A 56,195-nucleotide genomic window follows, 5' to 3' on the forward strand; every position below is an offset into this window, starting at 1 on the left:
ACGGGCGCGACGCGCTGATCTCCGCCGCGGGCAAGCGGCACGACTTGGAAGGCTCCGCCGACCGCACCTTCCACGGCGACGCCGACCGCTGGAACCCGGAGGAGCTCCTGCTCGCCGCGCTGGCCGAGTGCCACCTGCTCAGCTACCTCCACGTCGCCGCCGCCGCGGGTGTCGTCGTCGTCGCCTACTCGGACGCCGCGGAGGGCAGCATGACGCAGACCGCCGACGGGGGAGGCCGCTTCACCTCGGCGACCCTGCGGCCCCGCGTGACCGTGACGGACGAGAGCATGGTCGAGGCCGCGACCCGGCTGCACGCGGAGGCCTCCCGCAAGTGCTTCATCGCCGCCTCCGTCGCGTTCCCGGTCGGGCACGAGCCCACCACCCTCGTCCGCGCCTCCTGACCCCGGGCACGACGCCCAGCAGACACCTCGACGTCGTGCGGCACAATGGTCTGCGCCGAGCGTCGTCGACGACCGGCCCCCACCGCCTCGACCGAGAGATCACCATGCGCCGCTCCCTGTCCCTCCTGGCCGTCCCCGCCCTCGTGCTCGCGCTCGCCGCGTGCGCCGGCGACGACGGGGCCGCCCCCGCCGACACGTCCTCGCCGTCGAGCTCGTCGAGCTCCGGCGCGAGCGACGTCCCCCAGCGCGCCACGGGCGCCGACCAGGAGCCCACCCCGGGCTTCCCGACCGTCGAGCTCGACGCCGACGGCCGGCCGACCGTCACGATCCCCGACACGACGGCGCCCACCGAGACGCAGGTCGAGGTGCTCAAGAAGGGCGACGGCGCGGTCGTCGCCGACGGCGACACCGTCACGGTCCAGTACCAGGGCGTCAACTGGACGACCGGCGAGGTCTTCGACGAGAGCTGGTCGCGCGGTGCCCCGGCGACCTTCGCCACCACGCAGGTCATCACGGGCTTCGCCCAGGGCATGGTGGGGCAGACCGTCGGCTCCCAGACGGTCGTCGTGATCCCCCCGGCCGACGGCTACGGCGCGTCCGGCCAGCCGCAGGCCGGCATCGGCGGCACGGACGACCTCGTCTTCGTCATCGACATCCTCGCCGTCGGCTGACGTGACCCACGTGCGCCGTCTCCCGCGCCTCCTCGCGGCCGCCGTCCTGCCGCTCGTCGCGGCGGGGCTCGTCGGCTGCACGGGCGGCGGCGAGCCGGCGCCGTCCGACGGCGCGGCCTCCGGCACGGCGACCGCGGCGGCCCGTAACTGCCTGCCGTCGGGCTCGGCGTCCGAGTCGGTCGAGGTGTCGGGCGACGTCGGCACGCAGCCGACCATCGCCCTGAGCGGGCCGGTCGACGTCTCGACCAGCCAGCAGACGGTCGTCACGGAGGGCACCGGGGAGCGCACGGGCACGGGCGACGTCGTCCGCGTGGCGATCACGGTGTTCGACGCCACGACCGGCGACCTCGTCAACTCAGCCGGCTACGAGAGCGGCACCGGCGAGCAGCTCACCATCAGCGCCGACTACTACGTGCCGGGCCTCGAGGGCGCCCTTCTCTGTGCGCAGGCCGGGGGCCGCACGGTCACCGTCGCCTCCGCGGCCGACATGCAGCCGAGCACCGAGGGCACCGACCCGCCCAACGCCGCCGCCGTCATCGTGGTCGACACCTTCGCGGTCGTCCCGACCCGGGCGACGGGCGTCGACCAGGAGGCGCAGCCCGGCTTCCCCACGGTCGAGCTCGCCGACGACGGCCGCCCGACGGTCACCCTCCCCGAGGGCGACCCGCCCACGGACCTGCAGGTGGAGGTCCTCAAGGTCGGCGACGGCCCGGTCGTGCCCGACCCGGCCAACGTCACCGTCCAGTACCAGGGCGTGAACTGGCGCACCGGCGAGGTCTTCGACGAGAGCTGGGGGAGCGGGACCCTCGCGACGTTCTCGACCCAGCAGGTCGTCAGCGGGTTCGCCTCCGCGATGATCGGCCAGACCGTCGGGTCGCAGGTGCTCGTCGTCGTGCCGCCGGCGGAGGGCTACGGGGAGGCCGGCCAGGCCTCGGCCGGCATCGAGCCCGGCGACACGCTCGTCTTCGTCATCGACGTGCTCGCGGTCGCGTAGCCCGCCTCGAGTCGACGCCCGGCAGCGGGCCGGGCCGGGCCGCGCCCGTGCCGGCGCCCGCCCGCGGGCCCTAGGCTGCTGGCATGCGTCGCGTCACGATCCTCGGCTCCACCGGCTCCATCGGCGTCCAGGCGCTCGACGTGGTCCGGGCCAACCCCGACCTCTTCGAGGTGGTGGGGCTGTCGGCCGGCAGCAACCGCGAGCTGGTCGAGCGGCAGGCGGCCGAGTTCGGGGTCGAGCACGTCGCGCTCGGCACCGACGAGTCCGTGTCGCTCGTCCGCGACGTCGCGACGGACGTCGTCCTCAACGGCATCACCGGCAGCGTCGGCCTCGGCCCCACCCTCGCGGCCCTCGAGTCGGGTGCGACCCTCGCCCTGGCCAACAAGGAGAGCCTCATCGTCGGCGGCGACCTCGTGCGGGAGCGCGCCCGGCCGGGCCAGATCGTGCCCGTCGACTCCGAGCACTCGGCCATCGCGCAGGCGCTCCGGTCGGGGGCGGAGCGCGAGGTCCGACGCCTCGTGCTCACCGCCTCCGGCGGTCCGTTCCGGGGTCGCACCCGGGCCGAGCTCGCCGACGTCACCCCGCGTGAGGCCCTCGCGCACCCCACCTGGGACATGGGCCTCGTGGTCACCACGAACTCCTCGACCCTGGTCAACAAGGGGCTCGAGGTCATCGAGGCGCACCTCCTCTTCGACGTCGACTACGACCGGATCGACGTCACCGTCCACCCGCAGTCGATCGTGCACTCCATGGTCGAGTTCGTCGACGGCTCCACGATCGCCCAGGCGTCGCCGCCCGACATGCGCCTGCCCATCTCGCTCGGCCTCGCGTGGCCCGACCGCGTGCCGGGGGTGGGGCGTCCGCTGGACTGGACCACCGCCTCCACCTGGACCTTCGAGCCGCTCGACACCGAGGCCTTCCCGTCGGTCGACCTCGCGAAGCAGGTCGGCCGGGCCGGCGGCACGGTGCCGGCCGTCTTCAACGCCGCCAACGAGCAGGCCGTCCTGGCCTTCCACGAGGGCCGGGTGGGCTACCTCGGCATCCTCGACACGGTCCGCGAGGTCGTCGACCGCCACGACTCCGGCACCGCGACGCTCGAGGGGGTCCTCGAGGCGGAGCGCTGGGCCCGTGCGGAGGCCGACGCGCTGCTCGCCGGCTGACGCAGCCCGCCCGCCGGCGACCGCGGTCGGGCGCCCGCCCCCAGACCTGGGGTGACGGCCCCCGTGGGTCCGGCGTTCACAGCGTCGCCAGGGCCGGGGCGCACCTCGCCCCCTGGTCCGGGCAGCTACCCTGAGCCGGTGGAAACGATCCTGCTGTACGTGCTCGGCATCCTGATCATGGTGATCGGGCTCGGCGCGTCGATCGCGCTGCACGAGGTGGGCCACCTCGTGCCGGCGAAGAAGTTCGGGGTCAAGGTCGGCCAGTACATGATCGGCTTCGGGCCCACCATCTTCTCGCGTCGTCGCGGCGAGACCGAGTACGGCCTCAAGGCGCTGCCGCTCGGCGGCTACATCTCGATGTCGGGCATGTACCCGCCGAGCGCCGCCGGCGGCTCGCGCACGGCGAGCACCGGCTTCTTCCAGACCCTCGTGCAGGACGCCCGCACCGCCAGCGCCGAGACGATCGACGAGGGGGAGGAGCAGCGCACCTTCTACCGCCTCCCCGTCTACAAGCGGATCATCATCATGCTGGGCGGCCCGCTGATGAACCTCCTCATCGCCGTCGCCCTGTTCGCCGTCCTGCTCTGCGGCTTCGGCACGGCCCAGTCGAGCTCGACCGTGGGCTTCGTGAACGAGTGCGTCCTGCCGGCGGGCTCGACCGAGACCAGCTGCCCCGCGGGGGCGACCCCGGCTCCCGCCTTCGCCGCGGGGATGCAGAACGGCGACCGGATCGTGTCGATCGACGGCGTCGCCATGACCGACGGAGACCAGGTCACGAGCACCCTGCGCGCCGCGCCCGACCAGACCCTCGACGTCGTGGTCGAGCGCGACGGGGCCGAGCAGACCCTCCAGGTCACCCCGGTGCTCACCGAGCGCGAGGTCACCGACGACGCCGGAGCCGTCGTCACGGACGCCGACGGCGCCCCGCGCACGCAGGAGGTGGGGTTCGTCGGCATCGGCTTCGCCACCGAGAACGTGCGCCAGCCCGTCACGGCCGTCCTGCCCGCGGTCGGCGACACGGTCGCCCGGGTGGCCAACGTCGTCCTGCACCTCCCGCAGCGGATGGTCGACGTCGCCCAGGCCGCCTTCGGCGGCGGCGAGCGCGACGCGAACGGCCCGGTCAGCGTCGTCGGGGTCGGCCGCATGGCCGGCGAGATCGTCAGCCTCGACAGCATCCCCGTCGTCGACCGGGCGGCCTACCTCGTCAGCCTGCTCGCGAGCCTCAACGTCGCCCTCTTCGTCTTCAACCTGGTGCCCCTGATGCCGCTCGACGGCGGCCACGTCGCCGGGGCCCTCATCGAGGCCGTCCGCCGGGCCGCCGCGAAGCTCCTCCGCCGGCCCGACCCGGGCCCCGTCGACACGGCGAAGGTGATCCCGCTGACCTTCGCGGTCGTCATCGTGCTGGGCGGCATGAGCCTGCTGCTCACCTACGCCGACATCGTCAACCCGATCAAGCTGTTCGGCTGACGGCGGGTCCACTCGGCGCTCAGCCCGCGGGGCTAGCATGTGGTCCGTGCCTGCAGTCAATCTCGGAATGCCGAAGGTCCCAGAGACCCTTGCCCCGCGACGCAAGTCGCGGCAGATCAAGGTCGGCAAGGTCCTCGTCGGAGGAGACGCTCCCGTCAGCGTCCAGTCGATGACGACCACGCCCACCCCGAACATCAACGCGACCCTCCAGCAGATCGCCGAGCTCACCGCCTCCGGCTGCGACATCGTCCGGGTGGCCGTGCCCAGCCGCGACGACGCCGAGGCGCTGCCGATCATCGCCAAGAAGAGCCAGATCCCGGTGATCGCCGACATCCACTTCCAGCCGAACTACGTGTTCCAGGCGATCGACGCCGGCTGCGCGGCCGTCCGGGTCAACCCCGGCAACATCCGCAAGTTCGACGACCAGGTCGGCAAGATCGCGGCGGCCGCCAAGGCCGCGGGCGTCTCCATCCGCATCGGCGTCAACGCCGGGTCGCTCGAGCCCAGCCTGCTCCAGAAGTACGGCAAGGCCACGCCGGAGGCGCTCGTCGAGTCCGCCGTCTGGGAGGCCTCGCTGTTCGAGGAGCACGACTTCCACGACTTCAAGATCTCGGTCAAGCACAACGACCCGGTCATCATGGTCAAGGCCTACCGCCAGCTCGCCGAGCGCGGCGACTGGCCGCTGCACCTCGGCGTCACCGAGGCCGGCCCCGAGTTCCAGGGAACCATCAAGTCGGCGACCGCCTTCGGCATCCTCCTCGGCGAGGGCATCGGCGACACGATCCGCGTCAGCCTCAGCGCCCCGCCCGCGCAGGAGGTCAAGGTCGGCCTGCAGATCCTCCAGTCGCTGAACCTGCGCGAGCGCAAGCTCGAGATCGTCAGCTGCCCGAGCTGCGGCCGCGCCCAGGTCGATGTCTACAAGCTCGCGAACGACGTCACCGACGGCCTCGAGGGGATGACCGTGCCCCTGCGCGTCGCTGTCATGGGCTGTGTCGTGAACGGCCCCGGCGAGGCCCGCGAGGCCGACCTGGGCGTCGCCTCCGGCAACGGCAAGGGCCAGATCTTCGTCAAGGGCGAGGTCATCAAGACCGTCCCCGAGGCCGAGATCGTCCAGACCCTGATCGAGGAGGCCAACCGCCTCGCCGCCGAGATGCCCCCGGGCGAGGTGGGCTCGCCCCAGGTCCTGACGGTCTGACGGCCATCCGGCGGCCGAGGCCGCCACACCCGCGGGAGGCGCGGTGCGAGTGACAGCTCGCACCGCGCCTCCCCCATGTCCGGCCCGGGCGCCGCGACGCATGTGTCGTCGTGTGACGCGCCCGCGCGCCCCCGCTCCGCGCAGCCTCCACCATGGAGGGGACGCCCGAGCGAGCGCCGACCCGGGTCGGCCACCGCAGTCGGCTCGTCGCCGCAGAGAACACCGAGGAGACACATGTCCAGCGCCACGCCCCTGATCGACGCCCCGAAGAAGGGCCCCGGTCGACTCATCGCGATCATCGTCGTCGCCGTCGTCGTGATCGCCGCCGCGATCGGGATCGGCGTGGCCGTCGCCGGCCGAGGCGGCTCCGGCGCCGCGGGGGAGACCGTGCGCATCGGGGTCGTCGGCGCGAGCGACCCGTACTGGAAGACCTTCACCGACGCCGCGGCGGAGGAGGGCATCACGGTCGACCTGGTCGACTTCTCCAGCTACGAGCAGCCCAACCCGGCGCTCACCGAGGGCGAGCTCGACCTCAACCAGTTCCAGCACATCGTCTACCTGGCCCAGTACGACGTCGCGGCCGACGCGGACCTCGTGCCGATCGGCTCGACGGCGATCTACCCGCTGCCCCTGTACTCGCAGGAGTACACGTCGGTGGACGACTTCCAGCCCGGCGACACCGTCGCCGTCCCCGACGACGCCAGCAACCTCGCCCGGTCGCTGCTCGTGCTCCAGTCGAACGGCCTCATCACGCTGAAGGACGGCGGCGACATCTTCTCCGGGGTGGACGACATCGACGAGTCGAAGTCCACCGTCAAGGTCACGACGGTCGCCGCCGACCTGGCCGCGACGTCGCTGCCCGACTTCGCCGGGGCCATCATCAACAACGAGTACGCGACGAAGGCCGGCCTGTCGACCGACGACGTGATCGCTCAGGACGACCCGAGCGACCCCGCCGCGCTGCCCTACGTCAACGTGTTCGCGGCCCGTGCCGACGACGCCGACGACCCGACGCTGAAGAAGCTCGTGCAGATCTACCAGGACACCAAGGCCGTGACCGACGGCGTCGTCGAGAACTCGGGCGGCACCGCCGTCACGGTCAAGGTGCCGGTCGCCGACCTCGAGTCGTCGCTGGACGAGACGAAGGAGCTCGTCGAGCAGAACGGCTGACGCCCGGCCCGACCTGCCCCGCCCGACCCGTGTGCCACCCTGGTGCACGGGTCGGGCCGTCCCGCCCCCGACGAGGAGAACCATGCCCGCCATCACCCTGACCGACGTCGTGAAGACCTACCCGCCCCGAGAGAAGGGCGGCGCGCCGCTCACCGCCGTCGACGGCGTGAGCCTCGAGATCGCGGACGGCGAGATCTTCGGCATCATCGGCTACTCCGGGGCCGGCAAGAGCACGCTGGTCCGACTGATCAACGCCCTCGAGCTGACGACCAGCGGGCGCATCGAGATCGACGGGGCACCCGTCACCGGGCTCCCCGAGCGCGAGCTGCGCCGGGTGCGGGCCGGCATCGGCATGATCTTCCAGCAGTTCAACCTCTTCTCGTCCAAGACGGTCTGGGGCAACGTGGAGTTCCCGCTGCGGGCCGCCGGGGTGCCGAAGGCTGAGCACCAGCGGCGGATCAGCGACCTGCTGCACTTCGTCGGCCTCGCCGACAAGGCCCACGTCAGGCCCGACCAGCTCTCCGGCGGGCAGAAGCAGCGCGTGGGCATCGCCCGCGCCCTCGCCACGTCGCCGCGCATCCTCCTCGCCGACGAGGCGACGAGCGCCCTCGACCCCGAGACGACGCAGGAGGTGCTGGGGCTCCTCCGTCGGGTCAACGCCGAGCTCGGCATCACGATCGTCGTCATCACCCACGAGATGGACGTCATCAAGTCCATCGCCGACCGGGTGGCCGTGATGGACTCCGGCAAGGTGGTCGAGCTGGGCCCCACCTTCCAGGTCTTCAGCGAGCCCCGCGAGGCCTCCACCCGCCGCTTCGTGTCGACGGTCGTCGCGGGCAGCCCCGAGGGCGACGAGCTCGCGGCACTCCGCCGGCGCCACCCCGGTCGGCTCGTGACCGTCAGGGTCTCCGAGGGCGGGGTCGACCAGCAGCACGTGTTCGGGGTCCTGGCCCGGCACGGCGTCGCCTTCGAGATCGTCTTCGGCGGCATCGACGAGATCGCCGGCCGGACCTTCGGCACCCTGACCCTCGCCCTGGCGGGCGACGACGGGGCCGTGGAGGCCGCCGTCCGTGAGCTCGGCCCCGCGGCCTCGGAGCTCCTCCCGCCCGCCGCCGTCACGACGCAGAAGGGCCTCTGACCCGTGGACTCCCTCCTCCAGCTCCAGCCGCTGCTCTGGCAGGCGGCCTACGAGACCGTCTACATCGTCGCCCTCACCCTCCTGCTGGGCGGCCTGGGCGGCCTCCTCCTCGGGCTCGCGCTGTACCTCACGCGGGCCGGGGCCCTCTTCGCCAACCGGCCCGTCTTCAGCGTGCTGAACGTCGTCGTCAACGTCTTCCGGCCGATCCCGTTCATCATCTTCCTCGCGGCGGCCCAGCCCCTCGCCCGGGCCGTGCTCGGCACCGGCGTCGGCAACACGGCGATCATCTTCACGCTCTCGCTCGCGGCGTCGTTCGCCATCTCCCGCATCGTCGAGCAGAACCTGCTGACCGTGCAGCCCGGCGTGGTCGAGGCCGCGAGGGCCGCGGGCGCCGGGCCGTTCCGCATCATCGGCAGCGTCATCCTGCCGGAGGCGCTGGGGCCGTTGATCCTGGGCTACACCTTCGTCTTCGTCGCGCTGGTCGACATGTCGGCGGTCGCCGGCTACGTGGGAGGCGGCGGGCTCGGGGCCTTCGCCCTCCTCTACGGCTACCGACAGTTCGACCCGGTCGTGACCTGGGCGGCCGTGCTGCTGATCATCGTCCTGGTGCAGCTCGTCCAGTTCGCCGGCAACGCCCTCGCCCGTCGCGCGCTGCGACGCTGACGGGGGGTCCCGGCGGGGTCTGCCCTGACGGACGTCCGGTCTACAGTGGAGCGCGTGACCGACACGACGACGACTCCCCAGCCCGCCGCGGCGGCAGCCGGTCCGATCAGCCCGGCCGAGATGGAGCGCGCGCACCGGGTGCTCGGCACGGTCTCCGAGGCCTTCTCCCGCAAGGTCGTCGGCCAGACGGCCCTGCGCGACACCCTGCTGATCGCCCTGATCACGGGCGGGCACGTCCTGCTCGAGAGCGTCCCGGGGCTCGCGAAGACCACGGCGGCTCAGACCCTGTCGTCGGCGGTCCAGGCCAGCTTCACGCGCATCCAGTGCACGCCCGACCTGCTGCCGAGCGACATCACGGGCACGCAGATCTACGACGCCCAGAAGTCGACGTTCGTGACCCAGCTGGGCCCCGTGCACAGCAACTTCGTCCTGCTCGACGAGATCAACCGCTCGAGCGCCAAGACCCAGAGCGCGATGCTCGAGGCGATGCAGGAGCGCCAGACGAGCATCGGCGGCCGCGTCTACGCGCTGCCCCGCCCCTTCCTCGTCCTGGCGACGCAGAACCCGATCGAGCAGGAGGGCACCTACCAGCTGCCCGAGGCGCAGCTCGACCGGTTCCTCCTGAAGGAGGTGCTCGACTACCCGAGCCCCGCCGAGGAGGCGGAGGTCATCCGCCGCATCGAGGCCGGCGTCTACGACGAGGGCCGGGCCGACGAGCCGACCGGGGTGACGCTCGACGACGTCGTCTTCCTGCAGGAGCTGGCGAAGCGGGTCTACGTCGACGCGTCGATCGTCAACTACGTCGTCCAGCTCGTCTACGTCACGCGTCACCCGCAGCAGTACCTGCCGGCCGGGCTGGCCGACTACGTCGAGTTCGGCGCCAGCCCGCGGGCCAGCATCGCGTTCGTCCAGGGCGCGCGGGCCCTCGCCCTCCTCCACGGCCGCGACTACGTCATCCCGGAAGACGTCAAGCACCTGCGCCACGGCGTGCTGCGCCACCGGGTCATCCTCGGCTACGAGGCCGCCGCCGACGACGTGCGGCCCGAGACCGTCATCGACGCCGTCTTCGGCGCCGTGCAGACCCCCTGACGCCGTGCCGGGCCTGCTGCTCCGGGTGCGCACGAAGATGTCGCTGTTCGCCCACCGACGCACCCTCGACCTGCTCGAGGGCGGCTACGCCTCGGTGCACCACGGGCGCAGCCACGACTTCGACGACCTGCGGGCGTACGTCCCGGGCGACGAGGTGCGCGACATCGACTGGAAGGCCACCGCGCGCCACGGCGAGCCCCTCGTCAAGCGCTACATCGCGAGCCGTCGCCGTCACCTGGTGCTGGTCGTCGACACGGGTCGCAACATGGCCGCCACCGCGGCCGGCGGCGAGACCAAGAAAGACATCGCGGTGATGGCGGCCGGGGCCCTGGGCTACATCGCCGCGCAGCACGGCGACGTCGTCAGCCTCGTCGCGGGTGACGAGTCGGGCACGCGGGCCCACCCCGCCGGGTCGACCGACGCCCACCTCGAGATGCTGCTGCGACGCGTCGACGAGCGGGTGAGCCTCGAGGCGCCCCGCAGCGACCTGCACGGGGTCCTCTCCTGGGTCGCGCGGGGCGTGCGTCGGCGGTCGATGCTGCTCGTGGTCGCCGACGACGTCGTGGTCGACGAGGCGCTCGAGAAGCTCCTGCGCCGGCTCCGTGCGCAGCACGAGATCCTCTGGCTCACCGTCGGCGACGCCGACCTGATGAGCCGCACGGGCCACGCGCGCGACCTCTACGACGTCCAGGAGGCGTCGGGGCTGCCCGCGTACCTCCGCGAGAACGGAGCCCTGCGGGTCGCCTTCGACGCCTCGTCCGAGCGGCGGGTCGGCGACGCCGAGCGGCAGCTGCAGGCCCTCGGCATCAGCAGCGTGCGCCTCACCGCCCAGTCGCAGGTCGTCCCCGGTCTCTCGGCCCTGATCGAGAAGCACCGCCGTGCTCGACGATGACGGCTTCTTCGGCCCCTACCAGTACCAGTGGTGGGGGCTCTGGCTCGCGCTCGGCCTCCTGCTCCTGGCGCTGGTCGTCGGGTGGTGGGTGTTCGTGGTGCGGTTCTCGGCACGACGCCTGCCGCCGGCCGAGCGTGCCGCCCGCCGGGCGGCCGCCGTCGACCTCCCGAGCGTCCGGGCCCGGTACCTCGGCCTGGTCGACGAGGTCGAGGCCGCGGCCGCGGCGGGCAGGCTCGACGACCGTGCCGTGCACGGCCGGCTGAGCCTCCTGCTGCGCTCCTTCGCCCACGAGACCGCCGGGGTCGACACCCACGTGATGACGCTGGCCGACCTGCGCGAGTCCGACCTCCCGCAGCTCACCGGCGCGGTCGAGGAGTACTACCCGCCCGCCTTCCGGCCGGCGCACCCGGGCGACGCGCGTCACGCCGTCGCCACGGCACGGGAGGTGATCACCTCGTGGGCCTGATCTTCTGGTGGGTGCCCCTCGTGGCCCTCGTCGTCGCGGGAGCCGCGGTCTGGCTCACCGTGCGTCGCCTCCGTCGCGAGCGCGGTCGCCTCCGTCGCCTCGGCACGCCCGTCGCGCACAGCGAGCGCCTCACCGAGCTGCCGGTGTACCGACGGCTGGTGCGCCGGTACCGCGCGCTGCTCGTGGCCGCGCTCGTCGTTCTGGTCGCCCTGGGCGGCGTCGGCGCGCTGCTCGCCGCCCGCCCCTCGTCGACCCAGGTGGTCGAGCCGCCGTCCTACAAGCGCGACATCGTGCTGTGCCTCGACGTCTCCGGCTCGATGACCGAGGTCGACGCCCAGATCGTCGAGACGTTCGCCCAGCTGGCCCAGGGGCTCGACGGCGAGCGGATCGGCCTGACCCTCTTCGACAGCTCTGCCGTCACGGCCTTCCCGCTCACCGACGACTACGACTTCGTGACCGAGCAGCTCCAGCGCTACGGCGCCTCCTTCGACTCCCTCGGCGAGGACGGCACGCGGTACTGGTCGGGCACCGACCTCGGCGAGGGGGCTTCGCTGATCGGCGATGGCCTCGCGTCGTGCGTGCTGGGCTTCGACGGCGGCAGCGAGAGCACCCGGCCCAAGTCGGTCGTGCTGGCCACCGACAACTACGTCAACGGCCAGGCCCTGGTGACCCTCGCCGAGGCGGGCGAGCTCGCCACCGAGCGCGACGTGCGCGTCTACGCGCTGAACCCGGCCGACTACTCGTCCGACGCCGTCGCCGACGAGGTGGCGGGGGAGCTCGAGCAGGTGGCCGTCGACACCGGCGGGGCCTACTACGCCCTGAGCGACGACGACACGGTCTCCGCGGTGATCGACGCCATCGACGAGCGGGAGGCCGGGCTGTTCACGGGCACGCGCCGGCTCGTCGTCACCGACCAGCCCCAGGGGCTCGTCATCGCGGCCCTGCTGGGCGTCGCGGGCGCGTTCCTCCTGCTCTGGCGGGTGCGGCTGTGAGCGCGGTCGGCACTGTGAGCGCGGTCGGCACGGGGGAGGCGCTGGTCACCGCCTCGACGGGGGTCGCCCGGGCCGTCGTCCTCCAGCCCGTGCTGCCCTGGTGGCTGCTCGCCGTCGTCGGCGTCGCCCTGCTCGGCTTCACCGCCTGGCGGCTCGTCTCGGAGCGGTCGAACCGGCGGCTCGCCCGGGCCTGGGCTCGGCGCCTCGGCGTCGTGGCGCTGCTCCTCGTCGTGGCAGCCCGGCCCGGCCTGCCGGGAGGCTCGGCCGAGGCGTCGGTCGCGCAGGTCAACGTCTTCTTCGTCGTCGACACCACCTCCAGCATCGCGGCGGAGGACTGGGGCGACGGCGAGCCGCGGCTGACGGGGGTCCGCGCCGACGTGGCCGCCGTCGCGGAGCAGCTCGCCGGGGCGAGGTTCTCGCTGATCAGCTTCGACAGCACCGCGGTGCTGCGCACGCCCCTCACCGACGACGCGGCCGCCGTGGTGTCGGCGGCCGGGTCATGAACCAGGAGATCACGACGTACTCCCGGGGCAGCTCGATCAGCGAGGCGAACCAGCTGCTCGCCGAGCGCCTGGCCGAGGCCCGCGACGCCGACCCGGCACGGGCGAACGTCGTCTACTACCTGGGCGACGGCGAGCAGACCTCGGGCGACGAGCCCGAGTCCTTCGCCGAGGCGGCCGGCGACGTCGACGGGGGAGCCGTGCTCGGCTACGGCACCGCCGACGGCGGGCCGATGAAGGTGTTCGACGGGTACGGCGACGAGTACAGCAGCGACGAGTACATCCTCGACCGGACCCGGCCGGGGGAGCCCGAGGCGATCTCGCGCATCGACGAGGACGCGCTCCGCACCGTCGCCGAACAGCTCGGTGTGCCGTACGAGCACCGCTCGGCGGGCACGAGCGTCGACTCCGTCGTCGCCGACGTGCGCTCGGGCAGCGTCGCCTCGGACGCGACCCGGTCCGAGACCGTGACCGACCTGTACTGGATCGCCGCGGTGCCGCTCTTCCTGCTCGTGCTCGTCGACGCCCTCCAGGTCGCCCGCGCCCTGGCGGAGGTCAGGCCCGCCCGGCCTCCCCGGCCCGGGGGCGCCGCCGGCTCCGACCGGCCGCCCCGCGCCTCCGACGCCCGCCGACCCACGACCGGAGCCCGTCCGTGACCGACACCCTGCCCCCGCCCCCGGTCGACGAGGTCGCGCGTGCCCGCGTCGCCGTCCCGGCCCTGACGGTCGAGGAGTACCGGCGCCGTCTGCGTCGTCGCCTCCTCCTGTGGTCGGCTCCGGTCGCCGTGGTCGTCCTCCTCGTCGCGGTCAAGCTGCTGTCGCTCCCGATCGCCGCCGCGCTCACGCAGCAGGCATACGGCGCCCGTGACTTCGAGCGGGCCGCGTCGCTGACCGGGCCGCTGGGCGTCGCCAACGTCGTCGAGCCCTGGGTGCACCACTTCGACCGGGGCACGGCGTACGCGCAGATCGGCGTGCTGGACGTGGCGCGGCAGGAGTTCGTCACCGCCCTCGACCTCGCCCCCGACGACGACACGGTCTCCTGCGTGATCCGCACCGACCTCGTGCTGACCATCGAGGCGCAGGGCGACGCCGCGCTCCTGGAGCTGCGCTACGCGGACGCCGAGGCGCTCTACGCACTGGGCCTGACGACGATCAAGGAGGCGCCCGAGGGCTGCTTCCGGCCCCCGGAGGACCCGCAGCAGCCCGACACCTCCGAGCCGCTCGACCAGGCGGAGGGTCGCCTCGGCGAGAAGGAGCAGCAGGCCCAGGGCGAGCCGGGCGACGGCGACCCGGGCGGAGGCGACGGGAGCGAGCCCGCGCCCGGCGACGGGGAGGAGGGCGAGGGCGGAGCCGGCGGCCAGACGCCCCTGGAGCAGCTGCAGGAGCAGGGCGAGCAGAGCCGGCAGGAGCAGCAGCGCGACCAGGACCGCGAGCGGTACTACGAGCAGAACCCGGGGGACTACGACGGCCAGCCGTGGTGAGGGGCCGCCGCGCCCCTAAGCTGGTCGGGTGTCCACGCGCCTCTCCCAGCTCTTCGTCCGCACCCTCCGAGAAGACCCCTCCGACGCGGAGGTGACCAGCCACCGGCTCCTCGTGCGGGCCGGCTACATCCGACGCCAGGCGCCGGGCGTGTTCGCCTGGCTGCCGCTCGGCCTCCGCGTCAAGGCCCGGATCGAGGCCGTCATCCGCGACGAGATGGCCGCCGCCGGCGCCCAGGAGGTCCACTTCCCGGCCCTGCTGCCCCGGGAGCCCTACGAGGCGACCGGCCGCTGGACGGAGTACGGCGAGGGCATGTTCCGCCTGAAGGACCGCAAGGACGCCGACTACCTCCTGGCGCCCACGCACGAGGAGGTCTTCACGCTCCTCGTCAAGGACCTCTACTCGTCGTACAAGGACCTCCCCCTCACCCTGTTCCAGATCCAGGACAAGTACCGCGACGAGGCACGGCCCCGGGCCGGCCTCCTGCGCGGCCGTGAGTTCACGATGAAGGACGCCTACTCGTTCGACGTCCGCGACGAGGGCCTCGAGCTCAGCTACCAGGCCCAGCGCGACGCCTACGAGCGGATCTTCACGCGCCTCGGCCTGGAGTACGTCATCGTCCAGGCCGACGCCGGGGCCATGGGCGGCTCCCGCTCCGAGGAGTTCCTGCACCCCACCGAGGTCGGCGAAGACACGTTCGTCCGCTCGGCGGGCGGCTACGCGGCGAACGTCGAGGCGTTCACCACCACCGTGCCCGCGACCGTGCCGATCGAGGGCCAGCCCGCCGCCGTGATGCTCGACAAGGCCGACACGCCCACCATCGCCTCGCTCGTCGAGCAGCTCGAGGCCGCGCACCCGCGCGCCGACGGCCGGCCCTGGACGGCCGCCGACACCCTCAAGAACGTCGTGGTCGCGCTCACGCACCTCGACGGCACGCGCGAGCTCGTCGTCGTCGGCCTGCCCGGCGACCGCGACGTCGACATGAAGCGGCTCGAGGTCGCGTTCGCCCCGGCCGAGGTCGACGCCGCCGGCGACGCGGACTTCGCGAAGGCGCCCGGCCTGGTGAAGGGCTACATCGGGCCCGGCGGTGCGGGCTGGGGAGCCGGCATCCGCTACGTCGTCGACCCCCGCGTCGTCGAGGGCAGCTCGTGGGTCACCGGGGCCAACATCCCCGGCGTCCACGTCGCGGGTCTCGTCGCCGGTCGCGACTTCGAGCACGACGGCGTCGTCGAGGCGGCCCAGGTGCGCGAGGGCGACCCCGCCCCCGACGGCTCCGGCCCCATCGAGACCGCTCGCGGCATGGAGATCGGCCACGTCTTCCAGCTGGGCCGCAAGTACGCCGAGGCCCTGGGCCTCAAGGTGCTCGACGAGAACGGCAAGCAGGTCACCGTCACGATGGGCTCGTACGGCATCGGCGTGACCCGCATCCTCGCCGTCATCGCCGAGGCCAACAACGACGAGAAGGGCCTCGTCTGGCCCGAGAACGTGGCGCCCTTCGACGTCCACGTCGTGGCCACCGGCAAGGACCCCGTCGTCTTCGAGGTGGCCGAGGCCCTGACCGCCGAGCTCGAGCAGCACCGCCTCGACGTCCTGTACGACGACCGCCCCAAGGTCTCGCCCGGCGTGAAGTTCGGCGACGCCGAGCTCCTGGGCGTGCCGCGCATCGTCGTCGTGGGCCGCTCGGCCGGCGAGGGCGTCGTGGAGCTCTGGGACCGCCGCACGGGCGAGCGCACGCCCGTCACCGTCGCCGAGGCCGTGTCGGCCCTCTCGGCACCGCGCGCCTCCTGACCACCGGCACCGCGCCTCCCCGTCGTCGTGACGAGGAGGCGCGGTGTCGTGCGTCCGGGAGGTGCGTCCCCCCGCCCGCACTCGGGTACCGTAGGGGGATGCTGTGTGCGCCACCGCGCGCGCAGCCTGCAGATCTGAACAGTGGAGGCCCTCAGTGGACATCGACCTGAGTGTGTTGCGCCTCATGGAGCGCGAACGCGAGATCCCCTTCGAGGAGCTCGTCGGCATCATCGAGCAGGCCATCCTCACGGCCTACCTCAAGCACACCAACCAGCCCGAGAGCCGCGTGCCCGCGGCCCGCGTCGAGCTCGACCGCAAGACGGGCCACGTGTCCGTCTTCGCCATCGAGCGCGACGAGGAGGGCGCCGTCGTCGGCGAGGCCGTCGACAGCCCGAGCGACTTCGGTCGCATCGCCGCCTTCGCCGCGAAGCAGGTGATCAACCAGCGCCTGCGCGACATCGGCGACGACAAGGTCCTCGGCCAGTTCAAGGGCCGCGAGGGCGACATCGTCGCCGGCGTCATCCAGCAGGGGCCGAACCCCCGCATGGTGCACGTCGACCTCGGCACCGTCGAGGCGATCCTGCCCCCGGAGGAGCAGGTGCCCGGCGAGAAGTACGCGCACGGCTCGCGCATCCGCGTGTACGTGACGGGCGTCAGCAAGGGCACGAAGGGGCCGCAGATCACGGTCTCGCGCACCCACCCCTCGCTCGTGCGCAAGCTCTTCGCGCTCGAGGTGCCCGAGATCGCCAGCGGCGTCGTCGAGATCGTGTCGCTCGCCCGCGAGGCCGGCCACCGCACCAAGATCGCCGTCCGGGCCACGGAGGCGGGCGTCAACGCCAAGGGCGCCTGCATCGGCGAGATGGGCCAGCGGGTCCGCGCCGTCACGACCGAGCTGAACGACGAGAAGATCGACATCGTCGACTACTCCAGCGACCTGCCGACCTTCGTCGCGAGCGCCCTGTCGCCCGCGAAGGTGTCCTCGGCGTTCGTCATCGACAAGTCGACCAAGGCCGTCCGCGCCCTCGTGCCCGACTACCAGCTGTCGCTCGCCATCGGCAAGGAGGGCCAGAACGCCCGCCTCGCCGCGAAGCTGACGGGCGCGCGGATCGACATCCAGCCCGACTCGATCCTCGAGGACGACTGAGCTGGATGTCGGTCCGCGCGCCGGGTCGACGGCGCGCAGCGTCGGCGGCACGGTGGCAGGCATGACCCATCCAGCCCGACTCGATCCTCGAGGACGACTGAGCTGGATCGTCGACCACGGCGCCGGGGGCGGGCGGCGCACCACGCCGTTCGCCCCCGGCGTCTCCCGTCCCGCGACCCGAGGGGGTAAGGTGGAACCCGTCAGAACGTGCATCGGCACTCGAACGCGCGCTCCGCGGTCGTCACTCGTGAGGATCGTCGTCCGAGACGGACGCCTGGTGGTCGACGAGACCGCCTCGCTCCCCGGGCGGGGTGCGTGGTTGACGCCTTCGATGGAGGCGTTCGAGTCAGCAGTGAAGCGCAGGGCCTTCCGCCGTGCGTTCCGCCTCGACTCGGACCCCGACTCGCAGGAGCTCCGCGACCACCTCGTGGCACGGACCACTCCCGATGCACCACCCCGAGTTCCACCACGACCACTAGCCCAGACAGAACAGGCTGACAGGCACATGGACAACTAATGAGCGGCTCGAAATGAGACCCGTCCAGAACTGACGGCTCCACCCTGATCGGGCGGGGCCCGAGACAGGAGAACTGTGGCTAAACCACGCGTACACGAGATCGCCAGCGAGCTGGGGATCGACAGCAAGACCGCACTAGAGAAGCTCAAGGAGATGGGCGAGTTCGTCAAGGGCCCGTCCTCCAGCGTCGAGCCCCCCGTCGCCCGCAAGCTGCGCCAGGCGTTCGCCGGTGCTGCTTCGGCGTCGCCCGCCCCGAAGGCACCCGCCAAGCCCGCCACCGCGGCGTCGTCGTCGGCTCCCAAGCCGGGTACGCCCCGCCCCGCGGCGCCCACCCCCAAGCCCCCGGTCGCCGAGCAGCCCGCTGCTCCGGAGCCCGCTCCCGTCGCCGCTGAGCCCGAGGCGGAGGCGGCACCCGCCCCCGTCGCGCCGCTCACCGTCGCCGAGCGTCAGGCCCAGGCGGAGGCGCAGCGCGCCGCCGCCGCCGCCGAGGCCGCCTCCGCCCCCGCGGCGGACGCCGTCAAGCCCGGTGCCGCCGGCCCCAAGCCCGGTGGCCCCCGCCCCGGTGCTCCGCGCCCCGGCAACAACCCCTTCGCCAGCAACCAGGGCATGGGTCGCCCCAGCGCGCCCCGTCCCGGAGGCTCCGGCGCCGCGAGCAGCATGCCGCGTCCCGGCGGCGCCGCGGGCCCCCGCCCGATGGCTCCCCGTCCCGGTGCTCCCCGTCCGGGCGCTCCGCGCCCCGGCGTGGGCGCAGGCCCCCGCCCCAACGGCTTCGGCCAGCGTCCGGCCGGTGCCGGTGCTCGTCCCGGCGGTGCCGGTGGTGGGTTCCAGCGCCCCGGCGGCGGCGCCCCCGGTGCCGCGGGCGGCTTCCGCCCCGGCTTCGGCGCTCCCCGCCCCGCGGGCGGCGGCGGCGGCCGTGGTCGTGGCCCCGGCGGCGGCACGGCCGGCGCGTTCGGCCGCGGTGGCGGCAAGAGCAAGGCACGCAAGTCGAAGCGGACGAAGAGGGCCGAGTTCGAGATGCGGTCGGCGCCGTCCCTGGGCGGCGTCAGCGTCCCCCGCGGCGACGGCAGCACGATCGTCCGTCTCCGTCGCGGTGCGTCCATCAGCGACTTCGCCGACAAGATCGACGCCAGCCCCGGCAACCTCGTGACCGTGCTCTTCCACCTCGGTGAGATGGCCACGGCGACGGAGTCCCTCGACGAGGCCACCTTCCAGGTGCTCGGCGAGGAGCTCGGCTACAACATCCAGGTCGTCTCGCCCGAGGACGAAGACAAGGAGCTCCTCGAGGGCTTCGACATCGACCTCGAGCAGGAGCTCGAGGACGAGGACGAGTCCGTCCTGCAGATCCGTCCCCCCGTCGTGACCGTCATGGGCCACGTCGACCACGGAAAGACGCGACTCCTCGACGCGATCCGCAACGCCAACGTCGTGGCCGGTGAGGCGGGTGGCATCACCCAGCACATCGGTGCCTACCAGGTGTGGGCCCCGCACGAGGGCGTCGAGCGCGCCATCACCTTCATCGACACCCCGGGCCACGAGGCGTTCACCGCCATGCGTGCCCGTGGTGCGCAGGTCACCGACATCGCGATCCTCGTGGTCGCCGCCGACGACGGCATCATGCCGCAGACGGTGGAGGCCCTGAACCACGCCCAGGCGGCCAACGTGCCGATCGTGGTCGCGGTCAACAAGATCGACAAGGAGGGCGCGAACCCGGCGAAGGTCCGGCAGCAGCTCACCGAGTACGGTCTCGTCGCCGAGGAGTACGGCGGAGACGTGATGTTCGTCGACGTGTCGGCCCGTGACAACAAGAACATCGACGCCCTCCTCGAGGCCGTCCTGCTCACGGCCGACGCGGGCCTCGACCTGCGGGCGAACCCCGACAAGGACGCCCGAGGCGTCGCGATCGAGGCTCGACTCGACAAGGGTCGCGGTGCCGTCGCCACGGTGCTCATCCAGTCGGGAACGCTCCGCGTCGGAGACGCCATCGTCGCCGGCACGGCCTACGGCCGCGTCCGTGCGATGGTCGACGAGAACGGCGACGCCGTCGACGAGGCCTACCCGAGCCGGCCCGTGCTGGTCCAGGGCCTGTCGAGCGTCCCCCGCGCCGGCGACACCTTCCTCGTCACCGAGGAGGACCGCACGGCCCGTCAGATCGCCGAGAAGCGCGAGGCCGTCGAGCGCAACGCGTCGCTGGCCAAGGCCCGCAAGCGCATCTCGCTCGAGGACTTCACCCGTGCTCTCGAGGAGGGCAAGGTCGAGGCGCTCAACATCATCATCAAGGGCGACGTGTCCGGTGCCGTCGAGGCGCTGGAGGAGTCGCTGCTCAAGATCGAGGTGGACGACAGCGTGCAGCTGCGCATCATCCACCGCGGCGTGGGCGCCGTCACCGAGAGCGACGTCAACCTCGCCACGGTCGACAACGCGGTGATCATCGGGTTCAACGTCCGCCCCGACACGAAGGCCCGGGAGCGCGCTGCTCGCGAGGGTGTCGACGTCCGCTTCTACTCGGTCATCTACGCGGCCCTCGAGGACATCGAGAACTCGCTCAAGGGCATGCTCAAGCCCGAGTTCGAGGAGAAGCAGTCCGGTGTGGCCGAGATCCGCGAGATCTTCCGCTCCTCGAAGGTCGGCAACATCGCGGGTGTCATCGTGCGATCGGGAACGATCACCCGGAACGCCCGTGCTCGGGTCATCCGCGAGGGCGTCGTCGTCGGCGACAACCTGGCGATCGACTCGCTGCGTCGCTTCAAGGACGACGTCACCGAGGTGCGGACGGACTTCGAGGCCGGCATCGGCCTCGGCAAGTTCAACGACATCCAGATCGGCGACGAGATCGAGACCATCGAGATGGTCGAGAAGCCGCGGGTCTGACCCCGGCGTCACAGCACTGAACGAGGCCCCNCGACATGGCTGACCCGCAGCGCGCCCGCAAGATGGCCGACCGCATCAAGGAGATCGTCGCTCGACGCCTCGACAAGGGCATCAAGGACCCGCGTCTCGGCTTCGTCACGATCACCGACGTCAAGGTGACGGGCGACCTCCAGCACGCCTCGATCTTCTACACGGTCTACGGCACCGACGAGGAGCGCCGCGACACCGGCGCCGCCCTCAAGTCCGCGACCGGCATGCTCCGCAGCGAGGTGGGCAAGAACATCACCGCGCGTCTCACCCCGAGCATCGAGTTCATCCTCGACGCCCTGCCCGAGAACGCGGCGTCCATCGACCGCCTCCTGCAGGAGGCGCGTCAGCGCGACCAGGAGAGCCAGACGATCGCCGCCACAGCTGAGTACGCCGGCGACGCCGACCCGTACGTGAAGCCCCGTGACGAGGACGACTACGACGACGAGGAAGACGACGACGACGACGCTCTCGGGGTCGACGACGTCGAGCCCGCGCCCTCGGCCGACGCCCCCGCGGGCGACGCCCCGCTCGGCGACGGCTTCGTCGAGCCGGACGGCGGCACCCGCTGACCTGAGGCCGAGGCGCCTCGCGTCGTCAGCTCGGCAGTTCCCAGCCCTCGTCGGCGCTGCCCGTGACCAACCCGTCGCGGAGCAGTCCGGCGAGGGCTCTGTCGCGCTGGGCGGCGTCGGGCCACACCGTCGCGATCTCCGCGGCGGTGACGGGCACGTCGCTCGACCGCAGCTCTGCCATGACGAGCCCGCGCACCTGGCGGTCCGATCCCTCGAACTTCGCCTGGGTGCGGAGGCGCGGCCCGACGTGCGCCGGGCGTCCGGCGAGGACCCACGCGCACTCCGCGATCAGGGGGCACTCGTCGCAGCGGGGCGAGCGGGCGGTGCAGATCAGGGCACCCAGCTCCATCACTCCCGCGCTGACGACCCGCGCCTCCTCTCGGTCGAGGGGCAGCTGTGCCTCCATCAGCGGCAGGTCACGACGGGCCGACGGGGCCCAGGGCTCTGCCAGGCCCTCGACGGCTCGGGCCAGGACGCGACGCACGTTCGTGTCGACGACGGGGTGCCGGTGCCCGTACGCGAAGACGGCGACGGCCCGGGCCGTGTAGTCGCCGACCCCGGGCAGCGCCAGGAGGTCGGGCACCTCCTCGGGGACGACCCCGCCGTGCCGTTCGGTGATCGCCACGGCGGCGGCGTGGAGCGCGAGGGCGCGACGGGGGTAGCCCAGGCGGTCCCAGGCGCGGACGGCGTCGGAGGCGGGGGAGGCGGCCAGGTCGGCGGGCGTGGGCCAGCGCTCGAGCCACTGCTGGAGGCGCGGGACGACTCGGACGACCGGCGTCTGCTGGAGCATCACCTCGCTGACGAGCGTTCCCCACGCGGTGAAGCCGGGCCGGCGCCAGGGCAGGTCGCGCCCGTTCTCGCGGAACCAGGCGGCGACGGGGGAGGCGAGGGGCACCGGTCGATCCTAGGCTGCGCGCCCTCGGCGGAGGCACGCCCTCCCCAGGCGCGATGCCCCGGTCATCGTCCCCAGCATCGGCCGCCGGGTGGCGACAGAACGGTACATGTGGAATGTTGGGCAGCAGCCCGCCGACCACTGTGAGACAGGACCCACCATGACGAGACCTCGCTGCCCTCGGACCCTCCGCGACGAGGCGTCGTGAACGTCGCGGGCGATCTGTCGAAGCCCCGGGTCACGGGCGATCCGACCCAGGTTCTGGCGCTGGCCGTGCGGTGGGGGGCGACGGCCGAGCTGATCTGGTCGGCGGCCGAGTCGCTGCGCACCCTGGACGCCGAGGGGGCGCAGAGCGACGCGATCGAGGCCTTCCTCGCATCGGCGGGCGAGGTCGAGCAGCAGCTGCGGAGCGTGCACGGTCGCTACCAGGGCGCGGGGGAGGCACTGCGGGCCTACGCCGCCGCCCTGGAGGAGGCACAGGCGGCCTCGGGGCCCGCCCTCCGGGAGCACGGCCTCGCGGTCGACGACCACGACGCGGCTCGACGGTTGGTCGAGAAATACGAGGGCATGGCCCTGGTCGCGGTCGGCGAGGAGGCGCGGGCCGACTACGAGGAGCTCGCTCGTGTGCAGCGTCTGCGTCTCGCCGAGGCTGCCGAGCGTGTCGTGCTCCACGGCGGCCGTGTGGACGCCGCGCACGCCGCGGTCGAGGCCGCCGCGACGACCGCGATCGCGCGCCTGGACGACCTCGAGGCCGACGGGCCCCGCGACTCGTTCTGGGACGACGTGAGCGGCGCCGCGGGCGTGGCCTTCGACGGCTTCCAGCAGTGGATGGAGGACAACGACCACTGGATCGACGGCCTCGTCACAGTCGCAGGCTTCGTGGGCATGGCGCTGGCCGTCGCGGCTCTCTTCATCCCGGGCGTCAACGTCTTCGCGTTCGCCCTCATGGTCGGCGTCCTGGCCGTCACGACCGCTCAAGCCGCCGTCGGGACTGGCGAGTGGTCGGACGTCGCCTTCGCTGCCCTGTCCCTCGCCACCTTCGGCACCGGATCGGTCCTCGTCGCTGGTGCCAAGACCGCTGCGAGGGGCATCGCAGTGAACCGGGTCAACGGCTTGGTCGCGTCGGGCCAGTCGCGGTCGCTGGCGACGGCATGGGTGAAGGCGACGTGGGACCGAGCCGCCCCTGGCCTCCTCAGCAAGTCCCTCCGGCAGAACCTGGGGGACGTCGACATGGCTCAGATCAAGACCTTCCTGCGACGAGATCGGCTGGGAGCATGCTTCGACGACCCGGTTGCGGTCAGCCGCGTGGTCCGAGACCTCAAGATCGCTCACGCGCTCAACGCCTCCGACTACGTCGTCACCGTGACGCGCATGGTCCAGCCCCCCGGAGAAGCGGTCCCGGGGAAGGTCAGGACGAGATGAAGGTCAAACGCCCATCCGGCCGTAGACGCGCCGAGACGGCTGATGGAAGTTCTTTCGGCTGGTTGTGGCTCGTGGCCTATTACCTCAGCCTCGCACCGGTCCTCGTGACGCAAGGCGTCAACATCGCCTACGTCATCATCGGGTACAGGTGGGAGCTCGACGGACGTCGACCGCGAGGATTGGAGTCTGTCTACGATCCATCTCCGGGCTGGCCGCCGTTCCACGTTCCAGGCGTCACTTTCGCCCTGCTCGCCGTTCCCATCGCCGCGATGGCTGTGGAGATGATCCTTCGAGAACCTCGAACTCCGAGCGGGTCTCAGCCAGGTTTCATGGCGTTCGTCTGGGCGATGAACGCCTACCTGTGCATCGCGTACTCGTTCGCTTTCGACGAGGGCGTGTTCTGGACGGAACCAGCGGGCATGTCAGGCCTGGTCATGCTGGCCTCAGCAGCCGTGGCTCTCGTCGTCTACGTCGTCCGTGGCGTGCGTCGACTGCTAGCACGTCGCCGGGGCCACCCGGCTGCCGACGAGCCGGTCGAGTCGCTCGACCCAGTGCGGGCTCGGTTGCTCCGCGGAACGGGGGTCGACCGATGACCGCGCGGCGGTGGGTGCAGCGGGGGCCGGGCGTCGTCGGCGTCGGGTACGCGGTGATGGTGCCGCGGGGCTGGGTGCAGATCCCGGGGCAGCTGCGGCCCGAGATGGCCTTCGACGCCGTCGTCGACCAGCTCGGCAGCGTCCTCGGCGGGGAGGTGCCGCCGGAGTTCGGGCAGCGGGTCGGCAGCGGGCTGATCGAGGCCCGCGCCGCCGACGTCGACGGCCACGTGCTCGACTCCTACGTGACCGCCGGCCCGCTGCCCGACACCGGCACGACCGCGAGCATCGTGGTCACGGTGGTGCCGGTCGTCGCACGGTCGACCGACGATCTCGACCGGCTGCTGCTGGGGCGGGTCGGCCGCGGCGCGACAGCCCTGGGCGTGGGAGGTGAACCGGCGGTCGTGTGGAGCGAGACCGGCGATCGGCAGCCGGCCCGCGACTCCCCGGGTCGGGTGGTCCGCCGACGCACGACGCTCACCAGGGTGACCGGGCAGCTCGACCGTCTCGTGTCGGCGACGCTGACCGTTCTCGAGGCCCACGAGCGCACCGCCGACACGGAGGCCGCGAGCGACGCGGTGGCGGACGCACTCGTCGAGCTGTTCGACGCGATGCTCACCACCGTGCGCTGGCTCGACGCGGAGGGCCGGGTGATCACCGGCCGCTGAGCCGCCGCGCGGCACCGCGGCCTAGGGTGACCTCATGACCACCCGTTGGGCCCCCGCCAAGAAAGACACGCTCCGTGCACTCGCGACCGAGATCCTGCACAACTACTCGAGGGGCCGCGCCTTCGTCGCCGTCGACGGCCTGCCCGGTGCCGGCCAGGCCGCGTTCGCCGACGACCTCGCCGACGCCCTCCGCGAGCTCGGGCACGCGGCCTTCCGCGCCTCCGTCGAGGACTTCGTCGTCCCCGTCGACACGGGCTCGTCGCCCGACGTCGGCGCCGCCGACCCGGCCTTCGCGCCCGAGCTCTTCCGCCGCGTCCTCATCGAGCCCTTCCGCCTCGGCGGCAGCACCGGGTGGGTCGAGGCGGCCTATGACCGCGAGGCCCGCCGCGCCGCCGAGCCGCGCTGGGTCACCGGGCCCGCCGACGCGCTCCTCCTCGTCGACGGCGCCGGGCTCAACGAGCCCGAGCTCGCCGGCCTCTGGAACTACAGCGTCTGGGTCACGGCCGACGCCCACCGCGGCGGCCTCCGTGCCCGGGCGACCTCCGTCGTCGACGTCAGCGACCCGGAGCACCCGCGCCGCGTGTTCGACGACGCGTGCTGAGGCCCGCCCCTCGCCGGTGCGGTAGCGTCGTCGCGTGAACAGCGGCATCCTCCTCGTCGACAAGCCGCAGGGCATCACCAGCCACGACGTCGTGTCGCGCGTGCGCCGGGCCGCCGGCACCCGCAAGGTCGGCCACGCCGGCACCCTCGACCCGCTGGCCACCGGGCTCCTCGTGCTCGGCCTGAACTCGTCGACGCGCCTCCTGACCTTCCTCGTCGGCCTCGACAAGACCTACGAGGCGACCATCCGCCTCGGCGTGGCCACGACGACCGACGACTCCGAGGGCGAGACGACCGCCACGCACGACGCCTCCGCCGTCGCCGACGAGGCGATCGACGCCGGGGTGCGGGCCCTCAGCGGCCCGATCAGCCAGGTGCCCACGACCGTGAGCGCCATCAAGGTGAACGGCCGTCGCGCGTACGACCTCGCCCGCGAGGGCGTCGAGGTCGAGCTCAAGGCCCGCGACGTCACGATCTCCGAGTTCTCCGTCCACGACCGGCGCACCGCCGAGGTCGTCGACGAGGCCGGGCGCACCGTGACCGTCCGCGACCTCGACGTCCGGGTGCGCTGCTCCTCCGGCACCTACGTACGGGCGCTGGCCCGCGACCTGGGCGCCGGGCTCGGCGTCGGCGGGCACCTCACGGCCCTGCGCCGCACGACCGTCGGCCCCTTCGGCGTCGCCGACGCCGCCGTCCTCGAGGGCATCGACGTCGCGCCCGCCCTCCTGCCCCCCACCGCGGTGGCGGAGCGCCTCTTCCCCGTCTGGCGGATGACCGCCGACGAGACGGTCGACCTCGGCCACGGCAAGCGCGTCACCGTCGGCATCGACGACACCGCCGGGCCCGTCGCCGCCGTGACGCCCTCCGGCGACCTCGCCGGGCTGGTCGAGGTGCGGCGGGGGCAGGCCGTCCCCATCGTCAACTTCCCGAGCGACGAGGTGTCGGCATGATCGAGTGGTTCACCTGGGTGCAGGTCGTCGTGGCCTGCGTCGCCGGCCTCGTCTGCGTCGTCGCCGGGTTCGCCCGCAAGCTGCCGAACGACATCACCGTCGGTGCGACGGCCCTCGTGCTCGTGCTGCTGCTCGTCCAGCTCGTCGTCGCGATCGTGGCCCCGTTCGTCGGCAACCCGCCCACCGGCAACGTCGTCGAGTTCTACATCTACCTGGTGTCGGCCATCCTCCTCCCGCCCCTGGCGGTGGTCTGGGCGCTCGTCGACCGGACCCGGTGGAGCAACCTCGTGCTCGCGGCGTCGGTGTTCGCGGTCGCCGTGATGGTCTACCGCATGCTGCAGATCTGGACGGTGCAGGTCGCGTGACGCCGTCGTCGAGCCGCAGACCGTCGACCCTGCCGCCCGTGTCGGCGCGCACGGCGACCGCGACCTATCCTGGTCGATGATGGTCACTCAGAAGTCAACGCGCGCGGTCGGCCTCGGCCGGGTCCTCGTCGCGGTCTACGCCCTCCTCGCCCTCGCGGCCACCGGCCGCTCCGTCTTCCAGATCGCCGAGCAGTTCTCGGAGGCGCCGCTCGCCTACACGCTGAGCGCCCTCTCGGCGGTCGTCTACATCGTCGCGACCGTGGCCCTCGTCAAGCGGGGCACCACCTCCTACGCCGTCGCCTGGGCGACCATCTCGTTCGAGCTCGCCGGCGTCCTGATCGTCGGGCTCGTGACCGCTCTCGACCCGGCCCTCTTCCCCGACGACACCGTCTGGTCGTTCTTCGGCCGCGGCTACGGCTTCGTGCCGCTCCTGCTCCCCGTGCTGGGCATGATCTGGCTCGCGCGCACCCGACCGACCGCCGCCGAGCGCGCGCACGACGGCGAGCCGGAGTCCGTCACCGGCCTGCCCGAGTAGGCGACGTGCAGTTCTTCGAGACCGTCGCCTCCGTCCCGGCCGACTTCGGGCCGAGCGCCGTCACCATCGGCAAGTTCGACGGGGTCCACGTCGGCCACCGGGCCGTCATCGACCTCCTCGAGCAGGTGGCCGCCGACGAGGGCCTCGTGAGCACCGTCGTCACCTTCGACCGGCACCCGCTCGCCGTGCTGCGACCGGGCGACGTGCCCCGGGCCCTGGTCAGCAACCGCCAGAAGCGCGAGCTGCTCGAGCAGGCGGGCGTCGCCGCGACGCTCATGCTCACCTTCGACGACGAGCTCCGCGCCCTCGCTCCCGAGGAGTTCGTCGACAGGATCCTCGTGGGCGCCCTCCACGCGCGGGTCGTCTTCGTCGGCGACGACTTCCGCTTCGGCGTCCGGGGCAGCGGCACCGTCGACACGCTCCGCGAGCTCGGGGCCACCCGCGGGCTCCGGGTGGTCTCGATCGACGACGTCCGCCCCGGAGGCGCACGCCGCGCCTCCTCGACCTGGATCCGCGAGCTGCTCGACGGCGGCCGCGTCCGCGAGGCCGCCGAGCTGCTCGGCCGGGAGCCGGCGGTGCGGGGCGTGGTCGTCCAGGGCGAGCAGCGCGGCCGCGAGCTGGGGTTCCCGACCGCCAACCTCGAGCCGCACAGCGAGGGCTTCGTGCCGGCCGACGGCGTCTACGCCGCCCGGGTGCTCGTCGGCGACACCCTGTACCCGGCGGCCGTCTCCGTCGGCAACAACCCGACCTTCGAGGGCGTGCCCGAGAAGCAGGTCGAGGCCCACCTCCTCGACGTGACGCTCGACCTCTACGGGCAGGAGATCACCGTGCACTTCGTCGACTGGGTGCGGGGCAACGTCGCCTTCGAGGGGCTCGACGCGCTGATCGCCCACATCCGGGCCGACGTCGTGCGGTGCCGTGAGATCCTCGGGGCGCCCGCGCCCTGATCCCGCACCGTGCGGCGTCCGCCCGCGCCGGCCGGGCGAGCCCGCGCCGCGTCGGCCCGGGCGCCAGGAGGCCCGAACGCGCGGACGCCCGGACGCCAGGAGGCCCGCACGACGATCGTCGTGCGGGCCTCCTGCTCTGTCGCGGCGTCGGCCGGGGCTCCCCGGCGTCAGCTCAGTACGACGTCGCGTCGTCCCCGGCGCCGGAGGCGCTGCCGGTCTCGAGCCGGTGCGCGAGGTCGTCGAGGATGGTGCCGCTGGCGCTGGTGCCGAAGCGGGTCACGCCGAGGTCGAGCATCTCGAGGACGGTGTCGAGGCCGCGCACGCCGCCCGACGCCTTGACCTGGACGGCCTCGCCGACCGCGTCGCGCATGAGGCGCAGGTGGGGGAGGGTCGCGCCGCCGCCGGCGAACCCGGTGGAGGTCTTCACGAAGGCGGCGCCGGCCCGCTCGGCCGCCTTCGAGCCCGCGACGATCTCGTCATCGCTGAGGAAGGCGGTCTCGAGGATGACCTTGACGACGAGGTCGCCCGCGGCCTCGACCACGGCGCGGACGTCGGCCTCGACGTCGTCGAGCAGGCCGCTGCGCAGCCGGCCGACGTTGACGACCATGTCGAGCTCGACGGCGCCGTCGGCGACGGCCTGACGGGACTCGGCGACCTTGGCCTCGGTCGAGGTCGTGCCGTGGGGGAAGCCGATGACGGTGCCGACGAGGACGCCGGTGCCCTCGAGGCGGTCGACGGCGTGGGCGACGTCGGAGGGGCGGACGCACACGCTGAAGACGTGGTGCGCCGCGGCCGTGTCGAGCGCTTCGTCGACGTCGGCACGGGTCAGTTCGGGCTTGAGGATCGCGTGGTCGATCATGCCGGCGACGGCGGCGACCGTGGGGAGCTGCTGGGTAGTCATGATGCTGCCAGCGTAGCTTGGGCACATGGCCACCGACCCCGTCCCCTCCGACCCCCGCCCCGCCGCCGACCCCGTCGTGCGCGAGAACGACGGCGCGGTCGCGCGGCGCCGTGTCCTCGTCACCGGCTCGACCGGCTACATCGGCGGGCGTCTGACGCCGCGCCTGGTGGCGGCCGGCGCCGACGTGCGCGTCCTGGTGCGGAGCCCCGGCAAGCTCGTCGACGTCCCGTGGGCCGGTGACGTGGAGGTCGTCGAGGGCGACCTCACCGACGCCTCCACCGTCCGCCCCGCCATGGAGGGCGTCGACGTCGTCTACTACCTCGCCCACGCGATGGGCGGTCGCGGCGACTTCGAGGCGGCGGAGGCGGAGGCCGCCCACACCGTCGCCGACGCCGCCCGTGAGGCGGGCGTCGGCCGCATCGTCTACCTCGGCGGCCTGCACCCCGAGGGCGAGCTCTCGAAGCACCTCCAGTCGCGCAAGGAGGTCGGCGACATCCTGCTGGCGAGCGGCGTGCCGACGGTCGCCCTCCAGGCGGGCGTGGTCATCGGCTCGGGCTCGGCGTCGTTCGAGATGATCCGCCACCTCACCGACGTCCTGCCCTACATGCCCGCGCCGAAGTGGGTCCGCAACCAGATCCAGCCGATCGCCGTCCGCGACGTGCTGCACTACCTCCTCGGGGCCGCCGACGTGCCCGCCGACGTCAACCGCACCTTCGACATCGGGGGCCCCGACGTCCTCCGCTACGGCCAGATGATGAACGGCTACGCCCTGGAGGCGGGGCTGAAGCAACGCCCCATCGCCTCGCTGCCGGTGTTCACGCCGTGGCTGGCCTCGCAGTGGGTCAACCTCGTCACACCCGTGCCGCGCGCCCTCGCCGTGCCGATCATCGCGTCGCTCCAGTACGACTGCGTCGTGCACGAGCACGACATCGACCAGTACGTGCCGGCGCCGGCCGAGGGCCTGCTGCGCTACCGCCAGGCCGTGCGCCTCGCGCTGCAGCGCGAGAAGGACGGCGAGGTCGAGACGAGCTGGCAGGACAGCTCGGTGTCGGGAGCGCCCAGCGACCTCCTGCCCAGCGACCCCGACTGGTCGGGCCACATCGTCTACACCGACGACCGGGAGACTGACTCGACCGCGCCTCCGGAGGAGCTCTGGAAGGTGGTCGAGAGCATCGGCGGCGAGAACGGCTGGTACTCCTTCCCCCTGGCCTGGGCCGCGCGGGGCTGGATGGACCGGCTCGTCGGGGGAGTGGGGCTGCAGCGCGGCCGTCGCAGCCGCAGCACGCTCCGTGCGGGCGACGCCCTCGACTGGTGGCGCGTCGAGAAGATCGAGCGCGGCCACCTGCTGCGGCTCCGGGCCGAGATGAAGGTGCCGGGCGGCGCGTGGCTGGAGATGACCGTCACGCCCCGTGATGGCGGCGGCTCCCACTACCGCCAGCGCGCGGTCTTCTTCCCGCAGGGGCTCGGCGGGCGCCTGTACTGGTTCGCGATCCTGCCCTTCCACGGGGTGATCTTCTCCGGCATGCTCGAGCGCATCACCGCCACCGCCGAGCGGGACGCGGCCGCCGCCTCCCACGGTGACGACGTGCCCGCGGGGCGAGGAGCCCAGGAGGCGCGGGTCACGGCCGACGACGCCCCCGGCAGCAGCGCGGCCGGGTCGTGACGCCGCTGCTCGCCGCCCCGCTGCTGGCCCCGCTGCTGCGGGCGTCGACGACGTTGACGCCGACCCCGTCGCCGTTCGGCCCCGGGGGAGACGGCCCCGCCTCGCCCGTGCCGCTGTGGCTGGGCGTGACCCTCGGGATCGTCGTCGTGGTCGCGTCGTTCGTCGTGCTCCTGCCCGGCGTGCGACGGGGCCTCGACCGCATCTCGTCCCATCGACCTCGACGCTTCCGCGACTGACGCGGTAGCGTCGAACCACCCCGCGACCGGTGGAGCCGCCCTCGGGCAGCACGGCCGGTCGCGAACACGACGACAGGAGGCCCCCATGGCGCACGGCGAGAAACTCGTCTTCGTCGGAGACAGCATCACGGCAGGCGGCGACTGGACCGCCTGGTTCCCCGACGACGACGTCGTCGAGCTCGGCGTCGACGGCGACACCACCACCAGCCTGGCCGAGCGCCTCGACGACGTCGTGGCGGCCCAACCCGACTCGGTCGTGCTGCTGATCGGCACGAACGACTTCGGCCAGCGACGCACCGTCGAGCAGGTCGTGCGCGGTGTCGAGTCGATCATGGTGACGATGCGGCGCGAGCTGCCCGGCACCCGGCTGCTGCTCCAGTCGATCATGCCGCGGGGCGCCGACTACGCCCCGCGCATCAAGGACGCCAACCGGCACCTCCGCCAGTTCTCCTCGACCGTCCGGGCGCAGTACCTCGACCTGTGGCCCGCGCTGGCCGACGAGTCGGGCGACGCGATCCGCCCCGAGTTCAGCGACGACCAGCTGCACCTCACGGCCGCGGGCTACGAGGCGTGGCTCGCCGAGCTCGTGCCCGGGCTGGCGCGGCTCCGCGACGAGCCGCCGATGAGCGCGCCGCTGCGCGTGCTCAACGTGCCCTACGACATCGACTGAGCCCGAGGCGTCGGGGCGCCCGACGCGTCGGGGGCGCGCAGGGTGCCCAGGGTGCCCCCGATAAGCTCGTCCGTGCCGCGCCCGCGGCCTGACGAGAGGTCGCAAGCCCGTGCCCACGCCCACCGCTCCCGCCTTCCTGCGACCCGCCCTGGCGCCCGGTCTGCTCGGGGCGATCGTGCTGACTGTCGGGGCGTTCCTGCTCGACTCGCCGACCTTCACGATCGTGCGCTTCGCGGTGGCGATCCTCGCGCTGATCATGCTCGTCTTCGCCTGGCGCGGCCGGACCTGGTGGGCGGTGCCCGTCCTCGCGGCGATCGCGGTGATCTGGAACCCCGTGGCCGTCGTGCCGCTCTCCGGTCAGCCGTGGGCCGCCCTGCAGTTCGCCGGCGCGGTCGCGTTCGTGGTCACGGGGGTCCTCGTGAAGGTGCCGACGGAGCAGGCGACGGGCGACGCCCGCCCCGCTCGACGTCGCTGACCGGGGCGACGAGCTCCGGCGTTCACGAGAACCCGCTTCCACCAGCTAAAATCAGTTCGTTCTAGAGTGCGGCGGCCGTCCCGAGGCCCGCACGGGAAGTTGAGTCTGAATGGTCACCGAGATCACCGGTACGACAGAGAGTCCTCTGCTGACGCCTCGTCCCCGACCCGGTGGTCTGGACCGCGACGACGTGGTGGTGCGCAAGGGGCAGTTCACGCTCCTGAACGGCCACCTCACGCCGCAGCAGTCGATGATCGAGGACCTCCTCTTCATCCGTCGCGTCCTCGACGAAGCGGCCATCCCGTTCCTCCTCGTCCGCGGCAACGACGTGCGCCCCGTGCTGGCGGTCGACGTCGTCCACCGCCGTGCCTTCATCGACGCGATGATCGCGGCGTCGGGCTCCGAGCCGTTCTACGCCAAGCCCCGCAAGGGCCAGGCCGTCCTCGTCGCCGAGGGGGGCCTCGAGTCCGAGACCGAGCGGGCCTTCAAGGTGTACCGCCCCCGCGTCGAGCCCATCGGTCGCCTCCGCTACGGCGCCGGCACGGCCGTCCAGGTCGAGTTCTGGATCCTCACCGACGACGAGGTCCTCGTGCCCGTCGAGAACTCCCTGATGCGCTACTCGCTGCCCCGCGAGGAGGCCGTCGAGACGACCGTCGAGCGCTACGGCCTCGAGTGGCCGACCCTCGAGCACATGTTCGACGACCACGCCACCGACATCACCTTCGACATCGACATCGTCTTCTCCTGGGTCGACGGCAACTCGGTCGAGTACCAGCGCGCCCGTGCCGCGCAGGCGAAGCGCCACGTCGTGGGCGAGGGCGACGACGCCCCGGCCCGGTTCCGCCAGATCGACGAGCTCAAGTACGCCCTCCGCAGCGTGTACATGTTCGCCCCGTGGGTCCGCAACATCTACATCGCGACCGACTCGCCGGTGCCCGAGTGGCTGGGCGACCACCCGCGCGTGCGCGTCGTGCGGAGCGAGGAGTTCTTCTCCGACCTGTCGTTCCTCCCCACGCACAACTCGCAGGCCGTCGAGTCGCAGCTGCACCACATCGAGGGGCTCAGCGAGCACTTCCTCTACTCGAACGACGACATGTTCTTCGGGCGCCCGGTCGCGCCGTCGATGTTCTTCTCGCCGGGCTCGGTGACGAAGTTCATCGAGGCCGAGACGCGCATCGGGCTCGGCGTCAACAACACGGAGCGCAGCGGCTTCGAGAACGCGGCCCGGGTGAACCGCCGCCTCCTGCAGCAGCGCTTCGGCAGGGTCACCACCCGTCATCTCGAGCACACTGCGGCGCCCCTGCGCCGCAGCGTCATGTCGGAGATGGAGCACGAGTTCGCGGACGAGTTCCGCGCGACCGCGTCGAGCCCGTTCCGGGCGAAGGAGAACGTCTCCGTGACGAACTCGCTCTACCACTACTACTCGCTGATGACGGGGCGCGCGATCGTGCAGGAGGCCGCCCGGGTCCGCTACGTCGACACGACGACGGTCGCCGACCTCGCCTCGCTCTCGGACCTGCTGAAGAAGCGCTCGTACGACTTCTTCTGCCTCAACGACGGCAGCTTCCCCGAGGTCACCGACGAGGAGCGCACGTCGACGGTCACCGACTTCCTCGAGCGGTACTACCCGTTCGCGGCCCCGTGGGAGAAGGCCGAGATGGAGCGCGTCGAGCGCGAGACGGCCGAGCAGCGTCGCCGCGTCCGCCGTGCGGGCGGCGACCAGGACCAGATCGAGGCGTAGCCCCGGGGAGGCGCGGGCCGGCACCCGCCGGCACCGCGCCTCCCGCAGGTGGTCACGCCGGGTGCTCGCCCCGCCGCACCTCGCCCGCCACGACGAACTGCGTGCTCGGGTCGCCCGACAGTGCGGCGTCGACGCGAGCACGCATGTCGGCGGTCATCGGCGGCAGGTCGCCGCGGGGGAACCACCGGGCCTCGGTGTTCTCGCCGTCGGCCGGCGCAGGGTCGCCGCTCTGCCAGCGCATCAGGAACGTGTGGTCGAGGTAGCTCGCCTGGTCGCCGTTGCCGTAGACGATGCCCTCGGTCACCCCGAGGGCGGCGAGCCGCACGGGCACGACGTGGAGGTCGGCCTCCTCGAGCACCTCGCGCACGGCGGCGTCGGCGGGGTGCTCGCCCGGGTCGATGATCCCGGTGACGGGCGTCCACTCGCCCGTGTCGGAGCGGCGGACCATGAGCAGGTCGTCGCCCCGCTCGACGACGGCGGTGACGCCGGAGAGCCAGAGCGGCGCGGTGCCGATCGACTCGCGGAGGGTGAGGATGAAGTCGGGGACGGCCATTCCGCGAGCCTAGCGAGCACGTCGTCGAGGGGCCTGCCCGTGCCTCGCCGCGCGTAGGCTGACGGGATGAGGGGCGACGACGTGCGGTGGGGGGCCGACGTGCGCTCGATCTCCGACATGGCGGGGGAGTCGCTGCTGCTCGGGGGCGGCGGCCGGGCCATCCTGCTGCAGCTCGCGAACCCGGCCGTGGGGCACGGGGTCGCCGACCACAGCGACTTCGTCGACCGGCCGCTCGCCCGCCTGCACGGCACGATGACCTACCTCTACGCCATCGTCTTCGGCACGCCCGACGAGGTCGCCTTCGTGCGGGCGCTCGTGGACCGGGCCCACCAGCCCGTCCGGAGCACCGCCTCCTCGCCGGTCGCCTACGACGCGGTCGACCCGCAGCTGCAGCTCTGGGTGGCGGCGACGCTCTACGACTCGGCGATCACGCTCTACGAACGCGTCCACGGGGCGCTGTCGCCCGAGGCGGCGGAGGCCGTCTACCGCGACTACGTGGTGGTCGGCTCGGCTCTCCAGATGCCGCCGGAGCTGTGGCCGGCGACCCGGGCCGAGTTCCGCACCTGGTGGGACGCCCAGCTCGCCGGGCTGTCCGTCGACGCGGTCACGCGTGACGTCGCGCACCAGCTGCTGCACCCGGTGAACGTGCCCGTGGCGCTCCGCCTGGCCATGCCGCTCGCGCGCCTCGTGACGGCGGGCCTGCTGCCGGCGACGGTGAGGGAGGCGTTCGGCCTGCCCTGGGGAGCGGTGCGGCAGGGCCTCTTCGACGTCGTCGCGGGCGTGAGCCGGGTCGTCGTGCCGCGGCTGCCCGCGCGGGTCAGGCACGTGCTGCGGGACAACTACCTGCGGCGGCTTCGGCGCTACATGGCGCAGCGGGGCACGGAGCAGGCGGGCTAGGGAGCCACACCGCGGGTCGCCTCGTCGTCCGTCGCTGCGTGGTGCCCCCTCGGCGTCGGTCGTGCCCGGCCCCGGCTCGTCGCCGCCGTCTGTCGCGGTGATGTCTCAGATCCCGAACGCCGAACGCCGAACGCCGAACGCCGAACGCCGAACGCCGAACGCCGAACGCCGAACTCTGAACGCCGAACTCTGAACGCCGAACGCTGAACGCTGAACGCCGAACTCTGAACGCCGAACTCTGAACGCCGAACTCTGAACGCCGAACGCCGAACTCTGAACGCCGAACGCCGAACGCCGAACTCTGAACGCCGAACGCCGAACTCTGAACGCCGAACTCTGAACTCTGAACGCCCGAATTCTGAACGCCGAACGCCGAACGCCGAACGCCGAACGCCGAACGCCGAACGCCGAACGCCGAACTCCGAACTCCGAACTCCGAACTCCGAACTCTGAACTCTGAACTCTGAACTCTGAACTCTGAACTCTGAACTCTGAACGCCGAACGCCGAACGCCGAACTCCGAACGCCGAACCCCGGACGCCGAACGTGAACACGGAACGCCGAACGCCGAACGCCGGCATGAGGGCACGATCTGCCGCGTGACACGACCGCCGGGCGCGCCGACCGTCGACAACTCCTGCGCGACGTCGCCGGAGCGGCGACGGCAGCGGCGAGCCGGCCAGGGCGCAGGAGTTGCCGACGGGGCGCGCGTGAGCCCGGCGCAGGGCCGTCGAGCCCGAGCGAGGAGGCGTGGGTCGGGAGGCGGAGCCGGGGGCCCGGGCGCGCCGACCGTCGACAACTCCTGCGCGAGGTCGCCGGAGCGGCGACGGCAGCGGCGGCCGGGACGAGGCGCAGGAGTTGCCGACGGGGCGCGCGTGAGCCCGGCGCAGGGCCGTCCGGCCCGAGCGAGGAGGCGCGGGTGCGGAGACGGAGCCGGAGACCCGAGCGGGACGTGTCGACAACTCCTGCGCGACGTCGCTGGAACGGCGACGGCAGCGGCGAGCCGGGCAGGGCGCAGGAGTTGCCGACGGGGCCGACCCGACCGGCGGCGGCCAGCCGGCTCGCGTCAGAGGGTGTCGATGGGGCCGGTCAGCGCGAGGTCGCGCGTCACCACCGGCACCGGGGCGGTGTCGGTCCGGCGGTGCCGGGGCGCGGCCGGCGCGATGCGCACGCCCGCGAGGGCGAGGCGCTCCGCCGTCGACGACGGCGAGACGTACTCGCCGACCGTGTCGTACGAGCCGATCGGCACGACCGAGTGCACGACCGTGTCGGCGTACACGTGCACCAGGTTGTACGACTGCGCGCCGTCGCGGCCGCGCGTCCCGCCGACCGCGAGGTCCTGCGTGTAGCACGTGGCCGAGGCCACCGAGACGGGGACGCCCGCGAACATCGCCGTGGTCGAGTAGTGAAGGTGCCCGGCGATGATCGACCGGACGTCGCTGCCCTCGACGACCTCGGCCAGCGAGGCCTGGTCGCGCAGCTCGACCAGCACGCTGAGGTCCTGCACGCTGGGCACCGGCGGGTGGTGCATGGCGATGACCGTGCCGTGCTCCGCCGGGGTCGACAGCTCTTCGGCGAGCCAGTCGAGCTGGTCGCCGGTGAGCGCGCCGTGGTGGTGGCCCGGCACCGACGTGTCGAGGGTGATGATGCGCAGGCCGTTCACGTCGTAGACGAAGTCGACGGGCCGGTCGGAGGGCATCTGCCCGAAGAGCTGCTCGCGGAAGGCGCCGCGCTCGTCGTGGTTGCCCATCGCCCAGATGATCTGGGCTCCGAGGCGCGCCGCGACCGGCTCGAGCAGCGCCCGGAGCTTGCGGTACGCCGCGGGCTCGCCCTTGTCGGCGAGGTCGCCGGTGAGGACGATCGCCTCCGGCCGCATGCCGGAGGCCTCGATCCCGGCGAGGATCTGGGCGAGGCGACCTTCGCTGTCGACGTCGCCGTAGAGGTCGGCGTCACCGCCGACGAGGTGGGTGTCGCTGAGGTGCAGGATGAAGTGGTCGGGCCTCGGGTGCTCGGCCGTCCGGAGATCCATGGTTCTCTCATTCACGTGTCGCCGACGACGGCCCCAGGACGAGGCCCTCGTTGTTCCTTCGTCACCAGTCCACCATTCGTTTGCTCCACGGCCGGTGAACGTCGGTGCGTGTTCGGGTGAACGGTCAGCGAACTGATCGGACACGTCGACGCCCCGCGACGCTACCGACGTGCGGAGGGCCCCGCCAGGCCCCAGGACGGGGCGGAGCGGGGCCCGGCGGTGACCCGGGGGAGTCGCGCTACGGCTTGAGCACCACCTTGATGCAGCCGTCCTCCTTCTTCTTGAACAGCTCGTACATCTCCGGCGCGCGGTCGAGCGGCACCGGGTGCGTGGTGAGGTCCTCCGTGCCGAGCGGGTCGGTCGGGTCCTCGACGAGGGGCATCAGGGTGTCCATCCACTGGTGGACGTTGCACTGGCCCATCTTGATGGTGATGTGCTTGTCGAAGAGGGTGAGGAAGGGAGTCGGGTCGGCCGTTCCGCCGTAGACGCCCGACAGCGAGACGGTGCCGCCGCGGCGGACGACCTCGAAGGCGAGGTGCATGGCGCTGAGGCTGTCGACTCCGGCCTTCTGCATGAGCGCCTGGCCGACCTTGTCGGGCAGCGCCGCGGCGAACTTCTGCACCATGCTGACGCCGCCGTGGTCGTGGGCCTCCATGCCGACGGCGTCGACGACGGAGTCGGGGCCGCGGTCGTCCGTCATGCCCTTGATGACGTCGGCGACGTCCTTCGTGAGGTCGAGCACCTCGACGCCGTGGCGCTCGGCCATGGCGCGGCGCTCGGGGACGGGGTCGACGCCGATCACCCGGAAGCCCTTGTGCACGCCGATGCGGGCCGCGAACTGACCGACCGGACCGAGCCCCAGGACGACCAGCGTGCCTCCCTCGGGCACCTGGGCGTACTCGACGCCCTGCCACGCCGTGGGGAGGATGTCGCTGAGGAAGAGGTAGCGCTCGTCGGGGAGGTCGTGCCCGACCTTGACGAGGTTGGCGTCGGCGCGCTGGATGCGCAGCTGCTCGGCCTGCCCGCCGGGCACCTGGCCGTAGAGCTTGGTGTAGCCGTAGAGGGTCGCGCCCGAGCCGTACTCGGTGACCTGCGTGGTCTCGCACTGCGAGAAGAGGCCGCGCTCGCACATGAAGCACTCACGGCAGGCGATGACGAAGGGGACGACGACGCGGTCGCCGACCTGGATGCGCGAGACGGCGGAGCCGACGGCGGTGACGACGCCCATGGTCTCGTGGCCGAGGACGTCGCCCTTGTCGAGGTAGGGGTCGAAGACGTCGTACAGGTGCAGGTCGCTGCCGCAGATCGCGGCGGAGGTGACCTTGATCACCGCGTCGGTGGGCTCCACGATCGTGGGGTCGGGCACCTCGGTGACGGCGACGTCGGCGATGGACTGGTAGGTGAGAGCCTTCATGCACCCCGTCTACGCCCGGCGGCAGGGAGCTCGCTGGCCTCGTGGGGTACAGGTGTCGCGGAGACGACGGAGGCGGCCGCCCCGACAGGGGGCGACCGCCTCAGCTGTGCCGCAGGTGCGGCCAGGGGGTGCTACGCGTCGACGCTCACGGCGGAGGCGACGATGTTGACGACCTTGCGGCCGCCCTTGGTGCCGAACTCGACCGCGCCGGGGGCGAGGGCGAACAGCGTGTCGTCGCCGCCACGGCCGACGTTGGCGCCGGGGTGGAAGTGGGTGCCGCGCTGGCGGACGAGGATCTCGCCGGCGAGGACGACCTGGCCGCCGAAGCGCTTCACGCCGAGGCGCTGAGCGTTCGAGTCACGACCGTTGCGGGTGGACGATGCGCCCTTCTTGTGTGCCATGTGTGCTCAGCTCCCTTTACTTGGAGATCTTGGTAATCTTGACGCGCGTGAGGTCGGCACGGAAGCCCATGCGACGCTTGTAGCCGGTCTTGTTCTTGTAGTTCTGGATGACGATCTTCGGGCCGCGGAGGTCGTTGAGGACCTCGCCCTCGACCGTGACCGAGGCCAGGTCGTCGCCCGAGAGGACGGTGTCGCCGTCGACGTGCAGGACGGGGACGAACGAGACGGTGTCGGACGTGTTCGCCTTGAGACGGTCGACGGTCAGGATCGTCCCGACCTCGACCTTCTCCTGACGACCGCCGGCACGCACGATTGCGAAAGCCATGGGATCTCCTTGGTGCAGCTAAGTGTGAGGTGCCCGCGTTCGGGCAACTTGGATAGTCTTTCACAGATGTCACGACCGATCAAACTTCAGCGCCCGCCGCGGTTCACCGCGGAGATCGTCGCCGACGCCCGACAGCGGCTGCTCGACCTGCTCGACGACCTCGACGGCCTCACCTCCGAGCACGCCGACGACATCGAGGTGTGGGGCTCGGCCGTCACGACCGCCGGGTGGGAGATCGCGACGCTCGGCCAGTGGCTGGGGCTGGAGGGCGAGGCGGTGCTGCTGCTCGGCGGCGCCTCCTACCCCGAGATCGCCGAGCACCAGGGCACCAGTGCCTCCGCCGTGTACGCCCGTGTCGGCCGGTCGTTGACGCTCGCCCCCTACGCGCACGCCTCGGGGGCGGACGGCGGCACCACGAGGGTGTCGGCCGACGACCTCGAGCAGGCGCGGGCGGACTACCGCGCCGACCGCGCGGGCGCCGAGGGGGAGGACGTCGAGGAGGCGGGGGTCGGCTCGGGCGCGTCGCTCGCCGACCGCATCCCCGAGGTCCTCCGCGCGGGGCCGCTGTCGACGACCGCGCTCGTGGCCGCGCTGCCGGGCTACCGCCGCAGCAGCGTGCTCTCGACCCTCAGCGTGCTGACGCGCCAGGGGAGGCTCGAGCGGGTCGGGCACGGCGTGTACGCGGTCGCCGGGGCGGCCGCGGCCCCGCAGGCTGAGCCCGGCCCCGGCGAGCCCGGTGCCAGTGTGCCGGGCACTGGCGAGCCCGGCACCGCCGCGAGCTAGCGCGCGCAGTCGATGCAGAGCCGCGCCGTCGGGCGGGCCGTGAGCCGCGCCTCGCCGATCCGGGCCGAGCACCGCTCGCAGCGGCCGAACGTCCCGTCGGCGAGCCGCCGCAGCGCCGAGTCGGCGTCGGCGGCCCGCTCGAGGGCCGACCGGCGCACCGCGTCGAGCTGCGACCGCTCGTAGGCGATCGTCGACCCCTCGGGGTCGTGCTCGTCGTCGACGTTGGCTCCCTCGCGGGCCGCGGCCACCGCCTCCATGTCCTGACCGAGGCGCGCGGCCAGGGCGAGCGCATCGTCGCGGGTGGCGCGCAGCTGGTCGCCCGGGTCGGTCACGCGACGAGCGGCGGCACCTGCTCGCCCTCGCGCGGCGGGGGCGGCGGGGTGCCGTCGCCGAAGGGCCGGCCGCCGAGCTCCTCGCGCCCGTGGGCGGTCAGCCAGCCCGACGGGTCGGGGCCGGCGGGCACGATGCCGGTCGGGTTGATGTCGCTGTGCACGACGTAGTAGTGCGCCTTGATCTGCGCGAAGTCGATCGTGTCGCCGAACCCGGGGGTCTGGAACAGGTCGCGGGCGTAGGCCCAGAGCACCGGCATCTCGGTGAGCTTCGAGCGGTTGCACTTGAAGTGCCCGTGGTACACCGCGTCGAAGCGGGCGAGGGTGGTGAAGAGGCGGATGTCGGCCTCGGTGATCGTGTCGCCGACCAGGAACCGCTGGCCGGCCAGGCGCTCGGAGAGCCAGTCGAGGCGGGCGAACAGCGTGTCGTACGCCCGCTCGTAGCTCTTCTGCGACCCGGCGAAGCCCGCGCGGTAGACGCCGTTGTTGACGTCGCGGAACACGACCGCGTTCACCTCGTCGATCTCGGCCCGCAGGTGCTCGGGGTAGAGGTCGGGCGCGCCCTCGCGGTGGTGCTCGCGCCACTCGGTGGCGAAGTCGAGCGTGATCTGCGGGAAGTCGTTGGTGACGACCTTGCCGCTCGGCACGTCGACGACCGCGGGCACGGTGATGCCGCGGGCGTAGTCGGGCGTGCGGGCGAAGAAGGCCTCCTGCAGGCGCTCGATGCCGAGCACGGGGTCGCGGCCGTCGGGGTCGAGGTCGAAGGTCCAGCTGCGGGCGTCGTGGGTGGGGCCGGGCAGGCCGAGGGAGATGACGTCCTCGAGGCCGAGGAGGCGGCGCGAGATGACGGTGCGGTTGGCCCAGGGGCAGGCCCGGGCGGCGACCAGGCGGTAGCGGCCGGCCTCGACGGGCCAACCGTCGACGGCGTCGCGCGTGATCCTGTCCTCGATGTAGTTCGTGTCGCGGGTGTACTCCTGGCCGGGCTCGACGTACGTGCCCTTCGCCTGCTGGTCGTCGCTCATGCCCGCCACCCTACGCAGGGGCGTCCGAGAGGTCGGGCAGCTCGGCGCCCCCCGGCCCGGAGGCGGCCGAGGCGCGGCTCGCCTGCCAGTCGCGCCACATCGCCTTCAGGTCCCAGGCGTTCTCCGCCTCCAGCGAGATGCCCTTCTCCCCGGTGCGCCGGGTGCGCCCCTGGATCAGCATGAGCTTGGTGCCGAAGAGCAGCGAGCCCGCCCGCGACTGGGCCTCCTCGAAGAAGGTCGCGTCGGCGCAGCCGGTGCCGTCGTCGAGGCTGATGAAGACGACCCGCTTGCCGCTGCGCATGGGCGGCGTCTGCGTGGCGATGCGGATGCCGGCGACGAGCACGGTCGTGCCGTTCCAGTGGTCGCGCAGGTCGGCGGCCCGCGTGACCCCGAGGTCGTCGAGCATGGGCCGGTAGCTCTCGACGACGTGCTCGCTGACCTCCATCGAGAGGATGTCGAGCTCGTCGCTGACCCGGTCGCGGAGGCTCACGTCGGGGGTGCCGGTCGGCACCTCGGCCGAGTCGTCGACGCTGAAGTCGAGCTGGTTCTGGACGTCGGAGGCGCGGGGCCGGGCGGTGCGCTGGGTCAACGACCGCACACGGGCCAGCACGTCGCCCCGGGTGCGGCCCGGGCCGGCCAGCGAGTCGAGCGCCCCGACCTGCGCGAGGCGCTCCACCAGCCGCCGTGACGGCGTCGCTCGCTGCCAGAAGTCGGTGATGGAGTCGTAGGGCCGGCCCACGACGATCCGCGCGAGCTCGGCGTCGGTGATGCCGTGCACGTCGGCGAGCGACAGCCGGATGCCGAGGTCGCCGGGGCGGCTCGGGGCGATCGGGGTCGCGGGGGCGCGCACGCGCTCGACGCTGTAGACGTCGGTCGACTGGTTGACGTCGAGCGGCAGCACGGGCACCCCCATGCGTCGTGCCTCGGTGAGCAGCAGCCGCTTCGGGTACATGCCGGGGTCGTGGGTGAGCAGCCCCGCGAGGAACTCCGCGGGGTAGTGGGTCTTCAGCCAGGCGCTCTGGTAGGTGGGCAGGGCGAAGGCCGCTCCGTGCGCCTTGCAGAAGCCGAACGAGCCGAACCCCTTGAGCACCGCCCAGATCCGGTCGACCTGCGCGTCGGTGAAGCGCCTCCTGCCCCGCTCGTCGACGTTGGCCCGCGTGCGGCGCCGGAACTCCACCTCGAGGTCGTCGTCGGCGCCCTTGCCCATGTGCCGGCGGAGCTCGTCGGCCTCGGCGAGCGACACCTCCATCGTCGCCTCGAGGATCCGCAGGACGTGCTCGTGGTAGATCACGACCCCGTAGCTGTCGTCGAGGAACGACGCGAAGCTCGGGTGCAGGTAGTCGGGCTGCTGGAAGCCGTGCTTGGTGTCGAGGAAGGGCGCGACCATGTTGCCCTTCATCGGCCCGGGGCGGAACAGCGAGATGTCGGCGATCAGGTCGCTGTAGCGGTCGGGCTGCATCTTGCCGATCAGCTCGCGCTGGCCCGGGCTCTCGATCTGGAACATGCCGAGCGTGTGCGTGGTGCGGATGGCCTCGAAGGTGGGCTCGTCGTCGTGGGGGATCTCGTCGAGCTCGACCCGCCCCTCGCGGTTCACGTAGGGGACGTCGACCGAGAGGCCGCCCGCGACGGCCGCCCGGGAGCCGTTGATCCGCTCGATCTCGTCGAGGGCGTAGGCCATCGAGCTCTGCATCCTGACGCCGAGCACGTCGAGCTTGAGGAGGCCGGCGTCGTTCATGTCGTGCTTGTCGAACTGGCTCATCGGCAGGCCGATGCCGCTCGGCTGCACGGGCGTCGTGCTGAGCAGGTCGGAGTCGCCGAGGATCACGCCGCACGGGTGCATCGAGATGTGCCGGGGGAGCCGGTCGAGCCGCTCGGTCAGGTCGACGAGGAGGTCGATCTGGCCGTTCTGCCGCGCGAGGTCGGCGATGGCGCGCAGCTCGGGCTTCTCCGCCATGGCGGTGCGGAGGTCACGGGCGTTGGAGCGCCAGACGTTGTTGGCGACCATGTCGATCTGCTCGTCGTCGAGGCCGAGCGCCTGGCCCGCGTCACGGACGGCCCCCCGGCCCCGGTAGGTCGACTGCATCGACATGAGGGTGACCCGGTTGCTGCCGTAGCGGTCGAAGATCGCCCGGTAGATCTCGTGCCGCCGGGCCGACTCCACGTCGATGTCGATGTCGGGCAGGGTCTCCCGCTTGTTGCCGAGGAACCGCTCGAAGAGCAGGTCGTGCTCGATCGGGTCGACGTTCGAGATGCGCAGCAGGTAGGTGACGAGGCTGCCCGCGCCCGACCCCCGGGCGGCGTTCCTCACCCTCATGTCGCGCATCAGCTGCGAGACGTCGGCGACGGTGAGGAAGTAGCCCGCGAAGCCGAAGCCCGAGATGATGCCCAGCTCGTAGCGCATGCGCTCCTCGACGGTGCGGCGGAGGCCCTGGCCCGCGTGCCCGAAGCGGGCCGTGACCCCCGCCTCCGCCCGGCGGAGCAGCACCTGGTCGGGGTCGCCCTCGACGCCGATCGCGCTCAGCTCGGGCACCTTGGGCTGCCGCCAGCGGAGGTCGGCGTCGGGGTCGAGCCGGCAGCGGTCGGCCAGCCGCTCCGTCGCGGCGAGCATCTCCTCCGCCGCCCGGCGCGACAGCGACGAGGCGTCGGCGACGAGGTGGGCGATCGCCCGCATCGCCGCGCCCTTCTTCAGGGTCGCCTGCGCGTTGGGCTGCGGCGTGAACGAGCCGAGCGGTGCCAGGTGGCCCGCCGAGTCGAGCACGTCGGCCGTCACCGCGCCGTCGGCGTCGAGGTAGCGCACCGCGTTGGTCAGCACCGCCGGCACCCCCACGTGCTCGGCGAGCTCGAGCATCCGGGCCGCGTGCCGGACGCTCCGGCTCTCGCCGGGCTCGGTGAGGTGGCAGACGACCTCGACGACGACGCCCCCGGGCAGCTCGCGGGCCCAGTCGGCGAGGGAGGCGGCGGCCGCGGTGCTGCGCCCCTCACGCACCAGCCGGCCCACGTCGGAGTCGGGGCCCAGCAGCACGGTGGCGGAGGCGCCCTCCTCGCCCCGCAGGAACGCCCGCAGCCGGGAGCGCCCGATGGTCGCCGTGCTGTTGGCGCTGCCCGCCGCCCGGCGCGTGGCCCGGCCGTGCGCGGCGCTGATCAGGCGGCAGAGCGACGCCCAGCCCTCCCCGGCCCGGCCCTCGCCGGAGCCGTGGGCGAGCACGACGACCCGGTCGACCGGGGCCGCGGCGGAGGCGGCCGTCCGGCTGCCGGCCGCCGTGGTCGCCGTCGTCGCCTCGGCCCGGTCGTCGGCGCAGCCCAGCTCCACCCCGACGATCGGGTCGATGCCCGCCGCCCGGCAGGCCCCGATGTGCCGGATCGCGCCGTAGAGCCCGTCACGGTCGGTGATCGCGAGGGCGTCGGCCTCGTCGGCCGCCGCCCGCTCGACCAGCTGGGCCGGCGGGGTCGTGCCGTGGTGAGCGCTGAACGAGGAGGCCACGTGGAGGTGGGTGAAGCGCATGGTCGTGCTCCGAGTCGGGACCCCGGCCAGGTCTGGTCGAACGTGTGTTCGATCAGTGTACGTCCTCGGCCGGGCCGCGCCGCCGCCGGGCTGTCATCATCGGTGCATGCCCGATCGACGCCCGAGCGGCTCCCGCCCCGACGTCCGGGCCGACGTCCGCACCGCCTCGCGGTGGGCGCGCGTCCTGCTCGGCCAGCCGCGCCTCCTGCTGGCCGTGAAGGCGGCGCTCGCCGCGGCCCTCGCCTACTGGCTGGCGCCCCACGTGCCCGGCGTGGCGGCCGAGTACCCGTACTACGCCCCGCTCGGCGCGGTGATCGCGATGTACCCGACCATCAAGGCGTCGCTCCGCCAGGGGGTGCAGACCCTGCTCGGCCTCGTCGTGGGCATCGTGCTGGCCACGGTCGTCTTCTCGCTCCAGGAGGGGCAGCCCGGCGTGCTCGCCGTCGCGGCGGTCGTCGGCGTGGGGACGCTGCTCGCGGGCATCCGCCGGCTCGGCGCCGGGCGGGACTGGGTGCTCACGGCCGGGCTCTTCGTGCTGCTGCTCGGCGGCAGCGCGACCACGGAGGGCGACCAGGCCGACTACTCGACGGGCTACGTCATCCAGGTCGCGGTCGGCGTGGTGGTCGGGCTCACGGTCAACTACCTGCTCGTGCCGCCGCTCTACGCCGGGCGGGCCGACGAGCGGCTGCGCTCGCTGCAGGCCTCGCTCGCCGACCGCACCGACGACGTCGCCGCGGTCTTCGAGGCCCGCTGGCCGCTGGAGGGCGACGACTGGGAGCGCCGCGTGGCGGAGCTGCCCGGCACCCTCCGCCGGGTCCGCGACGCCGTGCAGTACGCCGACGAGTCCCGCCGGCTCAACCCGCGCTGGAAGCTCCGGCGCCGCGACCTCGGCCAGGAGTACGCCGACCTCGTCGTCTTCGAGCGCGTCGGGTTCCACCTCCAGGACATGGCCGAGGTCTCCGGCATCCTGGGGCGCCGCATCGGCCGCCAGATCGGGATCGTCGAGGAGCTCGCGCCGGTCGTCGCCCGTGCCGCGCACGCCGTCGCCGAGGTCGTCCGGCTCCGGGGCGGCGACGACATCGACGCGTTCGTCGAGGCCCGGCGCCGGGTCGCCGACCTCTGGGAGGCGATCGACGAGCACCGGCACCTGCCCACCACCGACACCAGCGGGGGCGTCTCGATCGCCGTGTCGATGGGCCGGATCATCGCCGCGCTCGACCCCGACGACACCACGGCGCCCCGACCCGACGACGACGCGGGGGAGGCCGACGAGGGCGGGGGAGGCGCGGGGAGCGACGCCGAGGGCGGCACCGGCCCCGCCGACGGCCGCGCGGGCGAGGAGCCCACCGAGGGCGGCACCGACAGCACCGGCCCCGTCGACGACCCCACCGCGCCCCGCGACACCGAGCCCCGCCGGTGAACGTGCTCCCCGCGGGAGCAGTACGGTTGACCGGGCACCGGCGCCCGAGCGCGACGCGCTGCCCTCCCCGGGCGGCCCCGCGGGGGCCGGGAATGGTCCGCCGCCCGTCGCGTTGACCCACCGGGGCCCCCAGCACACCGGCGCGGACGCGCCCGTCGTCCGCAGCTCTCGGCCCGCATCGAGGAAGGACGACCATGACCACCGACACCACGTCCCCGTCGGCGGCTGCCTCCGGGCAGTTCACCATCGGAGGCGACCTCCCCGTCACCCGCCTCGGGTACGGCACCATGCAGCTCACCGGCGAGGGGGTCTGGGGCCAGCCCCGCGACCACGACGAGGCCGTCCGGGTCATCCGCCGGGCCGTCGAGCTCGGCGTGACCTTCTTCGACACCGCCGACTCCTACGGCCCCGACGTGGCCGAGCCGCTGCTGCGCGAGGCCCTGCACCCCTACGGCGACGACGTCGTCATCGCCACCAAGGCCGGCCTCACCCGCCCGGGCCCCGGCGACTGGCGGCCCGTCGGCCGCCCCGAGTACCTCCGCCAGCAGGTGGAGATGAGCCTCCGCATCCTGGGGCTCGACCGCATCGACCTCTTCCAGCTGCACCGCATCGACCCGGCCGTGCCCCTCGCCGACCAGGTCGGCGAGCTCGCCGCCCTGCAGCAGGAGGGCAAGATCCGCCACATCGGCCTCTCCGAGGTCTCCGTGGACGAGCTCAAGGAGGCGCAGCAGACCGCGACCATCGCCTCCGTCCAGAACCTCTACAACCTCGCCTCCCGCGACGCCGAGGCCCTGCTCGACCACAGCGAGGCCGAGGGCATCGCCTTCATCCCGTGGTTCCCGCTCGCCACCGGCGCGCTCGCCGCACCGGGCGGGCCGCTCGACGCCCTCGCGACCGAGCACGACGCCACCCCCTCGCAGCTCGCCCTCGCGTGGCTGCTCCGGCGCTCGCCGGTCATGCTCCCCATCCCCGGCACGTCCAGCGTCTCGCACCTGGAGGACAACGTCGCCGCCGCCCAGATCGACCTCAGCGACGACGAGTTCGCCGCCCTCACGAAAGCTGCACAGTGACCGACACCACCACCCTCATCATCCTCGGAGCCTCGGGCGACCTCACCGAGCGACTCCTGCTGCCCGGCCTCGCCAGCCTCCTGAAGAGCGACCGCGGCGTCGACGTCCAGCTCATCGGCACCGGCCGCAGCGAGCGCACCCCCGAGGAGTGGGACGGCGTCGTCAAGACGGCCTTCAACGGCGACGCCGGCAGCGACCTCGCGAAGAAGACCCTCGCCTCCAGCCGCTACATGCAGGGCGACCCCACCACCGTCGAGCACCTCAAGGCCCTCTTCGAGGCCTCCGAGGGCACCCCGGTGATGTACTTCGCGCTGCCCCCGGCGATCAGCACTCGCGTGATCCAGGCGCTCGCCGAGATCGACCTGCCCGACGGCCTGCGCCTCGCCCTCGAGAAGCCCTTCGGCTCCGACGAGGAGAGCGCGCGCGAGCTGAACGCCGAGCTGCTGAAGATCGTCCCGGAGGAGCGCATCCACCGGACCGACCACTTCCTCGGCCGCGCCACCGTCCTCAACATGATCGGCCTCCGCTTCGCGAACCGTCTCTTCGAGCCGGTCTGGAACGGCGAGAACATCGAGAAGGTCGAGATCTTCTACGACGAGGTCCTCGGCCTCGAGGGCCGTGCGCAGTACTACGACAAGGCCGGCGCCCTCGTCGACATGATCCAGAGCCACCTCCTGCAGGTGCTCGCCGTCATCGCGATGGACGCACCGTCGAGCATCGACTCGGTCGAGCTGCGCAGCGAGATCGCACGCGTGCTGCGGGCGACCTGGGTCAAGGGCGGCGACCCCGTCGCCTCGAGCCGCCGGGCGCAGTACACGGCCGGCACGATCGACGGCAAGGCCGTCCCGTCGTACTCCGACGAGGAGGGCGTCGACAACGACCGCCAGACCGAGACCCTCGCCGAGGTCGAGTTCGAGGTCAAGACCCGTCGCTGGGCCGGCGTGCCCTTCATCCTGCGCTCCGGCAAGGGCATGACGAAGATCCGCAAGGAGGTGCTGATCACCTTCAAGCCCGTCCCCGCGCTGCCCGAGGGCCTGAACGGATCGTCGACCCCCGACACGCTCCGCATCGAGATCAGCCCCGAGACGATGGAGCTCGGCGTCACCACCAACGGCAAGGGCAACCCCTTCGACCTGGAGAAGTCCACCTTCCAGGTCACGCTGGGCAAGCCCGAGCTCACGCCCTACGGCGAGGTGCTCAGCGGGATCTTCCACGACGACCCGACCCTGTCGATCCGCGGCGACGTCGCGGAGCGCTGCTGGGCCATCGTGGCGCCCGTCGTCGACGCATGGACGGCCGGCGACGTGCCGCTCGACACCTACGCGGCCGGCTCGACCGGCCCCGCGGACTGGCCCGCCTGATCGGCGCCGACCGCCCGGCGGCGCCCTGAGCGCCGCCCCACGACGAGGCCGCCCTGCCCACCGGCAGGGCGGCCTCGTCGTGTCCGCCGCGGCCGGCGGACGACGCCGTCTCGACGGACGGCGCCGCCGTCAGCGCCGTGCGTCGAGTGCGGCGCCGATCGCGTCGGCGGCGCGCACCAGGGCCAGGTGCGAGAGCGCCTGCGGGGTGTTGCCGACGTGGCGGCCGGTGGCCACCTCGATCTCCTCCGAGAGCATGCCGACGTCGTTGCACCAGCCGACGAGACGGTCCATCAGCGTCACCGCGTCGTCCACGCGCCCCGACCGGGCGTACTGCTCCGCCAGCCAGAACGAGCAGGTGAGGAAGGGGTGCTCCGTGCCCTCGAGGCCGTCGACGCCCGACTCGGTGCGGTAGCGCAGCAGCAGGCCGTCCTGCAGCAGGTCGTGCTCGATCGCAGCGACGGTGCCGAGCATCCGCGGGTCGTCGGGGGCGACGAAGCCCACCTGGGCGAGCTGCAGCAGCGAGGCGTCGACCTCGGCCGAGCCGTAGTGCTGGGTGTACGTGCCCCGGTCGGCGTCCCAGCCCTGCTCCTCGACCTCGGCACGGACCTCGTCGCGGAGGCTCCGCCACCGGTCGACGGGCCCGTCGAGCCCGAACTGCTCGACGCCCTGGACGGCGCGGTCGAGGGCAGCCCAGATCATGACGCGCGAGTGGGTGAAGTGCTGCGGTTCGCCGCGGATCTCCCAGATGCCGTTGTCGGGGCGGGTCCAGTTGTCCTCGACGTACTGCATCAGGGCGCGCTGCAGCGGCCACGAGTACTCGGACTCGGCGACGCCGAGCTGACGGGCCTCGTGCAGCGCGACCATGACCTCGCCGAAGATGTCGCCCTGGTACTGCGTGAACGCGGCGTTGCCGAGCCGCACGGGGGAGGCGCCCTCGTAGCCCGGCAGGTGCTCCAGCTCGCTCTCGTGCAGGTACCGCTCGCCGGCGAGCCCGTACATGATCTGCACGTCGGCGGGGTCGCCGGCGATCGCCCGGAGCAGCCAGCCGCGCCACTTCTCGGCCTCCTCCGCGAAGCCGTGCAGGATGAGCGCCTGCAGGGTCATCGACGCGTCGCGCAGCCACACGTAGCGGTAGTCCCAGTTGCGCGAGCCGCCGAACGACTCCGGCAGGCTCGTCGTCGCGGCCGCGACGATGCCGCCCGTGTCCTCGTTCGTGAGGGCCCGGAGGATCAACAGCGAGCGGCGCACCTCCCGGTCGTAGGCGGAGGGCTCCTGCGAGCGGGCGGCCCAGGCCTGCCACCAGCGGACGGTGTCGGCCAGCACGGCGTCGACGTCGGGAGCGGTCGGCGGCTCGCGGTGCGAGGGGTACCAGGTGAAGGTCATGTCGACGGTCTCGCCGGCCGCCACGTCGAACTCGGCGGCGTGGGTGTGGTCGGCCGCCGTGAGGTGGGGACCGCGGACCACGACCGCGTCAGGGCCGGCGATGGCCACGAGGGCGGTCTCGTCGCCCTCGGGCAGCTGGCGTACCCAGGGCAGCGCAGCGGCGTAGCCGAACCGGATCCGCAGGTCCTCCTGCATCCGCACCGTGCCCTCGACGCCGGTCACCCGACGCACGACGTCCGCCCGCCGGTCGCCGACCGGCATGAGGTCGGTGACCTCGACGACGCCGGTCGACGTCGTCCAGCGCGTCACGAGCACGAACGTGTCGTCGACGTAGCGGCGGGTCGCCGTCGCCCCTGCCTCCGCCGGGGCGACGAGCCAGCGGCCGTGGTCGCGGTCGCCCAGCAGGGCGCCGAAGACGGAGGCGGAGTCGAAGCGCGGCAGGCACGACCAGTCGATGCTGCCGTCGGTGCCGACGAGGCACCCCGTGTGCAGATCGCCGATCAGGGCGTAGTTCTCGATGGGCAGGGGCATGGCGCCATCGAACCAGACGGGGTGGTGAGCACGCCGGGGGAGGCGCCCCCTCAGCCCGCGGTCAGCGGCGCTGGAGCGTGGGGTCGGGCCACTGGGTCTCGACCAGCGGCTTCTGCCTCCTGGCCCGGGCCCAGACGAAGAACCCGGCGAGCGTGAAGGCGCCGTAGAAGACGTACATCAGCCCGGAGGCGTAGTAGCCGGCGCTGAAGAGCAGGGGCGTGCCGACGAGGTCGACCGCGACCCAGATCAGCCAGAACTCCACCCAGCCCCTCGCCATGCCCCAGGTGGCCAGCAGCGAGCCGGTGAAGATCCAGGCGTCGGCCCAGACCGGCTCGTAGGAGCCCAGGGCGCTGAACACCGGGGTGAGCACGGCGGTGCCGCCGACCAGGCCCACGACGAGCAGGACGCGGTTGCGGGCGCCGGCCCAGCGCGGCTCGACCGCGGTGCCCGCGTCGCCGCCGCGGCTCTGGTGCCAGCGCCACCAGCCCCAGATCGACACGGTGATGAACATGACCTGCCGACCGGCCTGGCCGAGGAGGTTGACCGGGTTGGGCGTGTCGAAGACCGCCCCGAGGAAGACGGTGAAGAGGAGGGCGTTGCCCACGATGCCGACCGGCCAGGCCCACACCTTCCGGCGCATCCCGCCGAGGGCGCTGAGCAGCCCGAACACGTTGCCGACGATCTCGCGCCAGAGGATCGTCTGGTCGCCGATCACCAGCTGTGCGTCGAACAACCACCGGATGACGGTCATGGGCACCTCCCTGTCTGCCGAGGCCCAGCGGGAGAACGGCTCCGGCGGGCCGGGCATTCCCGCCGCGCTCGCCGGTGCCCGGGCGCTCGTCGGGCGTCGACGCCCCTCAGGCGAAGAGCTGCTGCTCGACGGTGTCGTCGTAGACGCCGAGCAGCAGCCAGGTGCCGCCCTCCGCCGGGTCGAGCGCGAGGTCGAAGGTGCCGTCGATGCGGTGCGCCCCGTCGGTGAGCGGCAGGGCGTCGACGCGCCACACCGGCAGCTCGAGCAGCTCCGCCCCGAGGCCCCGGGGCGCCCGGGGCGCCGAGCGCCACCACTCCCGACGGGTCATCCACATCTCCGGGGCGCTGACGACGCCGTAGACCACCCCGCGCCAGACGAAGCGGAGGGGCGCCCCGCCCTCCGTGGTCTCGACCGGCACCTGTTCGTCGACCTTCACGTCGCCTCCTTGTTCGAATGTACGTTCGACCAGGAGTGTACGAAGTCCCACCGACATCGGCCAGGGGGAGTCACCAGCGGGGCAGCGACTCCTCGACGTGGCCCACGACGCGGCCGGGGACGCCCGCCTCGTCGGCGAAGCTCCGCCAGCGCGCCACCGCGTCGCGCACCTCGTCGACGACGTCGGAGGCGCCCGGCACGAGGTGCCGGTCGGCCAGCCTCATGACGTCGGCCCGTGCGACGTCGCGGAAGACGCCGTCCACCCCCATCAGGTGCTGGTACGTCCACCGGCCGGTCGGGTTGTGCGCGAACGTGACGTCGTAGGCGGGGGAGAGCTCCCACGGCGCCGTCGGCGACCTCAGCAGGAACGACGCGTTCTTCGTGTGGTCGTCGTTGTTGGCCGCGAGCACGTTGAAGACCATCCGCCGGAACACCTGCTCCCGCGCCTCGGGCCCGCCGCCGAGCCGAGCCACGGCGTCGAAGAGCTGCCCGTAGTCGTGGGCCTGGCGCTGCCGGTAGTCGAGGTGCGCCGTCCCGCAGAGGGTGACCGAGTGCACCTTGCCCTCCGGCGACCGGTCGAACCGCCGCGTCATGAAGTGCGCCCGGCCCCCCTCCTCGAGCAGCCGGCACTCGCTCATCTCGATGCCCGCCGCCCTCGCCATCAGCGAGTACGCGTACTCGACCCTGCCCGTGGCCGAGCCCTGGCCGAGCTCGACGTCGGCCCCGAGGCCGTCCAGCTTCAGCAGCCAGTGCTCGAACCCCTCGGGAGCCGGGAGCTGGCCCGACCGCACCTCGCCCGTCGCCCTGTCCCAGGCGACGACGGCCTTGGCCCGGGCCCCGCCCGCCGAGGTCCCCACCTGGATCAGCGACCGGATCGCCGACTCCGCCCCCTCGTCGTCCGCGAAGCTCCCGTCGAGCACGTTCCGGGCCCCCTCGACCAGGGCGCTCAGCTCGACCGCGCTCGTCGTGCGGTGCCGCGGGCCCCGCGAGGGCCGGAACTCGAGGGCGCCCATCGCGCGGTCGGCCATGTAGGCCAGCCGGTCCAGCGGCGTCACCGCCGCCCGCGAGACGCCCTGCCGGGCCAGCCAGGCGTCGATCACCGCGTTGCCGAAGTCGTCCGGCAGCGCGTCGGCCAGCAGGGCGGGGAGGCGGTGGAACGTCGCCTCCGGCAGCTGCGGGAAGACGTGGCGCCGCACCCGGGTGGGCATCGTCAGCGGCGCGAGCTCGATGCCCCGCTCGACCCAGTCGGGCCAGTACTCGAACACGTACGCCCCGAGCCGGGGGTCGGGCGCGACCGCGCCGACGCGCATGCCCCAGGCGCTCACCTCGACGGCGGGCACCGGCACCCAGCTCACTCGCCGGCCCCTCCGGACGGGCGCTCGCCGCGTCGCCCCGCGTCGTCGCGCACGACGCGGCTGGCGCGGGGGCCCCGGGGGCGGTAGACGCGACGGCGGGGGGCCGCCGGCGCCGAGCGCAGCACGTCGAGCGGGCTCACGTCGCTGTGCGGGGCGATGGTGTCGAGGGCCGACTCCGCGCCGAGCGCCCGCAGCACCCGCACGAGGCTGCGCACGGTGCTCCCTCGGCCGTTCTCCAGCGACTGGAGGGTGCTGGTCGACACGTCGGCGAGGCGCGCGAGCGAGATCTGGTCGAGGCCCTGGTCGAGGCGTCGTGCACGCACCTGGGCGCCGATCCGCGCCTCCCACTCCTGGGTGGAGCGGGCAGCGTCGGGCTGGTCGGTGATCTCAGTCATGTCGCTCCTGTACCTGATCTTCTGATGATAGGACACGAGAACGCCTCCCATGACGGGATTTCCCTGTATCAGAGGCGGGTGTCTCCCGAGCGGGGGACGACGTCGGTGTCGACGAGCTGCTCCCACAGCCCGGCGCCGTCCGGGGCGGAGACCCACACGGCGTCGCTGCCCTGCGCGTGCTCGGAGCGCGAGCGCCCGCCGGCCAGGACGGCCTCGCTGGGCGACAGCTGGCGGATCGCGACGGCGGCGACGTTCTCCGGGTGGTCGCGGAGGAACCGCCCGTAGAGCTCCTCGTCGTGCTGCCCGTCGTCGCCGACCAGCAGCCACCGCATGTCGGGGAACTCCTCGGCGAGACGGTCGAGCGAGCCCTGCTTGTGCAGGCGGCCGCTGCGGAACCACCGGTCGTGGGTCGGCCCCCAGTCCGTGAGCAGCAACGGGCCGCTCGGGTACAGGTTGCGCGACAGGAAGCGCGACAGCGTCGGCGCGACGTTCCAGGCGCCGGTCGACAGGTAGATCACGGGGCAGCCGCCCGCGGCCGTGTGCAGCCGCTCGTAGAGGACGGCCATCCCGGGCACCGGGCGCCGGGCGTGCTCGTTGAGGACGAAGGTGTTCCACGCCGCGAGGAACGGGCGCGGGAGCGAGGTGACCATGACGGTGTCGTCGATGTCCGAGACGATGCCGAACCGGGCGTCGGCGTCGATCACGACCACGGGGGCCTCGATCGGCGGCGAGCCCTCGGTGCTCAGGGTGACGAGGTGCCACCCCGGCTCGAGGTCGACCTCGAGCCGGGCGTCGAGCACCCCGCCGCGGTCGGTGGTGACCTGGACGGTGCGGCCGCCGACCGTCACGTCGACGACGGCCCGCTCGACCGGCACGCTGGTGAAGCTCCGCCAGCCGCGCACGTTGAGTCGGTCGGTGCCGTCGAGCGAGCCCGTGCGCGTGAGGAGCACGCGCGACAGCACCCGCACCCAGCCGGCCGAGCCGTAGCCCGAGTACGGCACGATCGTCGGGAGCAGCCCCCGCTTGCGGGCCCGCTTCTCGCGGAACCGGTGCACCGAGTTCTCGAGTCGGGCGGCGCGGTGCAGGAGGGGCTCGACGGCGGACGACGTCACCGTTCGGGGGTCGGGCATGCGGTCATCCTCCCACGCCGCGACGCGCTGACGGGTCAGACCGGGTCGACCAGCGACGGCGAGTCGACGCCGACGCGGCCGACCTCGGGCGACACCTCGTGCACCTGCAGCCGGGCGGCGATCTCGTCGACGAGCCCCGAGACCCCCTGCAGCAGGTCGTCGTCGCCCTCGGTCTCCGGGTCGAGCCAGTCGTCCATGACGTCGGCCCCGACCAGCACGGGCATGCGGTCGTGCACCTCGGCGAAGGGCCCCGAGGAGGCGCGGGTCAGCACCGCCGTCGAGAGCAGCCACCGAGACGGCGACCCCACGGCGGCCGCCGGGTCGCGCCACCACTCGTACAGGGCGGCGAAGAGCATCACCTCGTCGTCTGGCAGGCTCGCGTAGACCGGGCGCTTGCTGCCGTCCGGCCGGACCTGCCACTCGTACCAGCCGTTGGCGGGCACGAGCCCGCGTCGGGAGGCGACGGCCTCACGGAAGGTGGGCTTCTCGGCCGCGGTCTCGACCCGGGCGTTGAACAGGGGGGCGCCGACGGGGCCGGGGGAGCCCGCCGCGACGAAGCCCCACCGGGCCGACGCGAGCCGTCGCACCGGGGGGCCGCCCGCGTCGTCGCCCCGGGGAGCGGCGTCGACGAGCAGCGACACCGGGCGGGTCGGAGCGATGTTCCAGGAAGGGTCTGGGAGAGTGTCACCCGATACATCAACGTCGAACAGGGCCACCAGGTCGCTCGAGGCGCGCGCCATCACGAATCGTCCGCACATGCGTCCATTCTCGGGGCAGCGACCGACAGTGGCCGACACCCGGTCGCCGGAGCCCCCGACGGGGGCGCCGCGAGACCGGCCTGATGGGCCTGCGCGCCGCCGTCGACCGACGGCCGGCCCCGACGTCCAGCACCGTGCCCGGCACCCGCCGGCACCGCACCAAGGAGGAACGTTGCTCGTCACCGACGTCAATGAAGCACTGCCCGGGGGATCGTCACTGCTCAGGAACGAGCCGGTCCAGGCGCGCAGCACCGCGCGCCTCACGGGCCTGCTCGACGCCGCGGCCTCGATCATCGACGAGATCGGCTACGAGCGGCTCACGACCGCCATGGTCGCCGAGCGCGCCGGCGCCTCCATCGGCACGGTGTACCGCTACTTCCCCGACCGCATCGCGGTCGTCGACGCCCTGGCGCTCCGCTGCACCCAGCGCCTCGTCGCCGGGGTGGCGGCGGCCGTCGCCGCCGACGGCGTCGACGACTGGCGCCGGGCCCTCGACGCCGTCAT

Annotated in this window: 57 protein-coding genes (2 of these 57 running past the window's edge); 40 read left to right on the forward strand and 17 right to left on the reverse strand. The window is 72.9% G+C overall.

Annotation, left to right across the window (positions count from 1 at the left end; translation table 11 throughout):
- From IFT45_RS17060 to rbfA, 21 genes are all read left to right on the forward strand, one after another.
- Positions 1-401 carry the 3' portion of an OsmC family protein gene (locus IFT45_RS17060; RefSeq protein ID WP_192127242.1) on the forward strand. 76 nt of this gene lie to the left of the window's left edge, so only the last 401 of its 477 coding nucleotides appear in the window; its start codon lies beyond the left edge, outside the window; it ends in the stop codon at positions 399-401.
- 104 nt (positions 402-505) lie between these two features.
- Entirely contained in the window at positions 506-1,072 is a 567-nt protein-coding gene (locus IFT45_RS06370) for an FKBP-type peptidyl-prolyl cis-trans isomerase (RefSeq protein WP_082514444.1), read from the forward strand.
- A gap of 10 nt (positions 1,073-1,082) precedes the next feature.
- Positions 1,083-2,066: an FKBP-type peptidyl-prolyl cis-trans isomerase gene (locus IFT45_RS17775; RefSeq protein ID WP_192127244.1), complete on the forward strand. Its 984-nt coding sequence runs from the start codon at positions 1,083-1,085 to the stop codon at positions 2,064-2,066.
- Between the two features lie 83 nt (positions 2,067-2,149).
- A complete protein-coding gene (gene dxr / locus IFT45_RS06380) occupies positions 2,150-3,226 on the forward strand; it encodes a 1-deoxy-D-xylulose-5-phosphate reductoisomerase (RefSeq protein WP_192127246.1) in 1,077 nt (358 codons plus the stop codon).
- A 138-nt stretch (positions 3,227-3,364) separates the two neighbouring features.
- Positions 3,365-4,693 (forward strand): RIP metalloprotease, encoded by a 1,329-nt coding sequence (locus IFT45_RS06385; RefSeq protein ID WP_371810890.1) that lies wholly within the window; start codon positions 3,365-3,367, stop codon positions 4,691-4,693.
- A gap of 46 nt (positions 4,694-4,739) precedes the next feature.
- Entirely contained in the window at positions 4,740-5,888 is a 1,149-nt protein-coding gene (gene ispG, locus IFT45_RS06390; RefSeq protein WP_185232272.1) for a flavodoxin-dependent (E)-4-hydroxy-3-methylbut-2-enyl-diphosphate synthase, read from the forward strand.
- 234 nt (positions 5,889-6,122) lie between these two features.
- A complete protein-coding gene (locus tag IFT45_RS06395) occupies positions 6,123-7,058 on the forward strand; it encodes a MetQ/NlpA family ABC transporter substrate-binding protein (protein WP_192127248.1) in 936 nt (311 codons plus the stop codon).
- Between the two features lie 82 nt (positions 7,059-7,140).
- The gene (locus IFT45_RS06400) at positions 7,141-8,196 is read left to right on the forward strand and encodes a methionine ABC transporter ATP-binding protein (protein WP_056054017.1); all 1,056 of its coding nucleotides are present in this window, start codon (positions 7,141-7,143) and stop codon (positions 8,194-8,196) included.
- 3 nt (positions 8,197-8,199) lie between these two features.
- Complete coding sequence (locus IFT45_RS06405; protein ID WP_056054022.1) at positions 8,200-8,859, forward strand: methionine ABC transporter permease; 660 nt, start codon at positions 8,200-8,202, stop codon at positions 8,857-8,859.
- A gap of 120 nt (positions 8,860-8,979) precedes the next feature.
- Positions 8,980-9,948 (forward strand): MoxR family ATPase, encoded by a 969-nt coding sequence (locus tag IFT45_RS06410; RefSeq protein WP_056055824.1) that lies wholly within the window; start codon positions 8,980-8,982, stop codon positions 9,946-9,948.
- Between the two features lie 4 nt (positions 9,949-9,952).
- Positions 9,953-10,840 carry a DUF58 domain-containing protein gene (locus IFT45_RS06415; protein ID WP_156369916.1) on the forward strand — a complete coding sequence of 296 codons (888 nt, stop codon included), beginning with the start codon at positions 9,953-9,955 and terminating at the stop codon, positions 10,838-10,840.
- A complete protein-coding gene (locus IFT45_RS06420; RefSeq protein ID WP_056054026.1) occupies positions 10,827-11,306 on the forward strand; it encodes a hypothetical protein in 480 nt (159 codons plus the stop codon). Before IFT45_RS06415 ends, IFT45_RS06420 begins: the two co-directional genes overlap by 14 nt.
- Positions 11,297-12,298 carry a VWA domain-containing protein gene (locus IFT45_RS06425; RefSeq protein ID WP_192127249.1) on the forward strand — a complete coding sequence of 334 codons (1,002 nt, stop codon included), beginning with the start codon at positions 11,297-11,299 and terminating at the stop codon, positions 12,296-12,298. Before IFT45_RS06420 ends, IFT45_RS06425 begins: the two co-directional genes overlap by 10 nt.
- Complete coding sequence (locus tag IFT45_RS06430) at positions 12,295-12,801, forward strand: VWA domain-containing protein (RefSeq protein ID WP_192127251.1); 507 nt, start codon at positions 12,295-12,297, stop codon at positions 12,799-12,801. The genes IFT45_RS06425 and IFT45_RS06430 overlap by 4 nt, the downstream gene beginning before the upstream one ends.
- The gene (locus tag IFT45_RS06435) at positions 12,798-13,454 is read left to right on the forward strand and encodes a hypothetical protein (RefSeq protein ID WP_192127253.1); all 657 of its coding nucleotides are present in this window, start codon (positions 12,798-12,800) and stop codon (positions 13,452-13,454) included. The genes IFT45_RS06430 and IFT45_RS06435 overlap by 4 nt, the downstream gene beginning before the upstream one ends.
- Positions 13,451-14,278 (forward strand): hypothetical protein, encoded by an 828-nt coding sequence (locus IFT45_RS06440; RefSeq protein ID WP_192127255.1) that lies wholly within the window; start codon positions 13,451-13,453, stop codon positions 14,276-14,278. Before IFT45_RS06435 ends, IFT45_RS06440 begins: the two co-directional genes overlap by 4 nt.
- 28 nt (positions 14,279-14,306) lie before the next feature.
- Entirely contained in the window at positions 14,307-16,064 is a 1,758-nt protein-coding gene (locus tag IFT45_RS06445; RefSeq protein WP_192127257.1) for a proline--tRNA ligase, read from the forward strand.
- Positions 16,065-16,218: 154 nt separating this feature from the next.
- Entirely contained in the window at positions 16,219-17,208 is a 990-nt protein-coding gene (gene nusA / locus IFT45_RS06450) for a transcription termination factor NusA (RefSeq protein ID WP_056054040.1), read from the forward strand.
- Positions 17,209-17,269: 61 nt separating this feature from the next.
- A complete protein-coding gene (locus tag IFT45_RS06455) occupies positions 17,270-17,725 on the forward strand; it encodes a YlxR family protein (RefSeq protein ID WP_197982211.1) in 456 nt (151 codons plus the stop codon).
- Positions 17,726-17,800: 75 nt separating this feature from the next.
- Positions 17,801-20,593, forward strand: a complete 2,793-nt coding sequence (gene infB, locus IFT45_RS06460) for a translation initiation factor IF-2 (protein WP_056054044.1) — start codon at positions 17,801-17,803, stop codon at positions 20,591-20,593.
- Between the two features lie 35 nt (positions 20,594-20,628).
- The gene (gene rbfA / locus IFT45_RS06465) at positions 20,629-21,192 is read left to right on the forward strand and encodes a 30S ribosome-binding factor RbfA (RefSeq protein WP_185232291.1); all 564 of its coding nucleotides are present in this window, start codon (positions 20,629-20,631) and stop codon (positions 21,190-21,192) included.
- A 25-nt stretch (positions 21,193-21,217) separates the two neighbouring features.
- On the opposite strand, the gene IFT45_RS06470 is transcribed toward rbfA, so the two are convergent.
- Positions 21,218-22,087, reverse strand: a complete 870-nt coding sequence (locus IFT45_RS06470; protein ID WP_371810891.1) for an A/G-specific adenine glycosylase — start codon at positions 22,085-22,087, stop codon at positions 21,218-21,220.
- A 201-nt stretch (positions 22,088-22,288) separates the two neighbouring features.
- Here IFT45_RS06470 and IFT45_RS06475 point away from each other — a divergent pair, with 201 nt between their 5' ends.
- The 8 genes from IFT45_RS06475 to IFT45_RS06510 all read left to right on the forward strand — a co-directional run bounded on the left by IFT45_RS06475 (position 22,289) and on the right by IFT45_RS06510 (position 28,161).
- Positions 22,289-23,506: a hypothetical protein gene (locus IFT45_RS06475; protein ID WP_192127260.1), complete on the forward strand. Its 1,218-nt coding sequence runs from the start codon at positions 22,289-22,291 to the stop codon at positions 23,504-23,506.
- Positions 23,503-24,099 carry a hypothetical protein gene (locus IFT45_RS06480; RefSeq protein WP_192127262.1) on the forward strand — a complete coding sequence of 199 codons (597 nt, stop codon included), beginning with the start codon at positions 23,503-23,505 and terminating at the stop codon, positions 24,097-24,099. The genes IFT45_RS06475 and IFT45_RS06480 overlap by 4 nt, the downstream gene beginning before the upstream one ends.
- Entirely contained in the window at positions 24,096-24,764 is a 669-nt protein-coding gene (locus IFT45_RS06485) for a hypothetical protein (RefSeq protein WP_192127264.1), read from the forward strand. The genes IFT45_RS06480 and IFT45_RS06485 overlap by 4 nt, the downstream gene beginning before the upstream one ends.
- A 34-nt stretch (positions 24,765-24,798) precedes the next feature.
- The gene (locus tag IFT45_RS06490; RefSeq protein WP_192127266.1) at positions 24,799-25,365 is read left to right on the forward strand and encodes a hypothetical protein; all 567 of its coding nucleotides are present in this window, start codon (positions 24,799-24,801) and stop codon (positions 25,363-25,365) included.
- A 34-nt stretch (positions 25,366-25,399) separates the two neighbouring features.
- Entirely contained in the window at positions 25,400-26,314 is a 915-nt protein-coding gene (truB, locus tag IFT45_RS06495; protein ID WP_192127269.1) for a tRNA pseudouridine(55) synthase TruB, read from the forward strand.
- Complete coding sequence (locus IFT45_RS06500; protein ID WP_056054073.1) at positions 26,311-26,679, forward strand: hypothetical protein; 369 nt, start codon at positions 26,311-26,313, stop codon at positions 26,677-26,679. The genes truB and IFT45_RS06500 overlap by 4 nt, the downstream gene beginning before the upstream one ends.
- A 76-nt stretch (positions 26,680-26,755) precedes the next feature.
- Positions 26,756-27,214 (forward strand): hypothetical protein, encoded by a 459-nt coding sequence (locus IFT45_RS06505; protein WP_056054076.1) that lies wholly within the window; start codon positions 26,756-26,758, stop codon positions 27,212-27,214.
- A 5-nt stretch (positions 27,215-27,219) separates the two neighbouring features.
- Positions 27,220-28,161: a bifunctional riboflavin kinase/FAD synthetase gene (locus IFT45_RS06510; RefSeq protein ID WP_056054079.1), complete on the forward strand. Its 942-nt coding sequence runs from the start codon at positions 27,220-27,222 to the stop codon at positions 28,159-28,161.
- 172 nt (positions 28,162-28,333) lie between these two features.
- On the opposite strand, the gene deoC is transcribed toward IFT45_RS06510, so the two are convergent.
- Positions 28,334-29,062 carry a deoxyribose-phosphate aldolase gene (gene deoC, locus IFT45_RS06515; RefSeq protein WP_185232307.1) on the reverse strand — a complete coding sequence of 243 codons (729 nt, stop codon included), beginning with the start codon at positions 29,060-29,062 and terminating at the stop codon, positions 28,334-28,336.
- A gap of 25 nt (positions 29,063-29,087) precedes the next feature.
- On the opposite strand from deoC, the gene IFT45_RS06520 reads away from it, so the two are divergent.
- The 5 genes from IFT45_RS06520 to IFT45_RS06540 all read left to right on the forward strand — a co-directional run bounded on the left by IFT45_RS06520 (position 29,088) and on the right by IFT45_RS06540 (position 33,847).
- A complete protein-coding gene (locus IFT45_RS06520; RefSeq protein WP_192127271.1) occupies positions 29,088-30,725 on the forward strand; it encodes an SDR family oxidoreductase in 1,638 nt (545 codons plus the stop codon).
- Positions 30,722-30,961: a hypothetical protein gene (locus IFT45_RS06525; RefSeq protein ID WP_167258992.1), complete on the forward strand. Its 240-nt coding sequence runs from the start codon at positions 30,722-30,724 to the stop codon at positions 30,959-30,961. The genes IFT45_RS06520 and IFT45_RS06525 overlap by 4 nt, the downstream gene beginning before the upstream one ends.
- Positions 30,962-31,046: 85 nt before the next feature.
- Positions 31,047-31,631: a GDSL-type esterase/lipase family protein gene (locus tag IFT45_RS06530; protein ID WP_167258993.1), complete on the forward strand. Its 585-nt coding sequence runs from the start codon at positions 31,047-31,049 to the stop codon at positions 31,629-31,631.
- A 109-nt stretch (positions 31,632-31,740) separates the two neighbouring features.
- Positions 31,741-32,106, forward strand: a complete 366-nt coding sequence (locus tag IFT45_RS06535) for a DUF6804 family protein (protein ID WP_192127273.1) — start codon at positions 31,741-31,743, stop codon at positions 32,104-32,106.
- Between the two features lie 109 nt (positions 32,107-32,215).
- A complete protein-coding gene (locus IFT45_RS06540; protein WP_185232312.1) occupies positions 32,216-33,847 on the forward strand; it encodes a stealth conserved region 3 domain-containing protein in 1,632 nt (543 codons plus the stop codon).
- A 52-nt stretch (positions 33,848-33,899) separates the two neighbouring features.
- Here the strand turns inward: IFT45_RS06540 and IFT45_RS06545 are convergent, their stop codons facing one another.
- Positions 33,900-34,400 carry an NUDIX domain-containing protein gene (locus IFT45_RS06545; protein WP_056054096.1) on the reverse strand — a complete coding sequence of 167 codons (501 nt, stop codon included), beginning with the start codon at positions 34,398-34,400 and terminating at the stop codon, positions 33,900-33,902.
- Positions 34,401-34,466: 66 nt separating this feature from the next.
- Here IFT45_RS06545 and IFT45_RS06550 point away from each other — a divergent pair, with 66 nt between their 5' ends.
- A complete protein-coding gene (locus tag IFT45_RS06550) occupies positions 34,467-35,297 on the forward strand; it encodes an oxygenase MpaB family protein (protein ID WP_192127275.1) in 831 nt (276 codons plus the stop codon).
- A gap of 1,066 nt (positions 35,298-36,363) precedes the next feature.
- Here the strand turns inward: IFT45_RS06550 and IFT45_RS06555 are convergent.
- The 4 genes from IFT45_RS06555 to rplU form a co-directional block, all read right to left on the reverse strand.
- Positions 36,364-37,326, reverse strand: a complete 963-nt coding sequence (locus IFT45_RS06555; protein ID WP_056054104.1) for a phosphodiesterase — start codon at positions 37,324-37,326, stop codon at positions 36,364-36,366.
- 238 nt (positions 37,327-37,564) lie between these two features.
- A complete protein-coding gene (locus IFT45_RS06560; protein WP_192127277.1) occupies positions 37,565-38,740 on the reverse strand; it encodes an alcohol dehydrogenase catalytic domain-containing protein in 1,176 nt (391 codons plus the stop codon).
- 131 nt (positions 38,741-38,871) lie between these two features.
- A complete protein-coding gene (gene rpmA, locus IFT45_RS06565) occupies positions 38,872-39,141 on the reverse strand; it encodes a 50S ribosomal protein L27 (protein WP_056054111.1) in 270 nt (89 codons plus the stop codon).
- A 16-nt stretch (positions 39,142-39,157) separates the two neighbouring features.
- The gene (rplU, locus tag IFT45_RS06570) at positions 39,158-39,466 is read right to left on the reverse strand and encodes a 50S ribosomal protein L21 (RefSeq protein ID WP_056054115.1); all 309 of its coding nucleotides are present in this window, start codon (positions 39,464-39,466) and stop codon (positions 39,158-39,160) included.
- A 66-nt stretch (positions 39,467-39,532) separates the two neighbouring features.
- Between rplU and IFT45_RS06575 the strand changes: the two genes are divergently transcribed.
- Positions 39,533-40,249, forward strand: coding sequence for a hypothetical protein (locus tag IFT45_RS06575; protein ID WP_192127279.1), 717 nt, complete (start codon positions 39,533-39,535; stop codon positions 40,247-40,249).
- On the opposite strand, the gene IFT45_RS06580 is transcribed toward IFT45_RS06575, so the two are convergent.
- The 3 genes from IFT45_RS06580 to IFT45_RS06590 are packed head-to-tail and all read right to left on the reverse strand — an operon-like array spanning position 40,246 to position 45,102.
- A complete protein-coding gene (locus IFT45_RS06580) occupies positions 40,246-40,581 on the reverse strand; it encodes a TraR/DksA family transcriptional regulator (RefSeq protein WP_056054122.1) in 336 nt (111 codons plus the stop codon). The genes IFT45_RS06575 and IFT45_RS06580 overlap by 4 nt on opposite strands.
- The gene (locus IFT45_RS06585; RefSeq protein WP_192127281.1) at positions 40,578-41,600 is read right to left on the reverse strand and encodes a glutathione S-transferase family protein; all 1,023 of its coding nucleotides are present in this window, start codon (positions 41,598-41,600) and stop codon (positions 40,578-40,580) included. Before IFT45_RS06585 ends, IFT45_RS06580 begins: the two co-directional genes overlap by 4 nt.
- A 10-nt stretch (positions 41,601-41,610) precedes the next feature.
- Positions 41,611-45,102 (reverse strand): DNA polymerase III subunit alpha, encoded by a 3,492-nt coding sequence (locus tag IFT45_RS06590; RefSeq protein ID WP_192127283.1) that lies wholly within the window; start codon positions 45,100-45,102, stop codon positions 41,611-41,613.
- Between the two features lie 106 nt (positions 45,103-45,208).
- Here IFT45_RS06590 and IFT45_RS06595 point away from each other — a divergent pair, with 106 nt between their 5' ends.
- From IFT45_RS06595 to IFT45_RS06605, 3 genes are all read left to right on the forward strand, one after another.
- Entirely contained in the window at positions 45,209-46,522 is a 1,314-nt protein-coding gene (locus IFT45_RS06595; RefSeq protein WP_192127285.1) for an FUSC family protein, read from the forward strand.
- 194 nt (positions 46,523-46,716) lie between these two features.
- The gene (locus tag IFT45_RS06600) at positions 46,717-47,592 is read left to right on the forward strand and encodes an aldo/keto reductase (RefSeq protein WP_185232326.1); all 876 of its coding nucleotides are present in this window, start codon (positions 46,717-46,719) and stop codon (positions 47,590-47,592) included.
- Positions 47,589-48,953, forward strand: a complete 1,365-nt coding sequence (locus IFT45_RS06605; RefSeq protein WP_192127287.1) for a glucose-6-phosphate dehydrogenase — start codon at positions 47,589-47,591, stop codon at positions 48,951-48,953. The genes IFT45_RS06600 and IFT45_RS06605 overlap by 4 nt, the downstream gene beginning before the upstream one ends.
- A gap of 129 nt (positions 48,954-49,082) precedes the next feature.
- On the opposite strand, the gene IFT45_RS06610 is transcribed toward IFT45_RS06605, so the two are convergent.
- The 7 genes from IFT45_RS06610 to IFT45_RS06640 form a co-directional block, all read right to left on the reverse strand.
- On the reverse strand, positions 49,083-50,921 hold the full coding sequence (locus tag IFT45_RS06610; RefSeq protein ID WP_256431793.1) for a glycoside hydrolase family 15 protein: 1,839 nt from the start codon (positions 50,919-50,921) through the stop codon (positions 49,083-49,085).
- A 7-nt stretch (positions 50,922-50,928) separates the two neighbouring features.
- Complete coding sequence (gene pnuC / locus IFT45_RS06615; RefSeq protein WP_192127291.1) at positions 50,929-51,618, reverse strand: nicotinamide riboside transporter PnuC; 690 nt, start codon at positions 51,616-51,618, stop codon at positions 50,929-50,931.
- 106 nt (positions 51,619-51,724) lie between these two features.
- The gene (locus IFT45_RS06620) at positions 51,725-52,054 is read right to left on the reverse strand and encodes a DUF6504 family protein (protein ID WP_056054147.1); all 330 of its coding nucleotides are present in this window, start codon (positions 52,052-52,054) and stop codon (positions 51,725-51,727) included.
- A gap of 70 nt (positions 52,055-52,124) precedes the next feature.
- Positions 52,125-53,408 carry a type II toxin-antitoxin system HipA family toxin gene (locus tag IFT45_RS06625; protein ID WP_197982213.1) on the reverse strand — a complete coding sequence of 428 codons (1,284 nt, stop codon included), beginning with the start codon at positions 53,406-53,408 and terminating at the stop codon, positions 52,125-52,127.
- Positions 53,405-53,803, reverse strand: a complete 399-nt coding sequence (locus IFT45_RS06630) for a helix-turn-helix domain-containing protein (RefSeq protein ID WP_056054150.1) — start codon at positions 53,801-53,803, stop codon at positions 53,405-53,407. The genes IFT45_RS06625 and IFT45_RS06630 overlap by 4 nt, the downstream gene beginning before the upstream one ends.
- A gap of 68 nt (positions 53,804-53,871) precedes the next feature.
- Positions 53,872-54,933 carry an App1 family protein gene (locus IFT45_RS06635; protein WP_192127293.1) on the reverse strand — a complete coding sequence of 354 codons (1,062 nt, stop codon included), beginning with the start codon at positions 54,931-54,933 and terminating at the stop codon, positions 53,872-53,874.
- 35 nt (positions 54,934-54,968) lie between these two features.
- A complete protein-coding gene (locus IFT45_RS06640; protein WP_192127295.1) occupies positions 54,969-55,691 on the reverse strand; it encodes an SOS response-associated peptidase in 723 nt (240 codons plus the stop codon).
- A gap of 172 nt (positions 55,692-55,863) precedes the next feature.
- Between IFT45_RS06640 and IFT45_RS06645 the strand changes: the two genes are divergently transcribed.
- On the forward strand, positions 55,864-56,195 hold the 5' portion of the coding sequence (locus tag IFT45_RS06645) for a TetR/AcrR family transcriptional regulator (RefSeq protein WP_056054157.1). The gene runs 316 nt beyond the window's last position; only the first 332 of its 648 coding nucleotides appear in the window; the start codon lies at positions 55,864-55,866; its stop codon lies off the right edge, out of view.

Source organism: Frigoribacterium sp. CFBP 13707, assembly GCF_014842245.1.
Lineage (GTDB): Bacteria > Actinomycetota > Actinomycetes > Actinomycetales > Microbacteriaceae > Frigoribacterium > Frigoribacterium endophyticum.

Coding starts and splice junctions, on each gene's coding strand:
- IFT45_RS06370 (WP_082514444.1), top strand. CDS start 506: ATGCGCCGCTCCCTGTCCCTCCTGGCCGTCCCCGCCCTCGTGCTCGCG.
- dxr (WP_192127246.1), top strand. CDS start 2,150: ATGCGTCGCGTCACGATCCTCGGCTCCACCGGCTCCATCGGCGTCCAG.
- IFT45_RS06395 (WP_192127248.1), top strand. CDS start 6,123: ATGTCCAGCGCCACGCCCCTGATCGACGCCCCGAAGAAGGGCCCCGGT.
- IFT45_RS06400 (WP_056054017.1), top strand. CDS start 7,141: ATGCCCGCCATCACCCTGACCGACGTCGTGAAGACCTACCCGCCCCGA.
- IFT45_RS06410 (WP_056055824.1), top strand. CDS start 8,980: ATGGAGCGCGCGCACCGGGTGCTCGGCACGGTCTCCGAGGCCTTCTCC.
- IFT45_RS06435 (WP_192127253.1), top strand. CDS start 12,798: ATGAACCAGGAGATCACGACGTACTCCCGGGGCAGCTCGATCAGCGAG.
- IFT45_RS06455 (WP_197982211.1), top strand. CDS start 17,270: ATGACCCATCCAGCCCGACTCGATCCTCGAGGACGACTGAGCTGGATC.
- rbfA (WP_185232291.1), top strand. CDS start 20,629: ATGGCTGACCCGCAGCGCGCCCGCAAGATGGCCGACCGCATCAAGGAG.
- IFT45_RS06480 (WP_192127262.1), top strand. CDS start 23,503: ATGAAGGTCAAACGCCCATCCGGCCGTAGACGCGCCGAGACGGCTGAT.
- IFT45_RS06485 (WP_192127264.1), top strand. CDS start 24,096: ATGACCGCGCGGCGGTGGGTGCAGCGGGGGCCGGGCGTCGTCGGCGTC.
- IFT45_RS06490 (WP_192127266.1), top strand. CDS start 24,799: ATGACCACCCGTTGGGCCCCCGCCAAGAAAGACACGCTCCGTGCACTC.
- IFT45_RS06500 (WP_056054073.1), top strand. CDS start 26,311: ATGATCGAGTGGTTCACCTGGGTGCAGGTCGTCGTGGCCTGCGTCGCC.
- IFT45_RS06505 (WP_056054076.1), top strand. CDS start 26,756: ATGATGGTCACTCAGAAGTCAACGCGCGCGGTCGGCCTCGGCCGGGTC.
- deoC (WP_185232307.1), bottom strand. CDS start 29,062: ATGACTACCCAGCAGCTCCCCACGGTCGCCGCCGTCGCCGGCATGATC.
- IFT45_RS06520 (WP_192127271.1), top strand. CDS start 29,088: ATGGCCACCGACCCCGTCCCCTCCGACCCCCGCCCCGCCGCCGACCCC.
- IFT45_RS06530 (WP_167258993.1), top strand. CDS start 31,047: ATGGCGCACGGCGAGAAACTCGTCTTCGTCGGAGACAGCATCACGGCA.
- IFT45_RS06540 (WP_185232312.1), top strand. CDS start 32,216: ATGGTCACCGAGATCACCGGTACGACAGAGAGTCCTCTGCTGACGCCT.
- IFT45_RS06545 (WP_056054096.1), bottom strand. CDS start 34,400: ATGGCCGTCCCCGACTTCATCCTCACCCTCCGCGAGTCGATCGGCACC.
- IFT45_RS06550 (WP_192127275.1), top strand. CDS start 34,467: ATGAGGGGCGACGACGTGCGGTGGGGGGCCGACGTGCGCTCGATCTCC.
- IFT45_RS06555 (WP_056054104.1), bottom strand. CDS start 37,326: ATGGATCTCCGGACGGCCGAGCACCCGAGGCCCGACCACTTCATCCTG.
- IFT45_RS06560 (WP_192127277.1), bottom strand. CDS start 38,740: ATGAAGGCTCTCACCTACCAGTCCATCGCCGACGTCGCCGTCACCGAG.
- rpmA (WP_056054111.1), bottom strand. CDS start 39,141: ATGGCACACAAGAAGGGCGCATCGTCCACCCGCAACGGTCGTGACTCG.
- rplU (WP_056054115.1), bottom strand. CDS start 39,466: ATGGCTTTCGCAATCGTGCGTGCCGGCGGTCGTCAGGAGAAGGTCGAG.
- IFT45_RS06575 (WP_192127279.1), top strand. CDS start 39,533: ATGTCACGACCGATCAAACTTCAGCGCCCGCCGCGGTTCACCGCGGAG.
- IFT45_RS06585 (WP_192127281.1), bottom strand. CDS start 41,600: ATGAGCGACGACCAGCAGGCGAAGGGCACGTACGTCGAGCCCGGCCAG.
- IFT45_RS06590 (WP_192127283.1), bottom strand. CDS start 45,102: ATGCGCTTCACCCACCTCCACGTGGCCTCCTCGTTCAGCGCTCACCAC.
- IFT45_RS06595 (WP_192127285.1), top strand. CDS start 45,209: ATGCCCGATCGACGCCCGAGCGGCTCCCGCCCCGACGTCCGGGCCGAC.
- IFT45_RS06600 (WP_185232326.1), top strand. CDS start 46,717: ATGACCACCGACACCACGTCCCCGTCGGCGGCTGCCTCCGGGCAGTTC.
- pnuC (WP_192127291.1), bottom strand. CDS start 51,618: ATGACCGTCATCCGGTGGTTGTTCGACGCACAGCTGGTGATCGGCGAC.
- IFT45_RS06630 (WP_056054150.1), bottom strand. CDS start 53,803: ATGACTGAGATCACCGACCAGCCCGACGCTGCCCGCTCCACCCAGGAG.
- IFT45_RS06635 (WP_192127293.1), bottom strand. CDS start 54,933: ATGCCCGACCCCCGAACGGTGACGTCGTCCGCCGTCGAGCCCCTCCTG.
- IFT45_RS06640 (WP_192127295.1), bottom strand. CDS start 55,691: ATGTGCGGACGATTCGTGATGGCGCGCGCCTCGAGCGACCTGGTGGCC.